This window comes from Arthrobacter sp. TMN-50 (assembly GCF_054511125.1).
Genome location: NZ_JBTNDG010000001.1, coordinates 230687 through 288357 on the forward strand (window position 1 = coordinate 230687; position 57671 = coordinate 288357).

General features: G+C 65.5%; 47 protein-coding genes and 1 tRNA gene (1 of these 48 cut by a window edge). 23 read left to right on the forward strand and 25 right to left on the reverse strand.

Annotated elements, in window-relative coordinates:
- From ACX80A_RS01100 to ACX80A_RS01115, 4 genes are all read left to right on the forward strand, one after another.
- A protein-coding gene (locus ACX80A_RS01100) for a tRNA (cytidine(34)-2'-O)-methyltransferase (RefSeq protein ID WP_459257834.1) crosses the window boundary here: on the forward strand, nt 1-139 show its final stretch. 329 nt of this gene lie to the left of the window's left edge; 139 of the gene's 468 nt are visible here — the last part of the coding sequence; its start codon lies off the left edge, out of view; the stop codon is at nt 137-139.
- Nucleotides 140-162: 23 nt separating this feature from the next.
- Entirely contained in the window at nt 163-969 is an 807-nt protein-coding gene (locus ACX80A_RS01105) for a class I SAM-dependent methyltransferase (protein ID WP_459257835.1), read from the forward strand.
- A 248-nt stretch (nt 970-1217) separates the two neighbouring features.
- The gene (gene sigK, locus ACX80A_RS01110; RefSeq protein WP_459257836.1) at nt 1218-1835 is read left to right on the forward strand and encodes an ECF RNA polymerase sigma factor SigK; all 618 of its coding nucleotides are present in this window, start codon (nt 1218-1220) and stop codon (nt 1833-1835) included.
- 1 nt (nt 1836) lies between these two features.
- Nucleotides 1837-2664 carry an anti-sigma factor gene (locus tag ACX80A_RS01115; RefSeq protein ID WP_459257837.1) on the forward strand — a complete coding sequence of 276 codons (828 nt, stop codon included), beginning with the start codon at nt 1837-1839 and terminating at the stop codon, nt 2662-2664.
- A 12-nt stretch (nt 2665-2676) separates the two neighbouring features.
- Here ACX80A_RS01115 and ACX80A_RS01120 read toward each other — a convergent pair whose 3' ends face one another.
- From ACX80A_RS01120 to ACX80A_RS01135, 4 genes are all read right to left on the reverse strand, one after another.
- Entirely contained in the window at nt 2677-3435 is a 759-nt protein-coding gene (locus ACX80A_RS01120; protein WP_459257838.1) for a PIG-L deacetylase family protein, read from the reverse strand.
- A 5-nt stretch (nt 3436-3440) separates the two neighbouring features.
- Nucleotides 3441-4403, reverse strand: a complete 963-nt coding sequence (locus tag ACX80A_RS01125; protein ID WP_459257839.1) for an electron transfer flavoprotein subunit alpha/FixB family protein — start codon at nt 4401-4403, stop codon at nt 3441-3443.
- Nucleotides 4404-4450: 47 nt separating this feature from the next.
- Entirely contained in the window at nt 4451-5278 is an 828-nt protein-coding gene (locus tag ACX80A_RS01130) for an electron transfer flavoprotein subunit beta/FixA family protein (protein ID WP_459257840.1), read from the reverse strand.
- Between the two features lie 135 nt (nt 5279-5413).
- A complete protein-coding gene (locus ACX80A_RS01135; protein WP_459257842.1) occupies nt 5414-6808 on the reverse strand; it encodes a S1C family serine protease in 1395 nt (464 codons plus the stop codon).
- 310 nt (nt 6809-7118) lie between these two features.
- On the opposite strand from ACX80A_RS01135, the gene ACX80A_RS01140 reads away from it, so the two are divergent.
- The 3 genes from ACX80A_RS01140 (at nt 7119) to ACX80A_RS01150 (ending at nt 11579) form a co-directional block, all read left to right on the forward strand.
- Nucleotides 7119-9236, forward strand: a complete 2118-nt coding sequence (locus ACX80A_RS01140) for a TPM domain-containing protein (RefSeq protein WP_459257843.1) — start codon at nt 7119-7121, stop codon at nt 9234-9236.
- A 78-nt stretch (nt 9237-9314) separates the two neighbouring features.
- Nucleotides 9315-10094 (forward strand): PspA/IM30 family protein, encoded by a 780-nt coding sequence (locus ACX80A_RS01145; RefSeq protein WP_459257844.1) that lies wholly within the window; start codon nt 9315-9317, stop codon nt 10092-10094.
- Nucleotides 10095-10178: 84 nt separating this feature from the next.
- Nucleotides 10179-11579, forward strand: a complete 1401-nt coding sequence (locus tag ACX80A_RS01150) for a cryptochrome/photolyase family protein (RefSeq protein WP_459257845.1) — start codon at nt 10179-10181, stop codon at nt 11577-11579.
- Between the two features lie 95 nt (nt 11580-11674).
- On the opposite strand, the gene ACX80A_RS01155 is transcribed toward ACX80A_RS01150, so the two are convergent.
- The 3 genes from ACX80A_RS01155 to ACX80A_RS01165 form a co-directional block, all read right to left on the reverse strand.
- Nucleotides 11675-11748: transfer RNA gene (locus ACX80A_RS01155), tRNA-Met, on the reverse strand.
- A 71-nt stretch (nt 11749-11819) separates the two neighbouring features.
- Nucleotides 11820-14855 carry a UPF0182 family membrane protein gene (locus ACX80A_RS01160; RefSeq protein ID WP_459257846.1) on the reverse strand — a complete coding sequence of 1012 codons (3036 nt, stop codon included), beginning with the start codon at nt 14853-14855 and terminating at the stop codon, nt 11820-11822.
- 217 nt (nt 14856-15072) lie between these two features.
- Nucleotides 15073-16173 carry a YlbL family protein gene (locus ACX80A_RS01165; RefSeq protein WP_459257847.1) on the reverse strand — a complete coding sequence of 367 codons (1101 nt, stop codon included), beginning with the start codon at nt 16171-16173 and terminating at the stop codon, nt 15073-15075.
- A gap of 303 nt (nt 16174-16476) precedes the next feature.
- Here ACX80A_RS01165 and ACX80A_RS01170 point away from each other — a divergent pair, with 303 nt between their 5' ends.
- Together ACX80A_RS01170 and ACX80A_RS01175 are read left to right on the forward strand one after the other, a co-directional pair.
- A complete protein-coding gene (locus tag ACX80A_RS01170; protein ID WP_459257848.1) occupies nt 16477-17904 on the forward strand; it encodes a zinc-dependent metalloprotease in 1428 nt (475 codons plus the stop codon).
- On the forward strand, nt 17897-18940 hold the full coding sequence (locus ACX80A_RS01175) for an aldo/keto reductase (protein ID WP_459257849.1): 1044 nt from the start codon (nt 17897-17899) through the stop codon (nt 18938-18940). The genes ACX80A_RS01170 and ACX80A_RS01175 overlap by 8 nt, the downstream gene beginning before the upstream one ends.
- Nucleotides 18941-18955: 15 nt before the next feature.
- Here ACX80A_RS01175 and ACX80A_RS01180 read toward each other — a convergent pair whose 3' ends face one another.
- From ACX80A_RS01180 to nudC, 3 genes are read right to left on the reverse strand one after another with little or no spacing between them, the layout of a single operon-like run.
- Nucleotides 18956-19558 (reverse strand): M48 metallopeptidase family protein, encoded by a 603-nt coding sequence (locus ACX80A_RS01180; protein WP_459257850.1) that lies wholly within the window; start codon nt 19556-19558, stop codon nt 18956-18958.
- A 19-nt stretch (nt 19559-19577) separates the two neighbouring features.
- Entirely contained in the window at nt 19578-21683 is a 2106-nt protein-coding gene (locus ACX80A_RS01185; RefSeq protein ID WP_459257851.1) for an ATP-dependent DNA helicase UvrD2, read from the reverse strand.
- Between the two features lie 2 nt (nt 21684-21685).
- On the reverse strand, nt 21686-22657 hold the full coding sequence (gene nudC, locus ACX80A_RS01190) for an NAD(+) diphosphatase (protein WP_459257853.1): 972 nt from the start codon (nt 22655-22657) through the stop codon (nt 21686-21688).
- Between the two features lie 131 nt (nt 22658-22788).
- Here nudC and ACX80A_RS01195 point away from each other — a divergent pair, with 131 nt between their 5' ends.
- Complete coding sequence (locus tag ACX80A_RS01195; RefSeq protein ID WP_459257854.1) at nt 22789-23829, forward strand: macrolide 2'-phosphotransferase; 1041 nt, start codon at nt 22789-22791, stop codon at nt 23827-23829.
- Between the two features lie 31 nt (nt 23830-23860).
- On the opposite strand, the gene ACX80A_RS01200 is transcribed toward ACX80A_RS01195, so the two are convergent.
- From ACX80A_RS01200 to ACX80A_RS01210, 3 genes are read right to left on the reverse strand one after another with little or no spacing between them, the layout of a single operon-like run.
- Nucleotides 23861-27340 carry an ATP-dependent helicase gene (locus tag ACX80A_RS01200; RefSeq protein ID WP_459257856.1) on the reverse strand — a complete coding sequence of 1160 codons (3480 nt, stop codon included), beginning with the start codon at nt 27338-27340 and terminating at the stop codon, nt 23861-23863.
- A complete protein-coding gene (locus ACX80A_RS01205; RefSeq protein WP_459258340.1) occupies nt 27337-30567 on the reverse strand; it encodes an ATP-dependent helicase in 3231 nt (1076 codons plus the stop codon). The genes ACX80A_RS01200 and ACX80A_RS01205 overlap by 4 nt, the downstream gene beginning before the upstream one ends.
- A gap of 2 nt (nt 30568-30569) precedes the next feature.
- Entirely contained in the window at nt 30570-30998 is a 429-nt protein-coding gene (locus ACX80A_RS01210) for an MGMT family protein (RefSeq protein WP_459257857.1), read from the reverse strand.
- Between the two features lie 64 nt (nt 30999-31062).
- On the opposite strand from ACX80A_RS01210, the gene ACX80A_RS01215 reads away from it, so the two are divergent.
- From ACX80A_RS01215 to ACX80A_RS01230, 4 genes are all read left to right on the forward strand, one after another.
- Complete coding sequence (locus ACX80A_RS01215) at nt 31063-31749, forward strand: exonuclease domain-containing protein (RefSeq protein WP_459257858.1); 687 nt, start codon at nt 31063-31065, stop codon at nt 31747-31749.
- 196 nt (nt 31750-31945) lie between these two features.
- Nucleotides 31946-32920 (forward strand): methionine ABC transporter ATP-binding protein, encoded by a 975-nt coding sequence (locus ACX80A_RS01220; protein ID WP_459257860.1) that lies wholly within the window; start codon nt 31946-31948, stop codon nt 32918-32920.
- Nucleotides 32920-33666 (forward strand): methionine ABC transporter permease, encoded by a 747-nt coding sequence (locus tag ACX80A_RS01225; protein ID WP_459257861.1) that lies wholly within the window; start codon nt 32920-32922, stop codon nt 33664-33666. Before ACX80A_RS01220 ends, ACX80A_RS01225 begins: the two co-directional genes overlap by 1 nt.
- Nucleotides 33667-33731: 65 nt before the next feature.
- A complete protein-coding gene (locus ACX80A_RS01230) occupies nt 33732-34571 on the forward strand; it encodes a MetQ/NlpA family ABC transporter substrate-binding protein (protein WP_459257862.1) in 840 nt (279 codons plus the stop codon).
- A 78-nt stretch (nt 34572-34649) separates the two neighbouring features.
- Here ACX80A_RS01230 and hemL read toward each other — a convergent pair whose 3' ends face one another.
- The 8 genes from hemL to hemE form a co-directional block, all read right to left on the reverse strand.
- Nucleotides 34650-35975: a glutamate-1-semialdehyde 2,1-aminomutase gene (hemL, locus tag ACX80A_RS01235; RefSeq protein WP_459257864.1), complete on the reverse strand. Its 1326-nt coding sequence runs from the start codon at nt 35973-35975 to the stop codon at nt 34650-34652.
- A 5-nt stretch (nt 35976-35980) separates the two neighbouring features.
- Nucleotides 35981-36958, reverse strand: coding sequence for a porphobilinogen synthase (hemB, locus tag ACX80A_RS01240; RefSeq protein ID WP_459257866.1), 978 nt, complete (start codon nt 36956-36958; stop codon nt 35981-35983).
- Between the two features lie 30 nt (nt 36959-36988).
- Nucleotides 36989-37927 carry a uroporphyrinogen-III synthase gene (locus ACX80A_RS01245; protein ID WP_459257867.1) on the reverse strand — a complete coding sequence of 313 codons (939 nt, stop codon included), beginning with the start codon at nt 37925-37927 and terminating at the stop codon, nt 36989-36991.
- Nucleotides 37924-38877, reverse strand: a complete 954-nt coding sequence (hemC, locus tag ACX80A_RS01250; RefSeq protein ID WP_459257869.1) for a hydroxymethylbilane synthase — start codon at nt 38875-38877, stop codon at nt 37924-37926. Before hemC ends, ACX80A_RS01245 begins: the two co-directional genes overlap by 4 nt.
- On the reverse strand, nt 38874-40088 hold the full coding sequence (locus ACX80A_RS01255) for a ferrochelatase (RefSeq protein ID WP_459257870.1): 1215 nt from the start codon (nt 40086-40088) through the stop codon (nt 38874-38876). The genes hemC and ACX80A_RS01255 overlap by 4 nt, the downstream gene beginning before the upstream one ends.
- Nucleotides 40085-40801 carry a hydrogen peroxide-dependent heme synthase gene (gene hemQ, locus ACX80A_RS01260; protein WP_459257871.1) on the reverse strand — a complete coding sequence of 239 codons (717 nt, stop codon included), beginning with the start codon at nt 40799-40801 and terminating at the stop codon, nt 40085-40087. Before hemQ ends, ACX80A_RS01255 begins: the two co-directional genes overlap by 4 nt.
- A gap of 72 nt (nt 40802-40873) precedes the next feature.
- Nucleotides 40874-42325, reverse strand: coding sequence for a protoporphyrinogen oxidase (gene hemG, locus ACX80A_RS01265; RefSeq protein ID WP_459258341.1), 1452 nt, complete (start codon nt 42323-42325; stop codon nt 40874-40876).
- A gap of 26 nt (nt 42326-42351) precedes the next feature.
- Entirely contained in the window at nt 42352-43413 is a 1062-nt protein-coding gene (gene hemE / locus ACX80A_RS01270) for a uroporphyrinogen decarboxylase (RefSeq protein WP_459257872.1), read from the reverse strand.
- A 189-nt stretch (nt 43414-43602) separates the two neighbouring features.
- Here hemE and ACX80A_RS01275 point away from each other — a divergent pair, with 189 nt between their 5' ends.
- Complete coding sequence (locus ACX80A_RS01275; protein WP_459257873.1) at nt 43603-44925, forward strand: glutamyl-tRNA reductase; 1323 nt, start codon at nt 43603-43605, stop codon at nt 44923-44925.
- A gap of 260 nt (nt 44926-45185) precedes the next feature.
- Here the strand turns inward: ACX80A_RS01275 and moeB are convergent, their stop codons facing one another.
- A complete protein-coding gene (gene moeB / locus ACX80A_RS01280) occupies nt 45186-46358 on the reverse strand; it encodes a molybdopterin-synthase adenylyltransferase MoeB (RefSeq protein WP_459257874.1) in 1173 nt (390 codons plus the stop codon).
- Nucleotides 46359-46498: 140 nt separating this feature from the next.
- Here moeB and ACX80A_RS01285 point away from each other — a divergent pair, with 140 nt between their 5' ends.
- Genes ACX80A_RS01285 through ACX80A_RS01300 form a run of 4 tightly spaced genes read left to right on the forward strand, consistent with a single transcriptional unit; the run spans nt 46499 to nt 49241 of the window.
- Nucleotides 46499-47119 (forward strand): TetR/AcrR family transcriptional regulator, encoded by a 621-nt coding sequence (locus ACX80A_RS01285; RefSeq protein WP_459257876.1) that lies wholly within the window; start codon nt 46499-46501, stop codon nt 47117-47119.
- A gap of 54 nt (nt 47120-47173) precedes the next feature.
- A complete protein-coding gene (locus tag ACX80A_RS01290) occupies nt 47174-47398 on the forward strand; it encodes a DUF3107 domain-containing protein (RefSeq protein ID WP_196840326.1) in 225 nt (74 codons plus the stop codon).
- A gap of 27 nt (nt 47399-47425) precedes the next feature.
- Entirely contained in the window at nt 47426-47728 is a 303-nt protein-coding gene (locus ACX80A_RS01295) for a hypothetical protein (RefSeq protein WP_459257877.1), read from the forward strand.
- Nucleotides 47729-47777: 49 nt separating this feature from the next.
- Entirely contained in the window at nt 47778-49241 is a 1464-nt protein-coding gene (locus tag ACX80A_RS01300; protein ID WP_459257878.1) for a protein adenylyltransferase SelO, read from the forward strand.
- Between the two features lie 48 nt (nt 49242-49289).
- Here the strand turns inward: ACX80A_RS01300 and ACX80A_RS01305 are convergent, their stop codons facing one another.
- A complete protein-coding gene (locus tag ACX80A_RS01305) occupies nt 49290-50132 on the reverse strand; it encodes a ferritin-like fold-containing protein (RefSeq protein ID WP_459257880.1) in 843 nt (280 codons plus the stop codon).
- Between ACX80A_RS01305 and ACX80A_RS01310 the strand changes: the two genes are divergently transcribed.
- The 3 genes from ACX80A_RS01310 to ACX80A_RS01320 all read left to right on the forward strand — a co-directional run bounded on the left by ACX80A_RS01310 (nt 50118) and on the right by ACX80A_RS01320 (nt 54471).
- The gene (locus ACX80A_RS01310) at nt 50118-51620 is read left to right on the forward strand and encodes an RNB domain-containing ribonuclease (protein WP_459257881.1); all 1503 of its coding nucleotides are present in this window, start codon (nt 50118-50120) and stop codon (nt 51618-51620) included. The genes ACX80A_RS01305 and ACX80A_RS01310 overlap by 15 nt on opposite strands.
- 247 nt (nt 51621-51867) lie before the next feature.
- The gene (locus ACX80A_RS01315; RefSeq protein WP_459257883.1) at nt 51868-53604 is read left to right on the forward strand and encodes a DEAD/DEAH box helicase; all 1737 of its coding nucleotides are present in this window, start codon (nt 51868-51870) and stop codon (nt 53602-53604) included.
- Nucleotides 53605-53610: 6 nt separating this feature from the next.
- Entirely contained in the window at nt 53611-54471 is an 861-nt protein-coding gene (locus tag ACX80A_RS01320; RefSeq protein ID WP_459257884.1) for a DNA-methyltransferase, read from the forward strand.
- Nucleotides 54472-54489: 18 nt separating this feature from the next.
- Here ACX80A_RS01320 and ACX80A_RS01325 read toward each other — a convergent pair whose 3' ends face one another.
- On the reverse strand, nt 54490-55335 hold the full coding sequence (locus tag ACX80A_RS01325) for a PHP domain-containing protein (RefSeq protein ID WP_459257885.1): 846 nt from the start codon (nt 55333-55335) through the stop codon (nt 54490-54492).
- Between the two features lie 102 nt (nt 55336-55437).
- On the opposite strand from ACX80A_RS01325, the gene ACX80A_RS01330 reads away from it, so the two are divergent.
- Nucleotides 55438-57000, forward strand: coding sequence for an aminopeptidase P family protein (locus ACX80A_RS01330; RefSeq protein WP_459258342.1), 1563 nt, complete (start codon nt 55438-55440; stop codon nt 56998-57000).
- Nucleotides 57001-57049: 49 nt separating this feature from the next.
- On the opposite strand, the gene ACX80A_RS01335 is transcribed toward ACX80A_RS01330, so the two are convergent.
- Nucleotides 57050-57652: a polysaccharide deacetylase family protein gene (locus ACX80A_RS01335; RefSeq protein ID WP_459257886.1), complete on the reverse strand. Its 603-nt coding sequence runs from the start codon at nt 57650-57652 to the stop codon at nt 57050-57052.
- Nucleotides 57653-57671: the final 19 nt, after the last annotated feature.

Sequence of the window (57671 nt, forward strand, 5' to 3'; positions counted from 1 at the left end):
CAAGCAGGACCCACACATCACCGCTCGGGTCAGATTGCCCATGCTTCCCTCCCGGCGCTCGCTCAATCTCGCCAATGCTGCGTCGATTGCGCTGTATGAAGCCTGGCGGCAGCACGGCTTCGACGGCGCCGCCCTCTAATGCCACCCTCACAAGGAGCCTCCATGCCACCACGCCCCACCAAAGAAGCGTTCGCCCCCGGTGCCGCCGATTTTGAGCGTCTGGCTCCTGCGCTGTGGAATCCGATGGGGAACGCCGTTGCTGCAGCAGCCGATATTGCGCTTGGCGACCGTGTTCTTGACGTCTACTGCGGCAGCGGTGCCAGCACCATCCCCGCAGCCCAATCGGCGGGGCCGGATGGAGTGGTTGACGCCCTCGACCCGTCCGAGGAACTGCTCGACCTGGCCCGGTCGAAAGCCGACGCCATGTCTCTGACCACCATACGGTTCGACACGACGGAGGTGACCGGGTGGACCGCCGATGCCCCCTACGACGTGGTGCTGTGCTGTTATGGACTGACCCATTTCGCTGACCTGACGGCGGGCACCGCGGGCCTCGCCCACCAGCTGCGGCCCGGCGGGCGGATTGCCTTGAGCACCTGGGATGCCGGCGCCCACGCTGACTTCCGGCAACTCCTTGAGGACGCCTGTTCAGTTGAAACTTCCCGCCAGGGTACATCCCGGTTCGAGCAGGAAATGGTCAATATCGACCGGCTGGCATCCCCCGAGAAGCTTGGAGACTGGCTCTTGGGCAACGGGTTCAGCACCGTTGGAGTCGATGCCATTCAGATCGATGTGCCGCTGGACGGGGTGTCCGCGTGGGCGGTGGTTCACGGCACCATGTTCCGTCACCTCCTGCCAGCCGACCCCGGAGCCGTCGACCGGGTTCGTGCCCGGTTCACCGACCGGATTGGCGACGGGTTCATCCTCGACGGACGCTCTCTGGTCGCTGTCGCGGAGACCGTGGAATAGCAGCCCCCCGGGAACTTCCCCCACCACTCCCATCCCCCGCACTGCCTGCTCCGAATGATTAGTGACAGCAAAACGTGATCTGGTTGTGTCGCTGAGTCAGCAACACGGGTGGTGAAGGCCCTGTCCTCGGAACACAGATCAGGACGGTGATAGGGATGAGCAGGCACGCGGGAGGCACTGACCAATTGATCCGCGCCGGGCGGTCGCATGCACAGATTCGCCGTCGCGGCGCTCTATGCTTGGAGTATATGGATACGCCACGAGCCAGCAGGATCACCTCAGCCGGTTCATCAGCGAGTGGATTCGCCGTTGAACCCGACGCCGCTGCAACACTGACCGATCTCCTGATCCGAGTAGCTGCGAAAGATCAGGCAGCGTTTGCTGCGTTTTACGCACAAACGTCCCGTCGGGTGTACGGCCTGGCGCGACGGGTCCTGATCGATCCGGAGCTCAGCGAGGATACTACCCAGGAGGTCTACCTTCAGGTGTGGAACCTCGCCGACCGGTTCCGTCCCGACATGGGCTCGCCGATGGCCTGGCTGATGACGCTTACCCACCGGCGGGCCGTGGATAAGGTTCGGTCGGAGCAAAGCTCGACCGACCGTGAGGCACGCTACGGCGCCGCCATGCAGGACATCGATCACGACGACGTCGTCGACACGGTAACCCAGCGGCTGGAGGCGGAGACGGTCGTCAAGTGTCTCGACACGCTCACCGATACTCAGCAGGAATCCGTGAAGCTCGCCTACTACGGCGGCTTGACCTACCGCGAGGTCGCCGAGAAGCTCGGCGTAGCAGTACCAACCATTAAATCGAGGATCCGCGACGGATTACTCCGGCTCAAATCCTGTTTGGGGGTGAACTGAGATGCAGGACCACAACTTATTTAACGGATCATCCGACGATCTGAGACAGGACCTTGCCACCGGCCGGGCGCTTGATTGGGCTGAGCTGTATGCCCTGAACGCGTTGAGCGACGCGGAGCAGACCGCCATAGAGGACTACATCTCGGGTGCCGACCCGGCGCAGCGGGCAGCCTTTGATCAACGCGTCCGCGGCGCCCGGGAGGCTCTGGCACGCGCCTACGTGGTCGATGATGTTACACCGCCTCCCGCCCTCCTGGATCGCATCCTCGCCCAACTGCCGGTCGAGCTGGCCGCACCGGGCACACCCGCTGGTTCCGCACACGTCGACGGCAGCGATCCTGCGACCAACGAACTGGCCGAACGACGCGACAGACGGCGCCGGACTACGCCCGTGGGGCGTTGGCTGATGGCGGCTGCGGCAGCGGTGGTCATCACCGTTGGCGGCGTCAGCGTGGCACAGAACCTCCAGCCCACCTCGGTCGAGCAGGAAGTATTGCGGGCGCAGGACCTTCAGTCGACCACCTTCACCATTCCCGCAGGCGGCACCGCGGAGCTGAAAATGTCGCGTGAAGAGGACGCCGCAGTGATCACGCTCAATGAGGTGCCAGCGCCGCCAGCGGGGAAGGTCTACCAGATGTGGAGGGTCCCCACTGACGGTTCCGGCCCGGTATCCGTTGGCACCATGACCGGAGACGACGTCGAAGATTCCCTGGTCACCACGGTCGAAGGGCTCGGCTCGTCGATGGGTTTTGCCATTACCGTCGAGCCAGACGGTGGATCCGAGCGGCCTACCCTTCCGATAATCGCCGAGATCCCGTTCGAGGCCTGAGTCATTGCCGGATCAGAACCCGGCAATGGTATGGCGGGTATTGACCGGAACCACCTGGAACACCTCGGCGCTGCGTCCCTTCGGGAGCCCGACCCGGGCTGCGTTCGCCTGGAGTTGCTGACGGACCACCTCATCCATCCGGGCGACGTCCGGGTGCTGGCTGCTGTGGGAATGCAGGGCGCGCAGCTTGTCGTCCACAGTGTCTGTGATGTCCACGAAGTGGTTCTCCAAGTGGGTGGGTCCGGCATAGAGCCAAAGCCACTCCACTTTGTGGCTGGCCAGCCCGGCTGTCTCCAGCTCCGGGAAGGCAAAGGAGTTCTCGGCTGCAGGATACACGGCACGAGTCACCACCTCCCCGCTGGCGAGGTGGTCCGGGTGACTCTTCTGAATCCTGTCCCAGTTGCGTTCGGGATGCATGGACAGCACGACATCGGGGCGGACCCGCCGAATCACCTCCACCACCCGCTTGATCAGGTCAGTGGACACGGCGAGGAACCCATCGGGCTCACCGAGATAGTGGATGTCCCGGACCCCCACCTGCTGGGCAGCGGCCCGTTGCTCACCTCGGCGCAACTCCACCATCGTGTCGTGCTGCCCGGCGTCGAACCCGCCCGCGTCGCCGTCGGTCATAATGCAGTAATCCACCTGGACGCCTGCCGCAGTCCATTGCGCCACCGTCCCGGCGGCACCGAAGTCGATGTCGTCGGGGTGCGCTGCGAAACACAGCGCCCTGGTGACCCGGTGGCTGCCCGGGTCAGGGCTGCTCGACACGGGGGTTACGACTTCCGCTTGATGATCTCGGCTGTGGCCTGGGGCAGCACCTTGAACAGATCACCCACGATTCCGAAATCGGCGATCTCGAATACCGGCGAGTCGGCGTCCTTGTTGACGGCAATAATGACCTTGGCGGTCTGCATTCCGGCCTTCTGCTGGATGGCTCCCGAGATCCCCGCCGAGATGTAGAGCTGCGGTGAGACGGTCTTCCCGGTCTGCCCCACCTGCGCCGAGTGCTCAATCCACCCGGCGTCGGTCGCTGCACGGGATGCTCCGACAGCACCACCCAGTGCGTCGGCCAGGTCCTCGACTGCAGTGAAGTCGCCGTCGACGCCGCGCCCGCCCGCCACGATCACCCTGGCCTCGGTAAGCTCGGGCCGACCACTGGCTGCCTTTGCTGTCCGCCCGGTGATCCGGGCCGTGTGGGCGGGTGTCACCCATTCCACTGTGACGAGGTTGGGGAGGTCTCCCTCTCCCGCGGGTGGAACGTCAACAACGTTGGCCTCAACAATGTTCGCCTTCACCGTGATGAGCGGCGTGCCGGCGGTCACCTTCGCTTCAACGGCGTAGGAGCCAGCCAGCACCGACTTGGTGACGGTCAGATCCTCACCGATGGCGACGGCATCGGTGATAACCCCCGACGAAAGCCTGATACCGACGCGGGCGGCGATCTCTTTGGCTTCGAAACTGTTCCCCAGCAGCACGGCGGTGGGCTCAGCAGCCTGCACCGCAGCGGTAAGGAAGGCGACCTTACCGGCCACAAGATACTCCTCGACGTCCGGAGCGGCGGGCCGATAGACGGTGCGGACCCCGCGTGCGCCCAACTCCTGCGCGACGGCGTCCGGCAGGTCACCGACAAACGCCACGGCAGCCTCACCGATGGCTCCGGCAATAGTCAGCAGTTCCCGGTGGCTTTTGTGCAGGGCGTCACCCGGGTGATCAATCAGAACAAGAACTGTAGCCATTGCGCTGGCTCCTTCGCGGTAATCGAGTACGACATGAGGGTGCTTGCCTAGAGCAGCTTCTGTGCTGCCAGAAAATCGACCAGCCGGATTCCGGCGTCGCCGTCGTCGCTAATGATGGTTCCCTGGCTGCGGGGAGGGCGTGGATTCGCGGTCTGCACGGTCGTCCAGGCGCCAGCGGCGCCTACCTCGCCTGGTTCCACTCCTATGTCCTGAAGGGACAGGGTCGTCAGGGGTTTCTTCTTGGCAGCCATGATTCCCTTGAAATTGGGGTACCGCGGCTCGTTGATCTGATCGGTAACCGATACCACGGCCGGCAGGGTAGCCTCAACTGTTTCCGAGTAAACGTCCCCGTCCCGGCGCGCGGTCAGGGTCCAGGTGCCCTCCCCCTGCCGCAGTTCGAGCGAGGAGGCGAACGTCACCTGGGGCAGGTCGAGGCGTTCCGCCAGCTGAGCGGGCACCAGGGAGGTTTCACCGTCGGTGGACGCCATCCCGGTGAGCACCAGGTCGACGGTGCCGAGGTGGGCGAGCACAGCGGCGAGGGCCCGGGAGGTCCCTGCTGCATCAGATCCCGCGAGGGCATCGTCGCAGAGGTGCACACCCGCATGAGCCCCGATCTGGAGGGCTTTCTTCACCGCGCTGACCGCGCCGGACGGGCCCATGGTCACCGCGGTGATCTGGTGTCCCGCGGTGTCGCCGCCGTGGGCTTCAACCAGTTGCAGAGCTGCCTCGAGAGCGTACTCATCCAATTCGGAGAGGATGCTCTCCTTTCGGTCGGTGGTCCGGTCCTGACCACTGATGTGCCGGTCAAACTGCGCGTCTGGCACATGCTTCACCAGGACCACTATGTCCAGGCCTGCGTGCGATGCGTCTTCCATGACTGCCTTCCTCGTCGGGGATCTGCCCTAGCCCTAGCTAACCATATCGGCGGTGCCCGCGAGGGGCGCCCAGATACGCAGCAGGGCGGCCTCCCTGGGGAGGACCGCCCTGCTGCGTATCGTTAAATCCCGGGGTTAGCTTTCGGCCTGCCCCACGGTCACGTCAACGGTCTGAGGTTCACCATTGCGCTGGAATTCAACCGGGACGGTATCCCCTTCGGCCTGCATCCGCACAGCAGCGGTCAGGCCACGGGGGTCACTGATCGGCTGGCCGGCAACGCTGGTGATAATATCGCCCTGCTGCAGCCCGGCAGTTGCCGCCGGTGATCCTTCCGTCACCTCTGCAACTTCCGCTCCGACGGAAAAGGAGGTTTCACCGTTGGTGTTTTCGGAGGCCGACGGCGAGACAGACACACCGAGGAAGCCGTGCGACGCGCTGCCGTTGGCGATAATCTCCTGGGCCACCCGCTCCGCGTAGTTGATTGGGATGGAGAAACCAACACCGATGTTTCCGGTGCTTTCGGCGGATCCCGCCGAGGCGATGGCAACGTTGACGCCAATGACGCTGCCGTCAGCGTCGACCAGCGCACCACCCGAGTTGCCTTGGTTGATGGCGGCGTCGGTCTGGATCACATTCAGGTAGATGGAACCCTGCGGCTGGGTCTGCGGCGTTTCGGTGCCCTCCGGGGGCAGGAAGTTGAAACCGTCGCCCTCTTCCTCGGCCGGGGCATCGGAAAGTTCCTCAGGTACTGCCGACGACGCAACACTGATCGTCCGGTTCAGGGTTGAAATAATGCCGTCGGTGACCGTGCCGCTGAGGCCCAAGGGTGCACCAATGGCGATGGCTACGTCGCCGACGTTCAACGCGTCAGAGTCAGCGAGGGTGGCTGGCTGCAGATCGGGCGCATCAACCTTGATCACCGCTAGATCCGACAGCGGGTCGGTACCGACGATCTCGGCCGGGAACACCCTGCCATCGTTGGTACGAATCTCCACTGCCGCGTCGCTCACCTGGCCACCAAGGGTCACCACGTGGGTGTTGGTGAGGATATGCCCTTCCTTATCGAGAACGATTCCGGACCCCGAACCGCCGGAGCCGGCACCACTGACAGCGATGGTGACGACGCTGGGGGAAGCCTTCACCGCTGCGCCGGTAACTTCGTTGACGCTCTCGGTGTCATTGACCACCACCGACTGCGACTGGCCGGCGGTGGAGGCGGGAAGTGGGCTCTGTTGCTCCACCAGGTAGTCGACCCCAGCGACCACGCCGCCGCCCAGCAGGCCAGCGACCAGCATTCCGCTGACCAACGTTGCGGCTCCCACGCGCTTCTTGTCCCGTTTCGGGGGCAGAGTGGCCGGAGGAAGTGCCGATCCGTAGAAGGCACCACTGGAGTAAGCGCCGTCGTCGTAGCCTGTTGAGCCACCGTGCCCATCATCCGGACGAGAGGAATCCTGCCAGCTATGGGTCGGCGGGGTCTGGGGACGGGGCGGGATGTTCCGCTCGAACCCGTGAGTGTTGTCTTCAGTCATCGGAAAGCCTTTCGTCTCGATGCATCGAACTATGCCAAATCATGCTGGGCCTTTGAAGGATGTTCGCTGAATGAATACTGTGAGCCAACCGGACATCGGCCTCCTCAGCCATTCTCCTCGGGTGCGTCGATCCCCGCAAAAAATCCATGCCCCGGCCGGCACATTTCGCTAGGGGCAGATGCGAGTAGGTGGACTGCCCCACTGGTGCGCCCTAGACTTCAAAATGGGCGTGTAAACGCGTAGACGGCATGACCGTTGACCGCCAACCCACGTCAACGGGAATTCCGGGGAAACTTCTGAAGGGTATTGAATGCGATCGAGCACCAGGCGCCTCGCAGCAACAATAGGCGTCAGCGCCGCACTGCTGCTGCCCCTAACCACACTTCCCGGAGCGTACGCCGCACCTCCACTGGACTTCGGTGCTGAGAATGTGATCGACGACGCCGGAGTCCTCGACGCGGCAGGCCTGGCCGAGGTGGAGGACGCCATCGCCCAACTTGAGCAGGACGAAGGCTACCGGCTTCGCGTGGCCTATGTCGATACGTTCACGGACCCAGCCGACCCGGATGAATGGACCGCCGAAACCGCAACGGTGAGTGAGCTCAACGATGCCGATGTCCTCCTGACAGTGGCGGTGGAGGACGGTCAAGCCCGGTTCTTTGCCAGCGAGTCAAGCCCCGTACGCCCCGAAACGGAACCACGGTTCAACTCCGACATCCTTCCCGAACTTAGGGACGGTGATTGGGCGGGCGCGGGTGTTGCCGCCGCTGGCGCCGTCGCCGACATCCTGTCCGGCGAGTCGGGTGGTAGTGGAGGCGGCAACGAGGGCGCATCGACCAGCGGGGGCAGTGGTTTCGGTGCCGTCCTCCTCGTCGGCGCCCTGGTGGCGTTGGCAGGCATTGGGGGTTTCTTCTTCCTCCGGTCGCGCGGACAGAAATCCCTCACCAGCGGACCGGCCGAATCGAAGGATTTCGGTCCGGGCCGCGGACCGGACGGCGAGGTACTCGACCCGCTGGCAGCTCTCAGTGTGGAGGAACTGCGCACGAAAGCCGGCAGCCTGCTGATTGCCGCCGACGACGCGATCAAGTCCAGCGAACAGGAAGTCGGATTCGCTCAGGCTCAATACGGTGATGCAGCCGTGCAGCCCTTCGTTGACGACATCGCAGCAGCGAAGCGACACATGAGCGAATCCTTCAAGTTGCAACAGCAGCTCGATGACCACATCCCCGACACCGAGGAACAGCAGCGCACCTGGCTCGGCGACATCATCCGCCGGTGTGAGTCGGTCAACGGCTCCCTGCAGGAGCACAAGGCAGATTTTGACGCCCTCCGCGAGTTGGAACGCAACGCCCCAGCCGCGCTGGCGGCCGCACAGGCCTCAGCCCAGGGGGTCAAGACCCGCGTGGCCGACGCCGAGCGGACATTGCTGCAGTTGCAGCAGAAGTATGCAGATTCGGCTACCTCGCAGGTACAGGACAACGTCGAGCAAGCCACCGAGCGGCTGAAGTTCGTCGACAGCGCAGCTGATTCAGCTCAACAGCACCTCGGTGCCGGGGACACCGGGTCAGCGGTGATCGCCGTCCGCGCGGCGGAGGAGAGCGTCCACCAAACGGCGGTGCTGCTCGAGGCAATCAGCAAACGCGCCACCGAACTTGATGCGGCCAAGGAAGAACTGGACCGGTCGGTCGCCGACACAACCCAGGATCTTGCCCAGGCGCAGGCCATGCTCGCCACGGGCCAGCATCAGGACCTCGCTGGCCCGGCGGCCTCGGCGGAGGCAGCCCTCACCACCGTCCGGACCGAATCGTCGGGTGGCAGGGTTGACCCCGTCGCGCTCCTGCAACGCACCGAAGCGGCGCACGCCCAGCTCGATAGCGCCCTCGGCGGCGTCAGGAACCAGACCGAGCAAACGCAGCGCGCCCGTGAGGCTCTGCAGCACGCCATCATGGCCGCCCAGTCGAGGATTTCCGGCACGTCCGATTACATCCGCGCACGTCGCGGCGGTGTTGGCAGCGAAGCGCGTACCCGGCTCGCCGAGGCAGAGCGAAACCTTGAATACGCCTTGCAGATCCAGACGGACGACCCAGTGGCAGCGTTGTCCCACGCGCAGCAGGCGACGGCTCTCGCTGAGCAGGCAGCGCAGATTGCCCAGCAGGACGTTGACGGCTTCGGCGGCGGCATGGGCGGCTTCGGTGGTGGCGGCATGTTCGGCGGCCGAGGCAACCAGGGCGGCGGAATGGGTGGCGCTCTCCTCGGCGGCATCCTGCTCGGCGGTATCCTCAACGGCGGCGGTGGCGGCGGCGGACTCTTCGGCGGCGGAGGCGGAGGCGGAGGCGGAGGCGACATGTTCGGCGGCGGCGGTTTTGGCGGCTTCGGCGGCGGCGGCGGCGGTTTCGGCGACTTCGGCGGTGGAGGCGGGGACTTCTAGTCCGCAGCATCCCAGCAACTTTCTCACCCGCGCGGGTGAGGACAGACCCAGAACATACGCGAATCGAAAGGCAACCCCATGGTAAAACAGTCAATTTTTGGACGTATCACCCAACTGGCCAAGGCCAACATCAACTCCCTGCTGGATCAGGCAGAGGATCCGCAGAAAATGCTGGACCAGATGGTCCGCGACTACACCAACAGCATCGCCGAGGCTGAAAGCGCCGTCGCTCAGACCATCGGCAACCTGCGAATGCTGCAGGAGGATTACAAGGAAGACCAGGACAACGCCCGCACCTGGGGCAACAAGGCTCTCGCCGCGTCGAAGAAGGCCGACGAGTACCGCAATGCCGGGGACACGGTGGACGCCGAGAAGTTCGACAACCTGGCGAAGGTCGCGATCCAGCGGCAGATGACCTCCGAAAACGAGGCCCGCGGTGCGGAGCCCACCATCGGCTCGCAGGAGGAGATCGTTGAGAAGCTGAAGACCGGTCTCAACCAGATGAAGGGCAAGCTGAACGAGCTCACCAGCAAGCGCGACGAGCTGATTGCCCGGTCTCGTACCGCTCAGGCCCAGCAGCAGGTCCACGATGCGGTGAAGAGCATCGACTTCATGGATCCCACCAGCGAGGTTGGTCGATTCGAGGAAAAGATCCGCCGCGAGGAAGCACGGGTGCTGGGTCAAACCGAACTGGCCAATTCAAGCCTCGATTCGCAGTTCGAGAGCCTTGAGGACCTGGGCGAGCAGACCGAGGTCGAAGCCCGCCTGGCAGCCCTGAAGTCCGGCGGTTCCAGCGGGCGGACCCCGTCGGCTATCGGGCAGGGAAGCGACACAGACGAGTACCAGCCGGGCCAGTAACAGCCCGGGTCGCAGGACCGCACACCGGCGTCACCCCATTCGGGTGGCGCCGGTTTTGTGTAGGCCTTGTGTAGATTGGCCTCCATGGCACCCACACTTGTATGGCTCCGCGACGACCTTCGACTCAGCGACAACCCAGCGCTGGCCGCAGCGCTCGACGCCGACACCCAGGACCTCATCATCTGCTTCGTGTTCGATGAGGAAAGCCCCGGCGTCCGCCCTTTGGGGGGCGCAACCCGGTGGTGGCTCCACCATTCGCTCACCGCCTTATCCAGCGTCGTCGAAGGGCTCGGCGGGCAGCTCGTGCTGCGCTCGGGCCCGGCTGAAGACGTCATCCGCGGACTCGTGGCAGAGACCGGCGCCGATCGGGTGGTGTGGAACCGCAGGTATGCCTACCCCGAACGTACCATCGATGCCTCGGTGAAATCATGGTGTGCAGACAACGGGGTCGAGGCGACCAGCTATCAGGCCAACCTGCTGTTCGAACCCTGGCAGGTCACCACCGGCGCCGGCGGACCGTACAAGGTGTTCACCCCCTTTTGGCGGGCCTGCCGGGACCAGCCGGAACCCCGGGTTCCGCTGGCGGGCCCTGACCGCCTGGCAGGCCCCACCCTGCCGTCGGAGGACCTCGTATCGTGGGATCTGCTACCGACTACCCCCGACTGGTCCGGTGGACTACAGGACCAGTGGAATCCCGGCGAGGCGGGTGCCTGGGAACGGCTTGACGGGTTCCTCGACGGGTCAGTGGACGGATACGCCAGAAATCGGGATCTACCGGGGGTGGAGGGCACCAGTCGACTGTCGCCCCACCTGCGGTTCGGTGAGATCAGCCCTTTCCAGATCTGGCACGCATCGAAGTCGGCAACCAACGGATCGGTCGCCAACGATATTCGGGTCTTTGGCTCGGAGATAGGCTGGCGGGAATTCTGCTGGCAACTGCTCTTTCACAACCCCGATCTGGCGACCGAAAACTACCGACGGGACTTTGACGGGTTCGCCTGGCAGACCCCGACAACGGGCGAGCTGGGTGCCTGGCAGCGGGGCCGCACCGGCTACCCCTTGGTCGACGCGGGGATGCGCCAACTGTGGGACACCGGGTGGATGCACAACCGGGTGCGGATGGCGACAGCATCGTTCCTCATCAAGAACCTGATGGTGGACTGGCGCGTGGGTGAACAATGGTTCTGGGACACGCTGGTGGATGCCGACTCGGCCAGCAATCCAGCGAACTGGCAATGGGTCGCCGGATCGGGTGCCGATGCCTCCCCCTACTTCAGGATCTTCAACCCCGTGACGCAAAGCAAAAAGTTCGATAAAGAGGGAAAATACCTCAAACGCTTCGTTCCGGAACTCCGGGACGCGGGCAACATCCACGAACCGTGGAAGGACGCTGATGCCCCGGCAGGCTACCCCTCCCCCGTGGTCGACCTGGCCGAAACCCGTGAACGTGCGCTCTCCGCCTATCAGGACCTGCGGGCCCGCTGAGGAGGGCACGCTTTGACCCCGGATCAAAAGCGGGTGCCGCACCGGGCATAAAAAATCCCGGCCAGTGTTTGACACTGGCCGGGATTTTCTTCTCGTTGCGGGGACAGGATTTGAACCTGTGACCTCTGGGTTATGAGCCCAGCGAGCTACCGAACTGCTCCACCCCGCGGCGTAGACTCAACGTTACGGCCCCGGGGTGGATAGTGCAAATCGGTGGGAATCGGGCGGCTAAATGCTGCCCTATTCCCCGGCTGGAGCGGCCCCTGACTGTCGTCCCTCGGCGTCGAGGGCCCGAGCCAGTGCGTCACTCAGGCGGTCCTGAGCTTCGCCGTAGGCTGCGAAGTCGCCATCCGCGAGGGCCTCTTGGCCGTCGAGGATGGCCGTGTTGGCATCCTCCAGGGCGGCCCGGAGATCCGCAGCCGGATCATCGGTGCCACCGGTTGCCGGCTCCGTGGGTGCCTCGGTGGGCGTGTCAGTGGGCTCTCCCTCGGCTGGCTCACCCTCAGCGGGAGGCGCAGCAGGATCAGCGGGTGTCTCGCCGACGTTGTCACTGTCACCCGTGACGGCGCCGGAGTCGCCGCCAAAGACCTGGTCAAGCGCCTCGGCGAGGGTCGGCGCGAAACCAACCTCCTCACCAAAGCTCACCAGCACACGCCGCAGGACCGGGAAGGAGGAGTCGCCGGAGGACTGCACATACACTGGCTGCACGTAGGCGACGCCGCCACCGATGGGCAGTGTCAGCAGGTTACCGCTGATCACTTCAGAGGCACCCTGGCGCAGGAGGTTAAGTTCCTGCGAGACGGTAGTATCCGAGTTGAACAGGTTGGCTGCCTGGCCGGGGCCGACCGCCGAGTCCTGGCCGGACGAATCCAGCAGCCTCAACGTACCGTAGGTGTCAGCCTTGACGCCGTCCTCGCCGGTGCCGGCGTCGCCGTCGGCGGCCAGGAAGCCGTACAACACGTTCCGTGCCTCCTGGCCCGCTGGCACGAACGGGATGAACGGGGTAGTCAGCGAGAAGCTTGCACCCTCCTGTTCAGGCATCTGGAGCGACAGGTAGTACGGGGGCTGCGGAACGCTGATGTCGTCGCCCTCAAGGGTTGGGTCGTTCGGGACGCTCCATGCTTCGTTGTTGCTGTAGAACGGCTCGGTCTCGGTCACGTGGTACCGGGCCAGCAGTTCACGCTGCACCTTGAAGAGATCCTCCGGGTACCTGACGTGCGACATCAGGTCCGAAGACATCTCGCTGTATGGCTGCAGCGACGTCGGGTAGATGTTCTGCCACGCCTTGAGAATCGGGTCCTCCTCATCCCACGCGTACAGGTCGACTGAGCCGTCGTACGCGTCAACGGTTGCCTTGACGGCGTTACGGATGTAGTTCACCTGCTCCGCGGGAAGCGGAGTGGCAAGCCCTTCGGCAGTCAGGGAATCCTGAGTCGCCGACGCCAGTTCCTGCTGCGTCGAGTAGGGGTAATCGGCGGTGGTCGTGTAACCGTCGATGATCCATTTGACCCGGCCGTCGACAATCGCCGGGTAGCTGTTGCCGTCCAGGGTCAGGTAGGGGGCAACCTTCTCAACCCTTTCCACCGGGTCCCGGTCGTAGAAGATCTGGGATTCGCTATTGACCTGATCCGACAACAGGAGGTCGGTGGACTGGAACTTCAGCGCGTAGACCAAGCGGTTGAAGATGTTTCCGACGTCGGGTCCACCGCTGCCCTGGAAGGTGCTGCGCGACTGCTGATCGGATTCTTCGCTCTGCGGACGGTCAATCTCGATGGGGTTCGCTCCCTCGGGTGCTCCCACCACTGAGTAGAGCGGGGACTCCTCGCCGAAGTAAATGCGCGGTTCGTATGTGGACTCGTCACCCAGGGAACCTGTTGAAGGGATCCCTGACTGGATGAAGGTCGGCCGCCCATCCGGTTCCGTAGTCGAGCCGGCGGCGGCAACGATGCCGTAACCGTGCGTGTACAGGACGTGCTCGTTGATCCAGCCTTCCGGCACACCGGCCGTGTTCAGCTCGCGGACGGCGATCACCGTGTCTTCAATCTCGCCGTCAATCTCATACCGGTCCACGTTAAGGGTTTCGGGGAACTGGTAGTACTGGCGGAACTGCTGGAGCTGGCTGAACGCGTCGCTGACCAGGTTCGGGTCCAGCAACCTGATGTTGGCCGTCGTCTCGCCGTCCTCGTTGAGGGCACCCGTTTCAGGGATGTCAGTGGGGTTGTAGGGGCTTACCTCAACCTCGTCCAGCCCGTACGCCGCGCGGGTCTGATCGATATTGCGTTCGATGAACGGTTCTTCCCTGCTGAACTCGGACGGCACCACCTGGAAACGCTGGATCACCCAGGGGTATACACCGCCGGCGAGGATTGCCGTGATAACCAGCATGGCGGTGCCAATGATCGGGAGCCGCCAGCGACCGATCACCGCCGAGACGATGAACAGGACAGCGACGATAATCGCTGCGGCGGCGAGAATCGCTTTGGTGGGGATGACCGCGTTGACGTCGGTGTACAGCGCTCCATCCCAACGTCCGCCGGTGCCGGTCAGGGTGGCGTACCGGTCCAACCAATAGTTCACACCCTGGAGCAGCAGGAAGAGCGCCGCGAGGACCGCGATGTGGATTCGGGCTGCCTTGGAAGTGAAGAGCCCCTTTTCCTCGAGCCGGATACCGCCGTAGAGGTAGTGGGTCAGGAGGCCGGCAATGGCGCTGATGATTACCACGCTGATCAGGAAACCGATCAGGAAGGTCAGGAACGGCAGGGTAAAGACGTAGAAGGCGATATCCAGACCGAACTCGGGGTCCGTCTCGCCGAATGGTTCCTGGTTGAAGAACAACAGCACAGTCTGCCACTGGGAGGCGGCAGCGGTACCGGCGAAGGCTGCGAGCACCACGGGAATGCCTAGCATCAGCAGGCGGCGGATCGGCTCAAGCTGGGCCTGATAGCGGTTCAGATTGTCCTGGACTGCGCTGTCCGGAGCATAGATGGGCCGCGACCGGTAGGCGAGCCGCAGGCTGAAGTACACGCTCAGTCCCATGAGGAGGAATGCTGCGGCGAACAAGCCGATACGTGAAACGTTCTCGGTGACGAAGACTTCGAGGAATCCGAGCTGGTTGTACCAGAGGACATCCGCGTAGACCTGCGAGACGTATACGAAAGCGATGACCAGGATGGCCAGCACCACCAACGTCGGGATCAGCGGGCTACGTCTTCTTGCGCTGGTGGAATTGGGTTGGCTCGGCCTGCTGCCGAACGGCCGGTCTGGTCCGGAAGTCACATTTACCTCATCGTTGGATCCGTTGGAGCACGGAAACCGTGATCACACCGCCCAAATGGGCAGCACTACACGGTTATTCCATGCCTTTCCATTCTGCCTTGAACACGTCTGGGCAGCCCAATTTCGTTCCAGTGCGAGCCTCCAGACGCCAGATCGACATCAAAATGTGTCCAAACTCGACGCTGAGGTGCGCGGGGCTCCACATATTCGGGCTGATTTAGCCAGCTTCACACGTGGGCAGGGTTGAGGCGTCGTCGCCCGCACCGATCGTCCGAACAGCGTTCACGGCGTCGTCGAGAGTTTCCACCCGTACCACCCGGAGCCCGGCCGGTACGTGGCCCACTACTTCGCCGCAGTTGGCTGCCGGGGCAAGGAACACTTCGGCCCCCGACTCCCGCGCGCCGGCAAGTTTCTGCCTGATCCCACCGATCGGTCCCACCTGGCCCGCCGAGTCGATGGTGCCGGTCCCGGCAAAGTGCTTGCCGCCGGTGAGCTCGCCCTCGGTCAGCAGATCGATGATCCCGAGGGCGAACATGGATCCAGCCGAGGGCCCGCCCACATTGTCCAACGCAATGGTGATCTCGAAGGGGAAGGTGAAGTTCGCGACCAGGCCCACCCCGAGCTGAAAGTCTCCGTCCGGCGATTCCTTGGGCGTCACCGCTTCGGTGACCTCACCGCCGTCGCGCACCAACCCGATATCGACCGGTTCCCCGTTCGCGGCGTTCAGGGAGTTCCTAAGGACGCCAATGTTGGTGACGTCGGTTCCATCCACCGAGGTGATCACATCGCCCTCCTCGAGAATTCCTGCCGCGGCAGCGTCGTCGACCAGGCCCGCGACCGAGAGTTCCTCGTCGAAGTCAATGTCCAGGTGTGCCAGCGCTGCAGCAATCGCCGCTTCCTGCGAGGAGGTCATAGCCACAGCGTTCTGCTCCTGAATGTCTTCCTGGGTGACCTCGGGCGGATAGCGCAGCTCGCGTGGTACCACCGATTCGGTTGGATTGAGCCATGCCCTGAACACGTCGAAAATGCCGAGCTGGGTCCCTGGACCGCCAGTGACGTAAACGGTGGTGAGGTCGAGGTCGCCGGACGTGGGGAAGGTCTGCCGCCCCTGCACCTCGATGAGGGGCTGGGAATCGATCTCGCCAATCGTATTGAAGGTTGGTCCCGGCGACTCGACCACGTAGGGAGCGGGCAGCAGGACCGCCGCGGCGCCCAGCAAGAGTGCCAGGAAGCCGGACACCACCATCACGGTGAAACGGGGGTCCCGTTTCGTCCTGGTGGGCGGCGTCGAAAAATCGGCGGGGGTGGGCTGGGTCAACTGGAAACCTTCTCTTGGTCAGACACTGCGCAGGCGCTCCGGTGCGTAGCAATGCTGTGTTTGCGCCGGGCCACGCGCCGTTGAGCTACTCCAGCGTACTTCCTGAGGGCTCCGACGGCACCTATCGGGGATGGCCTTGTCGCTTTGCCCTCAGCGAACGGTCCAGCGCGTTCGGGACATCCTCACTGGACGGCGGGTACCGTGGAAGTGCCAACACGAGTTGTTCAACAGCTGTCGGCGCAGTCCAATTTTTGTGACGACAGCAGCCCATCCCAGCAGCCAATTCCAGGACCGGTGGTAGCAGTGACCTCCAACCCGTCAGATCCGTCGAACGATGACGGCAACACCCCAAAGGACCCCCTCTCCGAGATGCTGGCGCGCCTGATGGGTGGTGGCGCGCAGGGAATGGACCCCCAGGAGCTGGCCAAGGCCGCTGGCCTTCCGTCCGATCCGCAGGCGATGGCGATGATGATGCAGCAGGTTCAGGCAATGTTCGCGGCCCAGAGCGAAGGTCCAGTGAACTGGCAACTCGCCCATGAGCACGCCCGCCGGGTCGCCGCTGCCGACAGCGACCCATCGGTCACCCCGCAGCAGCGCCGTGACGTCGACGAGGCCCTCAGGCTTGCCGAGATGTGGCTTGACCCGGTCACGGACTTCCCCTCCACCAGCACTCTTGGCCGCGCATGGTCCCGGGCCGAATGGGTCGAAGCAACCATGGACACCTGGAAGCGGCTCACCGAGCCCGTGGCGGTGAGCATAGCGAAGGCGTTATCCGATGCCATCACTGAGCAGTTGCCCGTGGAAATGAAGACCATGATGGGCGGCGCGTCGTCGATGTTGCAGAATCTTGGCGGTGCCATGTTCGGCATGCAGCTGGGCCAGGCGGTGGGCGCGCTGTCGAAGGATGTGGTGAGTTCCACCGATATCGGCCTACCTCTGGCTGAGGGTCAGATGGCCCTCCTCCCCGCAAATGTGACGGCGTTCGGCGAAGGCCTGGACATCCCCGTGCAGGAAGTCAGGCTGTTCCTCGCCGTGCGGGAGGCAGCACACACCCGGCTGTTCACCCAGGTGCCGTGGCTTGCGGGCCACCTGCTGAGTGCAGTCGACAGCTATGCACGCGGCATCCACATCGACATGTCCAAGATCGAGGAGGTGGCGCGTGACATTGACCCCTCCAACCCGGAGTCGATGCAGGCGGCGCTCTCCGCGGGAGTGTTCATGCCCGGCCGCACCGCCGAGCAGGACGCGGCGCTGATCCGACTGGAAACAGCACTGGCCCTCGTCGAGGGGTGGGTCGATGAGCTGACCGCCGCCGCTACTGCCAACCTGCCGTCATCGGCCGCGCTGCGGGAAATGGTCCGACGGCGGCGCGCCACCGGCGGCCCAGCCGAACACGCCTTCGCTTCCCTCGTCGGGTTGGAGTTGCGGCCCCGTCGCCTACGCGACGCCGCCGCATTGTGGGCCCATCTGGGGGCCGAGCGGGGCATCGAGGGACGCGACGCCGTGTGGGAACACCCTGACCTGCTGCCAACCGCCGAGGACCTCGACGATCCTCAGGGGTTCAGCCAGCGTCGCCAGCTCGCTGAGTCCTCGGAGTCCGAAGTTGATGCGGCACTGCAGCGGTTGCTGGACGGCGGGTTCGATGAGGTTCCCGAAGCCGACGGGACCCCGGCCGAGGGCGACCCACCCACTGACGACCCCGACCCAGGAAGCAGCAAACCCCATGGTTGAACCGAGCACTTCCCAGCCCACCACCCACCTCGGCCGGACCGGGGTCGAGGTCAGCCGTCTTTGCCTTGGCACCATGATGTTCGGCGACTGGGGCAACAAGGACCACCAGGACTCCATCCGGATTATCCGTCGTGCCATCGATGCGGGTATCAACTTCATCGACAGCGCAGACATCTACGCGTTTGGTGAATCCGAGGAGATTCTCGGCAAGGCGATCGCCGAGCATGGCCGACGTGAGGACCTGGTGATCGCGACCAAGTTTTTCAATGGCATGAAGGAGCAGCCCAACTATCGCGGCGGGTCCCGGCAGTGGATTATGCGCGCAGTCGAGGACTCACTACGGCGGCTGGGCACTGATTACATCGACCTATACCAGATGCACCGCCCAGATGAGCACACTGACATCGACGAAACACTGGGTGCCCTCGATGACCTGGTGCGCCAGGGGAAGGTGCGCTATATCGGGTCCTCAACTTTCCAGCCCTCCCAGGTGGTGGAGGCCCAGTGGGCAGCCCGGCAGTACCATACGGCGCGTTTCGTCACCGAGCAGCCGCCGTACTCGCTGCTCGCGCGCGGGGTCGAGGCGGATCTGCTGCCCACCACCCACCGACACTCAATGGGCACCCTGGTCTGGAGCCCGCTCGCGGGTGGGTGGCTGAGCGGTAAGTACCGGAAAGGTCAGGATCTTCCGGCCACGCGGCGAGGGTCGGACAAGGAACCGTTTGATCTGACGGACCCGGCAACCGCAGCCAAACTTGAGGCAGCCGACCAGCTGGGCAGGCTGGCGGACGACCTCGGGGTACCGCTGGTCCACCTTGCATTGGCTTTCGTACTCCGCCATCCAGGGGTTACCAGCGCCATCATTGGGCCGCGCACGATGGAACAACTTGAATCACAGCTCGGCGCTGCTTCCCTTGAGCTGGACGAGGCGACACTGGACCGGATCGACGAGATTGTTCCGCCCGGCACGAACATTGACCCCAACGACGCCGGGTTCAGCAACTACTGGCTCACCACTGACCAGCGCCGCCGCTAGCTGGTGGTCCGCTGCTCAAGTCAGGTCGCGGCCAGCCAGTCCATGGTTGGCCGCGAACGCCACCCCGGCGAGGAACGATTTGGCCGACTCCGTCTGCGGGTACGACTCCAGCAGCCGCCAGAACGAACGGTTGTGCGACGGCTCGATCAGGTGTGCCATCTCGTGCAGAATAACGTAATTCACCACCCAGTCGGGCATGCCCTGCAGCTTGTGTGACAGCCGGATGGTCCTGCGCGACGGCGTTGCCGAGGCCCAGCGGGAGTTTTGGTTGGTGACCCAGCCGATGCTCACCGGCTGTCCCCGTCCGGCCAGGTAATCCTGGGAAAGGGTGGTGGCACGCTGCAGGAGCCCGTCGACCGGCCCGGCGTCTCCCGGACCGTTTGCCCGGCGGGCCGCCTGCTGGTACTTGGACTGGAGCTTGGTGACCATGCGGTGCACCCAGTCCCGTTCCTGTGCCGCTGTGAAGTGGGCTGGGATGGAGACGACGACGACGCCATCGCGCAGGTCCGCGCTCACGGTCCGCCTGCGCCTGGCGGATCGTCTGACCTCGACCGGTGGATCGGCGCCGAGCAGTCCAGGGGCGCCGATGGCCTGATTACTCCTGGCGGGTTCGATCATCTCGGGGCTCTCCCTTCAGCTATTCACTGCCGGCGATGATCGACAGGACCGATTCGCCATACTTCTCAAGTTTCGACGGACCAATGCCAGCCAGCCCGCCCAGCTGCTCGATAGTGGTGGGTCGCGCTTCAGCGATCGCCACGAGGGTGGCGTCGGTGAACACGACGAACGCGGGCACGTCATTTTCCCGGGCTTGTTCCAAACGCCACTCCCGCAGCGCCTCAAAAGTGGCTTCCTGGTACGTCGCCGGGCAGTCGGCGCAGCGCCCAATCTTGCGCTCGGACCCGGAACCCAGGACTTTCCCGCACACCCGGCAGGTGGACGGAGCCGACACCTTACGGCCCTGCCGGACCTTCGGGCTCCTGAAGGCCCGGTCGCCGTCGGCCGCCGGGCGCAGACCGTCGAGGAACCGGGTCGGCTTGCGGCTGGCCCTCCCCCCCGGGGTGCGCGCCGTGGACCACGACAGCGCAAGATGCTCCCGCGCCCGGGTGATGCCGACATAGAGGAGCCTGCGTTCCTCATCGACAGCCTCGGGCGTGTCAGCGAACGAGATCGGCATTAGCCCTTCGCTGAGCCCCACCAGGAACACAGCATCCCATTCGAGCCCCTTGGCCGCGTGGAGTGAGGCGAGGGTAACGCCCTGCACCGTTGGTGCGTGCTGGGCGGCGGCCCGCTCCTCAAGTTCTGCCACGAAATCCTGCAGGGTGAATCCGTCGGCTGCCCGGGAAGCGCTCAACTCATCGGCCAGGGCGACCAGGGCGGCGAGGGATTCCCACTTTTCCCGGACGGCACCGGAACTGCCGGGTGCGACCGGGGTGTACCCAAGGCTCGCCAGGATGTCCCGTACCAACTGGGGGACATCGTCGGAGCCGGCTGCCCGGGCCCCGGCCCGCAACTGAAGCAGCGAATCCCTCACCTCGCGCCGGGTGAAGAACCGTTCACCGCCTCGGAGCTGATATCCAATCCCCGCACTGGCCAGAGCCTGCTCATAGGCCGCCGACTGACCATTAGTGCGGTAAAGGATGGCAATCTCGCTGGCCAGCACCCCGTGGTCCAGCAGCTGAGTGATCCGTCGTGCCGCCTCGGCCGCCTCAGCTTCATCGTCGCTGCACTCGGTAAATGACGGTTCCGGGCCGGTGGGGCGCTGCGCGATCAGTTCCAGCGGGGTCGACCAGCTCGTCGAGCCGGGGTGACGGCCGGTCTCGGCGGTTCGGGCGGCGAGCAGGTTATTGGCGAGTCGGACCACCTGCGGCGTTGATCGGTAGTCGCGGACCAGGCGGACCACCTGGGCGCCTTCGTAGCGGCCGGTGAAGTCGAGCAGGTGCCGCGAGGTGGCTCCGGTAAACGAATAGATCGTCTGGCTGGCGTCACCCACGACGCACAGTTCGTTCCGATCCCCCAGCCACAGGTCCAGTAACCGCTGCTGCAACGGCGAAACATCCTGGTACTCATCGACGACAAAGTGGCGGTACTGGGCTCGCACCGTGGCAGCGACTTTTTCGTCTTCCTGCAGAATGCCCACGGTGATCAGTAGTACGTCCTCGAAGTCAATGACGTTGCGGTCAAGCTTCAGATCCTCGTAGCCGGCGAAGATGCGGGCCACAGTGGTGAGGTCCATTCCGGCGGGTTCCGCCCGGCCGGCCGCTGCCGCGGTGTACCGCTCCGGGGTGAGCATCGACACCTTCGCCCATTCAATCTCGGCGGCGACATCCCTGATGGCTGCCCGGTCGGTCGACAGGCGCAGCCGTCTCGACGCCTCAGCGATGAGCTGGGCCTTGTGATCCACGAGAGCTGGAAGGGGTCCACCCACGGCTTGCGGCCAGAAGTACTGCAACTGCCGCAGCGCTGCTGCGTGGAAGGTGCGCGCCTGGACGCCCTGGGCGGACAGATCACGAAGCCGGGTACGCATCTCGGCGGCGGCGCGGGCCGTGAAGGTGACAGCAAGTACCTGCTGCGGTTTGTAGACACCCGTGTGGACGCCGTAGGCGATCCGGTGGGTAATGGCCCTGGTCTTGCCGGTCCCCGCGCCGGCCAGCACGCACAGTGGTCCGGTCAGGGTGGAGGCGACAGTGCGCTGTTCGTCGTCGAGGCCTGCCAGGATCCTTTCTTCGAGCGTTGTTTCCATTCCTATGGCCGGCCCTCCGCGGGTGCCACGTCGAGCGGCCCGCCATACCAGTGCTCGATCAGGGCCCGGGACACCGATGCTCCGGTGGGGACTGTGATCTCACCGTCCCGCACCGCGGCGGCAAGCTCAGCACGGGTGAACCACCTCACGTCCAGGATTTCCACGCCGTCGGGAACCTGATTGGTGTTCACGGCGGTGGCAATGAACCCAAGCATTAGAGACGCGGGGAACGGCCACGGCTGCGAGCCGAGGTATTGCGGCGAGTGAACATCGATCCCCGATTCTTCGGCGACTTCGCGGATCACAGCCGCCTCAAGTGATTCGCCGGGTTCAACGAAACCGGCGAGGGTGGAGAACCGGCCCTCGGGCCATGCGGCCGCCGATCCCAGGAGGAGCCGGTCGTCGTCGTCAACCACCGCCACGATGATGGCCGGATCGGTCCGGGGGTAGTGGTCGGATCCGTCGGCGGGACATCTACGGACCCAGCCTCCCTCGACAACCTCGGTCAGGGTCCCGCACCGGGGGCAATACGTGTGCTTGGCGTGCCAGTTGGCGACGGCGGCGGCCTGGACGAAAATGCCAGCGTCCCGGTCCGAAAGAGCTGTCGCCGCGTCACGGAGCCCCAGCCAGGCCTCGTCCACACGGATCGCCGTGTCCACAGCGTCCAGGATTGCCAGGAAAATATGGCTGCCGGCGGGAACGCCAGCATGGTCAGGATCGTCGGCGAGCGTCTTTCCGAGATAGATGGGTGTCTCCGGACGATCGATCGTGGCCGAATCGACGAGCAGCAGTGAACCATCGATAATTGGGGACCGCCCGTGGGCGATGAACATCACACGCGTCGTCGGAGTCCCCCACAGCTCATCTAGGAGCTCTGGGCTGGAGCGCAGGGCCCCTCCCCGGTCCAGCGCCACCCGCGCCATGGGCAGGGACCCGAACGACTGACAGGCCGGAATCCGTAGGGTTTCACTCATGGTTCTACGGTACGTTCTCGCTCCCCCAAAACACATTTCAGCTCCCGTTTAGGGGGGCCAGACGGCAGCTTCTGGCGACTCGCCGACCGGCAACGGCCCATTCTGGGAAGGACAGCCCTACCGTTGAGGATGTGAAACGGACACCCATGGAACTCGCCGCGATTGCCAGCGCCGCCGTACCCGGGCTCACCCCTACCGGGGTGGCGGGCGTCCCTGATGATGCCGCTGACTTTGAATCGGCGCTGCTGGTCGATGACTCAGGGAAGCAGTGGCGCGTGCGGTCCCCCAAACACCCCGATGCGTCGCTGCGACTCGAAACCGAGCTGCAAGCCTTGAAGGCGTTCACCCCGGCAATCAGGGCAGAGTTGCCTTTCTTGGTGCCCCACATCGCCGGAACGCTGCGTCAGGGCGAGCTGTGCACTTTTGTTTACGCCCATCTTGCAGGCTCGCCGCGCGAGCTGGATGACCTCGCCGCCGGTGGCAGCGGACTGGCAACAGAACTAGGCAAAATGCTTGCCGCCATTCACGAACTGCCGCCGCTTCTGGTCCACAACGCTGACCTGCCCAGTTACGAAGCGAACGAGTTCAGGCAGCGCAAACTAAACGAATTGGATCAGGCTGCCATCACGGGCCGGATCCCCGCGCACCTCCTGCGGCGGTGGGAGCATGCGTTGGAAGATGTCACCCTGTGGCGGTTCCATCCGACGGTGGTCCACGGAGACCTTCACGAAGACAGCCTGCTGATCTCAGCCGGACGGGTCACCGCCGTCACTGGTTGGACCGACCTTCGGGTGGGCGACCCTGCCGACGACTTCGCGTGGCTGTTGGCCGCTACCAACCCGAGGTTCGCCGACGACGTCCACAAGGCCTACGTCCTGGCGCGGGCCGAGGCCGCCGACCCGCACCTCATGCGCCGTGCAGCGTTAGCCGCCGAGTTCGCCCTGGCGCAGTGGCTGGTGCGGGGCGTGGCAATGGACAACGCCGAGATGATCGCCGAAGCCGAGGACATGATGGCTTCACTCGACCGGGATCTGCAGGCCGAAGAGGCAGCGGCTGCCGAGTACCAGGCTGCCCACGCCGAAGCTGACGACGACGCCCCCGAGGAAGCCGTCAGCGAACCGGCCACCGACGACGCCGAGACGTCTTCGCTGCCCATCATCAAGTCCAGCTAGGCGCGGGACCGGCTCACCGGCGATCCTCCGCTTAAGCCGTCGCCCTCCTGATGATCTCCTCCAGCCCGGCCTCGGTGGCCAGATTGTGCGGCCGGATCACGGTGTCGGTGCTGGCATAGTAGAACGCAGCCTGGACCGAGTCCAGTGGAACGTCCTTCAACCGGGCCCAGGCTAGCCGGTAGACGGCAAGCTGGACCGACCGCACAGCGAGTTTGTGGCGCGACGGTGGTGTGCCGGTCTTCCAGTCGACCAGTTCCCACCGGCCGTCGTCATCCCTGAATACGGCATCGATGCGGCCACGCACCACCAGGGCACCCACCCGCGTTTCGATGGGTACTTCCAGCTCCACTGGAACACGGTGCGCCCAGACCGACCCTTTGAAGGTGTCAATCATGCTCTCGAGGTCGAGGGCCTCGTCAATATGGGAGTCGGCCCCGGGAGTCTCGCCCAGATCCAGCATCCCGCTGGTGCCGTAGAACTCCTCGATCCACGAGTGGAAAGCTGTGCCACGGCGGGCCGCCATTCCGGGGCGCCGCGGCACCGGTCGGCGGAGCTGACGTGCCACGGCGGCGGGATCGTCGGAGAGCTCAACAAGGAGGGAAGCCGAGATGTGGGCGGGAAGCTCCACCTTCGGGTTCTCCACGCGCCGCGAATGCCGTGCCAGCGCCAGTCGCGTCTCCTCATCCCACCGTCCGCGCCGGACGGGCGCCGCATCGGGATCCTGGGCGTCGGACTCGGTGCCGAGGCTCGCTGCCGCAAGGAGGACCGCCGCGGCGGCTGACTCGATACCGGTGCGGCGGTCGCGCAGCGGGTCAACAGGCCAGGCCGCCCGGGCTTCGACGGCGTTAGCCGGGTTGGTGTCCCCTTCGCCTTCCTCGGGCAGCCACTGCAGGACGGTAAAGCCCGGCTCGTGGTGCTCAGCGAGTTCCCTCAGCTCGGTCAGGTAGGTCGATGGCGGAGTCGGCTTGGTTCGGCCACCGCCCCAGGCCGCTGAGGTGCACACCAGCACGTGTTTGGCACGGGTGAACGCGACGTAGGCGAGACGGCGTTCCTCCCGCTCCGCGTGGTAGCGGGCCTCCGAGGTAAATGTCTTCTCGCTGGCAATCCAGGAGACCTGATCCGGCTGCTCCCAGTCCCAGTGGGGGAGTTCGCCGGCATCGCCGCGCAGGTTCCAGGGGATGGCCGAGTCGCCGCTGCTCCATCGGGAGTCGGACCCGCTGGGGAAGGCCCCTTCGTTGAGTCCGGGGACAGCCACAATGTCCCATTCCAACCCCTTTGCCGCATGCACGGTCAGGAGTTGCACGGCGTCGCGATTGGTTTCCAGCGCGGTCACCGGGAGCCCATCCTCCTCATTGTCCGCTGCCTCAAGCCATGCCAGGAACGCGGCTAGATCCACGCGTTCGGCGGTGGAGCTGAACCCGGCTACGGCATCCACAAACGCGTCCAGGTTTCGCCTGGCCTCGTGAATGCCGACCTGGGGTTTGGCTGCCACCTCGATGTCAAGAAGAATCCTGCGTTCCACCTCATTGATCAGCGTGGTGAGGTCATCGCCGACGAAATCCCTGAGCCCCCGCAGCTCATCCCGGAGTTGCAACAACCGGGCCCGTCCTTCAGCACTGAGCTGACGACCGCTCCTGGACCTCCAGTCCGGAGGCGGAAGCTGGTCAACCGCCTCGACCAGACTGCCCGACTCTACTGTGTCAGGCTCCACTGTGTCAGGCACGATCGCCGCCGGGGCGGCCAGGTCGGTGTCCAGCGGCTGCTCTGGACCCAAGCCGGGACCCAGGACTGATCCGGACTCTGATCCGGGTTCCGTCTCTCTGCCGGATGCCAGCCACGCCCGGCGTTGGGCCAGGTGCCGCGACCAGTCGCCCAGTGCCATGATGTCCGCCGGACCAATCCGCCACCGGGCGCCAGCAAGCAGACGCAGCAGGGAATCGGACCGGTCCGGGTCCCCGAGCACTCTCAACACGGCCAGCAGTTCAACAATCTCGGGGGTCCTGAGCAGGCCGCCGAGACCGACGATCTGCACCGGAACACCCCGCTGTTCGAGCTCCCTGCGAATGGATTCAAATTGTCGTCTCCCCCGACACAGCACTGCCACGGTCGGTTTGAGCCGCCTGCCTTCCGAGCCCCGCTCGAAGCCGCGCCGCCGGTGCTGCTCCACCTGATCCGCCAGGATAGCTGCCTCACCCGGGACGGTCCCACCGTCTCTACTGACCGTTGCTTCGCTGAGGAAGCGCCCAAGATAGACCTCGCCCACCCCGGCCCGGGGTTTGGGCTCAAGCGGTGGAACGACCAGGTCGGTGGTCCGTAACCAGCCCGGCGGCCGGTTCAGCTCCGCGGCGACGGCGTTGGCTGCGGCGAGGATGCTGGTGCCGTTCCGCCAGGCAATAGACAGATTAGCCACCGGCGACGGTCGCAAGCCTTCCTCGAGTGTCAGGGGGAACGTGGTGCGGAACGTGCCGAGCTGCCCGGCTGACGCTCCCCGGAATCCGTAGATCGACTGGTGCGGGTCCCCCACCGCGGTAACTGCCCGACCATCGCCGAACAGCTTCGAGAACAGCACCATCTGGGCGAAGGAGGTGTCCTGAAACTCGTCGAGGAGGACCACCCGGTATTTCTGGCGCTCCAGCTCAACCGCTTCGGGCACGTCGGTGACGATCCTTGCTGCGAGCGCAACGAGATCGCCGAAGTCGAGCTGCCGCCGGGAGTGTTTGGCGTCGGAATAGTGTTCAACCAGCTCCGTGATGGTGATGCGGGTGCGTAGTTTGTCCAGCATCTTGGCCACCGACTGCGCCGGACGGCGGGATGTCCCCGCAGCGTATTCCAGGGCGCTGACTGCCGAAATGTGTTCTCTCAGTACCGCCCGTACTTCCCCCGGGGTCACCAGGTGTTCGGCACACTCCCCGGCCATCGTCAGAACAGCCTTCACCAGGGTGGACTTTGCAGCACTGAAGTGCTCCCACTCGCCCTCGTACGCCTCAACGACCGTGCTGGATAGTTGCCAGGCCTGGGCGGCCCCCAGCAGCACGGAGTCGCGCTCGACGCCGATCCGCAATCCATAGTCCTGCACGATGGCGTTCGCGTAGGAGTGATAGGTGGATACGCTCGGGTCAAGCCTGCCGCCAGCGTCTTCCTCGTGTCCTGCCGCCGCCAGCGCCGGGTACAGCGCAGCGAGTTGCTGATGGATCCGGGTGGACAGCTCCCCTGCCGCTTTCCTGGTGAACGTCACCCCCAGAATCTGCTCCGGCCGGACCAGGGCGTTGGCCACCAGCCAGACCACCCGATCGGCCATGGTCTTGGTTTTTCCCGACCCAGCGCCCGCAATCACCAGTAATGGCTCCAGCGGAGCCTCAATGATGGTGATCTGGTCCGGGGTCGGGTATTGGACCGGAGTCGCTGGGTCCCCGTGCAGCAGCTCGGCGAGCTCGCGGGCGGAGTACCGTGGGGCTGGCGGCCCCGCGATCTGGGCTGCTCCTGCCGTACCGGATTCGGTGGTGGTGGTCATTCGGTCACCTGCCGGCCTTCTGGGCACAGCGGACAGATCTCCGGGAGCCGGCATCCTGATCCGGCGTGTCCGGAGCGCTTCGGATCGTGGACTGTATCGAACTGTGCTGCGGACATCAGGCGAGCCGCCTCCTCAATCATGTCCCGCGCCCACCGGTCGGCGGCGGCAAGGGGTGGTTGTTGCTGGACTCCTGCTTCTTTTCGGGTGGTCCCGAGCTGCACCAGTGCGGCTCCGCCTGATCCCGTGGGCTCCCCATCGGTCAGGGCGCCCTCCGTCACTGCCACCTGGTAGGCCGCCAGTTGCGGATGTCGATCGAGGTCTGCCAGGGGCGGCGAGGATTTGCCGGTCTTGAGGTCGACAATGACCAGCCGGCCTTCGCCGTCTATTTCCAACCGGTCAATTTGTCCCCGTAGCCGTGCCACCCGTGAGCCCTCCCCCACTGGCACCTCAAGCTCAACCTCGAAGTCGACCTCGGTGCCGAGTAGCGACCGTCCGTCCTGTCGCATGGAAATAACGTATCCGGCCAGTTTTCGGACCATCTGTTCCGCGCGCTGGAAATCAATCAGTCCTTCCCAGTTGTCCTTCATCCCCAGCGAGGGCCAGCGCCGTTGCAGCTCTTCGACGTACTGGCTTCCGGTGGCATCGGGGAGGTCCTGGGCAATGCCATGCACGAGCGTACCCAGCGAGCGGGCGAAGTCCGTGGTGGGTTCACCGCCCACCGCTGAGACAAACCAGTTCAAGGGTGATTTCAGGACGGCGTCGACCTTCGACGGCGATACCGGAATGGGCTGCTCCGGTGGCACTACAGGTGCACTGGAAGACAGCTCATGGAGACCCCACCAGCCCCGCGGGTGCGCCCCCGGCACCTCGGGCGAGTGATTGACCATGGCCCCCAGGTGACGGGTCGCCTCGCGTGAGAGTTCGGGGAACGTAGCCGACTGCTGAGCGTACTTCCTGAGCTCAGCCACTAGCGCCCGAAGCGTCAGCGGCCGTTGCACCTCGGTACGCACGCGTTCCAGCTGCCCCGGCGGCAGGGGATCCACCAGGTCGAGGAACGGTGATGGCTGGGCCTCATCCGACGCGACGGCGCAGCAAATGAGTTCTTCGCCCGCCCGCGACACTGCTACCGAAAAACTTCTCAATTCATCGAAGCGGATGTCCTGCATCAGGATCAGGGGGTCACGATGGCGCCGGAAATCTGTGCCGTGGTCCATCAAGGCCGTTAATTCACTTGATCCCAGCAGCTCCCCACGGAGACGCAGGTTTGGCCAGATTCCCTCCTGGATCCCTGCCACAATGACCACGGGCCATTGACGGCCGGAGGCACTGGCCGGGGTCAGCAACGCCACCGACTCCTGGTGCTGGGCCCGCGGCGCCAGGGTATCCATGGGAAGTTCCTGATTGGTCAGGTACTCGAGGAACCGGGCCGGCGGCGCCCCCGGCACCTGGTCGACAAACCTCTCGGCGGTCTGGAACAGGGCGACCACCGCATCGAGATCCCGGTCCGCCCGAACCGATGATGCGCCGTCGGCGACGGCCGAGTCGGCCCATTTAGTGGACCATCCCGAGGCTTCCCAGAGCGCCCACAACACCGTCTCGGGGTTGGCCCCCGGTGCCGCCAGCGCCGACTCTCCCGCTGAGATCATCCGGGCTATCCGGCGCGCCGCGGTGCCGCCCTGCATCCCAGCTCCGATTGGTGACGGGTCGGTGAGCGCCTCCACCAGCAGTTCGTCGCTGGTACGCCCGCGTCCGGCGGCCAGTTCCGCCTGCCGGAGACCCTGACGCAGGCGTCGGAGCTCAAGCGTTCCCGCGCCTCCCATCCGCGATGACAGTAGCGATACAGCCAATCCGGCGTCGAGGTCGAGCTGGCCCAGGACCACCCCGAAGATATCCAGCAGGGGCCTCACCGCTGGTTCATCCCGGATGGCCCGTTCGGCCACCGGAACATTGACGGCAATGCCCTGGCCTGTCAGGTACCGCTGCAACTCAGCCACCTGGGCACCAGTCCGCACAATTACTGCGATATCGGCAAGGCTCCGTCCACCGAAAAGTTGTGCTTCCAGGACGCGCTGTGCAACATAGCGCAGCTCATGGAACGAGGAGTCGACCAGATGCGCTGAGACGACGCCCGCCCGCGGCTGGGGATCTGGTTCATGCTCGGGTGGTGCAAGGGCCCGGTATACCGGTGCACCTCCGACCACCGAGATTCGCGAGGCAACGTTCTGCCAGGCATCCGCCAGGGGTCCGGATAGCCGGTACGAGTCGGTCAGTGCAACCGTCTGCAGCTCCGTGGTGACGGCGAGCTCTCGCTCCAGCCGGCCCGTGAGCTCGGGGCGGGCGCCCCGGAAACCATGCACCACGGTGTCCGGGCAGGACGCTACCAACACGTCCCTGTCCCTGCCCAGCAGGGTGAGTAGAGCATGGACCGCCGCATTGGATTCCTGATAGTCATCCACCAGGATCAACTGCAACCGGGACCGCTCCTGAGCCAGAAACTCCTCATCAAACTCCAGGAGGTGTCTGGCGGCAGTCAGGACTCCCGCCGGGTCGAAGGCCTCGGGCATCCGCAGATCCAGCACATCACGGTACTCCTGATATAGCTGTGCGCCGGCGGTCCAGTCGGGACGGTCGAAGCGCGCCCCCAGCTCGGCCAGCTCGGCGGGTGGCATTCCGTACTCGCTGACGCGGTCGAAGAGCTCCCGCACCTCCTGCCGAAAACCCCGGGTCCCCAGGGCAAGGCTTAGCCCCTCGGGCCAGCCGAGCGGTGTCGCGCCGGGCCGGTTGTGCCCGTCCAGGAGTTCCTTGATGATCAGGTCCTGTTCCGCCCCGGAGAGCAGCCGGGGACTGCGGATCAGCTCGGGCATCCGACCCTCGATCCGTGCCCTGCGGATCAGGTCGAACGCGTAGGACGCCCAGGTCCGTGCCGGCGCGGCACTGAGGCTACGGTTCAACCGGGTGGTCAGGGCGTCACGGAGCCGGGCTGCGCCGAGCCGCGATGGAGCCAGCACCAGTACGGCGGATGGATCAAGGCCTTCCTCGTTGATCCGCCGCACCGCTGCCTCAATCAACACGGTTGACTTGCCGGTGCCGGGACCGCCCAGTACCAGCACCGGTCCACTGCCCGCCCCGAGCTCAACCACCCTGCGCTGCCCAGCGCTGAGTCGCGGCGCAGTTGGAGCGGGCAGCCCGCTCGCAGGATCAGCTGCAGCGAACAATCGCGGTTTCATACTCATGCGCTAAGACCATCATGGGGGTCCGACATTGTGCTCGGGAGCCCGGAGATCTCGGCCAGCCGCGAGCGGATCCCGTCGAGGATCGCCCGCTGCGCAACCGTGGGATTCCAGCGTGCAGCGCCCATATCGATGGTGTATCCGTCTTCCAGAGAGGTGAGGTTCCTGGTGTGCCCGCGCGTGCGCAGGGGCGTTCCTTCGGCTTCGTACAGCGGGGCCGCCCTGGCACTGTGGCCCGCCGGTGGCAGCCCGCTGGCGCGTACCACCCGCCACCAGGGTGTTCCCTCGCTGGCCCGGGACATGGCCGCACCGATCTGGCGGGGCCCGGACGTTTCAAGGAGTTCGGCGATGTCGCCGTAGGACAGCACCAGGCCGTTGGGAATCAGCCCTGCCACCTCATAAACCGCCTCGGCGAAATCCTCACGCATGAATTCCAGCCTAGCCGGACGGACCTCCCGCGAAATGTCGGAGCCAACGGATAGCGTCGAAGCTATGGATAGCTGGCATAACCACCCCCGCGCGGCCTTCGACCTTGAGACCACCGGCCGGGATCCGTTGGAGGCGCGAATCGTGACCGCCTCACTACTGCTTGTCGACGCCGACGGTGCGGTCCTTGAGCAGCATGAGTGGCTCGCCGACCCGGGGATTGATATTCCCACCGAGGCAGCAGCAATCCATGGTGTCAGTACCGAACGGGCCCGGCGCGATGGCCAGCCCGTGGACCGCGTTGTGCGCGAGCTTGCCGCTGTCCTCAGCCGGCTGTTCGCGGCGGGAGTTCCGGTCCTCGCGTTCAACGCCCGCTATGACTTCACCGTGTTGGCCAGCGAAGGGGCACGGCATTCGGTGCCGGTACCCCACCCCTTCCCCGTCCTCGATCCGTACATCATGGACAAACAGGCTGACCGCTTTCGGCGCGGAAAACGAACCCTGACAGCCATGTGCGAGCACTACGGCGTCGTGTTCGAGAACGCCCACACCTCGGCCGCCGACGTGCTGGCCACCCTGCAGGTGGCCGCGGTCCTCGCCGAACGGTTTCCGCACCTGCAGCATCCGGCCGGGGTGCTGCACGCCTCGCAGGTGGTGTGGGCAGCCCGGCAAGCCGCAAGCTTCCAGGATTACCTGCGCCGCGAGGACCCGGCGGCAGTCGTCGAAGGGCGCTGGCCCGCCATCGCCTCCTAACAAGGCGGGCGGGCCCGGTCGTAGATTCTTCGATCTACCGCCGGGAAACGTCGCGGTGGGACCACTGGCGTGATGCTGAGCACTAAAGTTCAGTCACTTCTTTCATGCGTGTCAAGATGGCTTAGGCGCAGGCCAGTGCGCCCGTGAGCTGTGATGCGTCGAATCATCCGGCCGGCTCCAGCAACCGTGAGGGACCATGATCACCGTTTCCGACCTGCGCAAAACCTACCGACAGGGCGCTCGCACCATCACCGCGTTGGATGGCGTGAGCCTGACCGTGCCGCGCGGGTCGATCCATGGCATCATCGGCCATTCCGGAGCGGGGAAGTCCACGCTCGTCCGTTGCCTGACCCTGCTCGATCGTCCCAGCTCGGGGTCGGTCACCATTGATGGGCGGCAGCTCACCGCTGTGAAGGATTCCGAGATCCGGACGGCCCGCCGACGGATCGGTATGGTGTTCCAGCATGCCAACCTGATGGATTCCCGCACCGCCGCACAGAACGTCGCGCACCCATTGGAGCTGGTGAAGACACCCAAGGCGGACATCACGTCGACTGTGGCACGGCTCCTTGACCTGGTGGGCCTGGCCGGGTTCGCTGACGCGTATCCTTCGCAGCTGTCGGGTGGCCAGAAGCAGCGGGTCGGTATTGCCCGCGCCCTGGCGTCGGATCCAGATGTGCTGCTTTGTGATGAACCGACCTCGGCGCTGGACCCCACCACCACCGATGACATTCTGGACCTGATCCACCATCTCACTGACACGCTGGGGTTGACCGTGCTGATCATTACCCACGAGATGAATGTGGTGAAGCGAATCTGCGATTCGGTGTCCCTGCTGGAAGACGGCAGGGTCGTCGAACATGGCCGGCTGGAGGACGTCGCCGCCAAGTTGGACGGCAAGCTGTCCCAGGCGTTGCTGCCGCTGCCCGCCCACATCCCCGGTCCGTTGCCGGCTCTCGAGCTGCTGCTCGCCGGGGACGTCGCGTCCGGTCCGGTCCTGTCCGATCTTGGACGCCGCTTCGATCTCAGCATCAACGTCCTGGCTGGCAGCGTTGAAAACCTCGCCGACCGCCGGTTTGGCCGCTTGCGCATCGAGGTTGGGGAACCGGCACCAGTCGATGACATGCTGCAGTACCTGCAGTCCCGCGGCGTAGCGGCGAAGGTGGCGTAGTGGATTTCCTCGATCAGCTGTTCACCAACCCCGGTATTACCCGTGCGTTGCCCGAAGAATTTGCCGCTACGCTGCAGATGGTTGGCATCTCGGGCCTCTTCACCCTGCTGATTGGCTTGCCGCTGGGAGTGTTCCTCTCCACCAGCGCCCCCGACGGGCTGCGACCGATGCCGGTGACCAACAAGGTGATCAGCGGCGTCGTCGTCAATATCACCCGATCCATCCCGTTCGCCATCCTGATGGTGTCCCTGATTCCCCTGGCCCGGCTCCTGACCGGAACCTCGATCGGGCCGATCGCGGCGTCGGTGTCCCTGAGCATCGGCGCGATCCCGTTCTTCGCCCGGCTGGTGGAGACCTCCCTCCGCGATGTCAGCTCGGGCAAGGTCGACGCCGCCCTGGTGATGGGCTCGACCCGGTTACAGGTGGTTACCAAGGTACTGCTTCGCGAGGCACTTCCCGGTCTGATCGCCGCCTTCACGACGACGCTCGTCACCCTGGTGGGCTACTCCGCCATGGCAGGCATCATCGGCGGCGGCGGGCTCGGCCGGCTCGCCTACAACTACGGTCTGCAGCGCTTCGACACCACGGTCATGGTGGTGGTGATCGTCATCATTGTGCTCATCGTGCAGGCTATCCAGCTCGTTGGCGACTGGGCAGCCCGCCGGGTCGACCACCGGTCGGCGGCTACCGCCGGGCGGGGCCGTGGGCTCCGCCGCCGCACCACTCCCCAGGTGGTTGGCAGCTAGCCATCCGCACCGCGGGCACCACCCGCACTACATTTTTGCACCCTCCCGAAAGGAAACCTGTTCTGTTGCGCAAGCTACTTACCCTCGCCGCCACCGGTGTCGCTGCTTCCCTGGCGCTGAGCGCCTGTGGTGGTTCCACTGCCCCCGCCGTCGTCTCCTCACTTGATCCGGCGAACCCGGAGACCATCACCGTCGGAGCGAGCCCCCAGCCGCATGCCAGGATCCTCGAGTTCATCGATGAAAACCTTGCCGAAGGGGCCGGGCTGGACCTGGAAATCACTGAGTTCGACGATTACACCACCCCCAACATTGCCCTCAGCGACGGGGACCTGGACGCCAACTACTTCCAGCACCTGCCGTATTTCGAGAGCCAGGTCGAAGGTCAGGGCTACGAGTTCGCCCACGGCGAGGGCGTCCACATTGAACCCTATGCAGCCTTCTCCGAGCAGCACCAGGACGTTTCCGACGTCCCCGAGGGTGGTCGCATCGCGATCACCAATGACCCCTCCAATCAGGCCCGTGCCCTGACCCTGTTGCAGGACGCCGGTCTCCTTGAGGACATTGCCGACGACGCGTCGGTGCTCGCCCTGACTCCGGAGCAGAACCCGATGGGACTGGAGTTCATCGAGAACCAGCCGGAACTGCTGCTCAACGACCTGCAGGACCCCAGCGTTGACCTGGCCATCATCAATGGCAACTACATCCTGGATGCGGGCCTGAGCACCACCGACGCCCTGGTCGTGGAGTCCCTGGAGGGCAACCCATACGCCAATTTCCTGGCCTGGAACACCGCCTCCGACGGCGATGCCCGGATCGACAAGCTCGAGGAACTGCTGCACTCCCCAGAGGTGGCCGCCTACATTGAGGACCAGTGGCCCAGCGGAGACGTTGCCCCCGCGTCCTAGCGATCACACGTCGCACCATTAGAAGAACCCCGCACCGGAACGGACATCGTTCCGGTGCGGGGTTCTTCTGCGTAGGCGTCAGCTGGAAGGCGTCGCCGCCGCGGCGGCCGCAGCAGCGGCCGGCAGGGCGTCGTGGATCAGGTTCATGGCGGCGTCGTCGTGCGCCGAGGAGAGGAACCAAGCCTCAAAGACCGACGGCGGCAGATACACCCCGGAGTCCAGCATGGAGTGGAAGAAAGGCGCGTAACGGTAGGACTCCTGTGCCAGCGCGTCGGCGTAATTGCTGACCCCTGCCGACGACGTCCCAAACGCCACGCTGAACAGGTTCCCTGCCCGCTGGATTGAATGGTCGACGCCGGCGCGGTCCAGCTCGGTGGACAACGCACCCGAGAGTGCCAGTGAGGTGGCGTCGATGTGCCGGTAGACGTCGGCCGTTGCGTGGGTCAGCTGCGCCACCCCCGCAGCCATCGCCAACGGGTTACCGGACAGCGTGCCGGCTTGGTAGACGGGGCCCAGCGGAGCGAGCTGGTTCATGACCTCCTCGCGGCCGCCCAGAGCCGCCGCGGGCAGTCCACCGCCGATCACCTTCCCAAATGTCAGCAGGTCCGGCGTCCAGGCCTCCTCGGCGCCTGCCGCACCGCCGGTGAGACCCCAATACCCGCCGGGGCCGACCCGGAATCCGGTGAGGACCTCGTCGACGATGAGCAGCGCTCCGTGAGCGGCGGTAATCCTGGCCAGGCCCGCGTTGAACCCGGGGGCGGGCGCAACTACTCCCATGTTGGCTGGGGCCGCTTCGGTGATGACCGCGGCAATGGCATCGCCGTGATCGGCGAACGCCGCTTCCACAGCAGCGAGGTCGTTATAGGGCAGCACCAGGGTTTCCGCGGCTGTGGCAGCGGTGACCCCGGCTGAGCCTGGGAGTGCCAGTGTGGCCACCCCTGAGCCGGCGGCGGCCAGTAGGGAATCCAGGTGCCCGTGATAGCAACCGGCGAACTTGACGATCAGGTTGCGTCCGGTGAAGCCTCGGGCCAGCCGGACGGCTGTCATTGTCGCTTCGGTCCCGGTGGATACCATCCGGAGCCGTTCGACGGCGGGTACCCGGTCCTGGACCAGTTGGGCGAGGTCAGCCTCGGCGGGGGTGGATGCCCCGAAGGACAGCCCCTTGTCGGCCGCGCTATGCACCGCCTCAAGGACTGCCGGGTGGGCGTGCCCCAACAGGGCCGGCCCCCAGGAGCAGACCAGGTCAACATACTCCCGGCCGTCGGCGTCCGTGACATGGGGGCCGTTGGCCGACACGAGGAAGCGGGGGGTGCCGCCCACCGAGCCAAACGCCCGGACCGGCGAATTCACACCGCCCGGCATCAGCGTCTGTGCGCGGGCGAAGAGGTCTTCTGAAACGGTCATCGGTGTTACTCCTTCAGCCAGCCGGCAAGTTCGGCGGCCCAGTAGGTCAGGATGATGTTCGCCCCGGCTCGTTTGATGCCGAGAACTGATTCTTCGATGGCCCGACGGCGGTCGATCCAGCCGTTGGCTGCAGCGGCCTCGATCATCGCGTACTCCCCCGAGATCTGGTAGGCCCCCACCGGTACGGGAGACAGTGCCGCGACGTCGGCAAGGATGTCGAGGTAGCTCATGGCCGGTTTGACCATCACCATGTCGGCACCTTCCTCGAGGTCCAGTTCCACCTCGAGGAGGGCCTCGCGGCGGTTTGCTGAGTCCATTTGGTAGGTGCGACGATCACCCGTCAGCTGGGAGTCAACAGCCTCCCGGAACGGGCCGTAGAACGCCGAGGCGTATTTCGCGGCGTAGGCGAGGACCGCTGTCTCCTGGTGTCCCGCTCCCTCCAGGGCCTGCCGGATAACCGCCACCTGGCCGTCCATCATGCCCGAGGGGCCGAGGACGTGAGCTCCGGCATTGGCCTGGGCAACCGCCATTTCGGAGTACGCCGCCAGCGTCGCATCATTGTCGACGGTGCCGTCGGCTGCCAGCACACCGCAGTGCCCATGGTCGGTGAACTCGTCAAGACACACGTCGCTCATGATCACCAGGTCATCGCCCACCTCAGCCCTGACATCTGCGATCGCCCGGTTCAGGACTCCGTCCGGGTCCAGCCCCGCGCTTCCCGTCGCATCGCGGTGCGCGGGGATGCCGAACAGCATGATCCCGCCGACGCCCAACTCGACGGCCTCAGCGGCGACGCGCTTCAGCGACTCGGTGGTGTGTTGCACCACGCCCGGCATCGAGGAAATCGGGTGCGGGCTGGTGAGGCCTTCCCTGATGAACGCTGGCAGGACCAGCTCGGCGGGACTGAGCCGGTGTTCGGCGGTCAGACGACGCAGTGCCGGCGTGGTCCGCAGTCGGCGGGGCCGGTGTTGGGGGAAACTCATGGGTGCTCCTTTTCTCTTGCGCTTAGCCTGTCACGATGGTGGGTGCTCGCGCACCGCTGCGGCGATGGCGTCGGCGATACCCGCCGGGGTGGGCTGCGCGGCGACAGCCCCTCCGGGCATCCCGTACTTCGCCGCCTCATCGGCGGTCGTGGCACCGATCATCACCGCAGCCAGTCCGGTGGGAAGGGTGCCCGGCCAGGCGGCGGGGGCTCCGTCCGACAGTTGGCGCACAGTGCTCGGAGAGGTGAAGACCACCGCGTCGACGTCGCCCGCACCGGCCGCCGCCCAGAACCCATCCCGATCCAGTTCAGTAACAGTGTCGGCATGGGCACCGGCGTCGTTGGCTTCCGGGGTGTCTGATCCCGCACGATACGGTGCAATGTCAGCCGTGATCCGGCGACCGGGATCCGCTGGGTAGGGGACGGTGAGATACGCGGTGACTCGCAACAGGTCCCAACCCTGACCGATCAGTGCTCGTCCGAGGGTCTCGGCCGCAAGGTCGGCCTGCGGCAACAGTATTCGTCCCTCGGGTGCCAGCCGGGCGAAAGCTGCCGCAAGCCCAGCCGCCGAGCTTCCCCCATCAACCTTTCCCGGCACCAGGTCGACACGGATACTCTCGGCGGCCAGCGCCCCGGCCGTCGCCTGGCCGACCGCAGCAATCCGTGTACTGGGGTGAAGAGCTGCGGCGAGGTCCCCACCGCGTTCCGCCGAGCGCTGTTTCAGCGCGCGGACGGTGGTGGAGCTGGTCACCAGAAGCCAGGCAAATCCCCCGTTGCGTAGCAGGTCAAGCGCGGCGTCGAGCGGCCCGGCGTCCTCGGGGGTGACAAAATCGATCAGGGGGAGCAACCGCACGCTTGCTCCCCGGGACAATAGCTCCTCTACCACCGGCCCTGACCGGTCGGCACCGCGTAGCAGCACCACCCGGACACCGTCCAGCGGCAGCGGGTCGGGAGCCGGGACTGGGGTCATCCGAGAGTGAGCGGCGCAATGGCCGCGGCACCGGCGTCGAGCAGATCCTCGGCGAGGCCCACACCCAGCGCGTCGGCCCCCTCGGCTGTCAGGTCGCGGCTTGAGCGCGCCAACCGGAGCAAATTTGTTCCGTCGAGGCTACAGACCACCGCCTGCAACCCGAGGAGCCCGTCGGTGACTGTGGCAAGGGCGCCGATCGGGGCGCTGCAGCCCGCTTCGAGACGGCGGAGCACCGCCCGTTCAGCGGTAACCGCCAGCCGGGTTTCGGCGTCGTCGTAGTGGCGCAGGGCGGCTGCGAAGGTAGAGCCGGCGGCGTCGCTGGTCCTGCACTCGACGGCGAGCGCCCCCTGGCCGGGGGCGGACAGCATGACTGCCGGGTCGATGAGCTCAGTAATGAGGTTTTCCCGGCCCAGCCGGATCAGGCCAGCCGCAGCGAGCACCACGGCGTCGAGGTCGCCCGGACCAGCGTCCGTCAGGCCGGTGACCCGACCCAACCGGGTGTCCACGTTGCCCCGGATATCGATAACGTTGAGCCCGGGCCGCGCTGCCCGGAGCTGGGCGGCCCGGCGAGGGGACCCCGTTCCGACGGTCGCACCGTCCGGTAGGGCGGCGAGGGTCAGACCGTCCCGGGCGCACAGGGCATCCCGAGTGTCGGCCCGCTCCGGGATGGCCGCTACCGTCAAGCCGTCGGCGGGAGTGGTCGGAAGGTCCTTCAGGGAGTGGACAGCGAGGTCACACCGGTCATCGAGGAGGGCATCACGAAGCGCCGCAACGAAAACACCTGTCCCGCCGATCTGCGTCAGAGACCCCTTGTGGACGTCTCCCTCGGTGCGGATCCGGACCAGCTCGTGGGCGACTCCGCTCAGCTCGCTGACCCGCTCGGCGACGGTGGTGGTCTGGGTCAGCGCCAGCACGCTGGCCCGGGTGCCGACCCGCAGCGGTTGGGTCACGTCGCCGGGGCCGTCCCTGGCAGGCCGACAGTCGAGTCTGCTGCAGCAACCGTGGGTTTGGGCCCGCGGCGGTTGGCGCAGCAGTTGGGGCGGCACACATCAAACCAGGGGCCCAGCTGCGTGGCGGACGGCCGGTCGGCAATATTATTGGCAACAGTGCGTTCGCAGATCAGGTCAATCAGACCGGCGACGAACTTTTTGTGGGTGCCGGGGGTGGGCACCCGCTCGGCGAGGACCCCCAGGTCGGCACAGGTTTCGAGGGCCTCCGTGTCCAGGTCCCACTTCACTTCCATGTGGTCACTGACGAAACCCAGGGGAACGATGACGACACCCTTGGTACCGGCAGCCGCGAGCTCCTTGATGGCATCGTTGATGTCCGGCTCCAGCCACGGCACATGCGGGGCACCGGACCGGGACTGGTAGACCAGCGACCAGTCGACGCCAGCCGATTCCGGAACCCGGTCCAGGACCGCCTGCGCGGTGGCCAGGTGCTGCGCCACGTAAGCTCCTTCGGCGTAGGCGGGACCGCCGTCGGCCTCACCGTTGACGCGGGGCCCGGCGGCGTCGGCGTCGCCAGTGGGAATCGAATGGGTGGCGAAGAGGACGTGGATGGGGGCCTCGGCGTTGCCACTCTCACTCAGCTTCTGGCGTAGGCCCGACAGTCCTTCGGTGACACCCTCGATAAAGGGCTCGACGAAGCCGGGGTGGTCGAAGTACTGCCTGACCTTGTCCACTTCGAGTTTTCCGTCGAGGCCGGTCTCGACCAGGGCCATGCCCAGGTCTTCCCGGTACTGGCGGCAACTTGAGTAGCAGGAGTAGGCGCTGGTGGTGACGGTGAGGACCCGGCGGTGCCCGGCGTCGTACGCCTCCTGCAGGGTGTCCGCGATGAACGGCGCCCAGTTACGGTTGCCCCAGTACACCGGCAGGTTGATGCCACGGCTGGCCAGTTCGGCTTCCATTGCCGCCTTGAGTGCGCGGTTCTGGGCGTTGATGGGGCTGATGCCGCCGTTGACGCGGTAGTGGTGGGAAACCTCTTCGAGCCGCTCATCGGGGATTCCCCGGCCCCGTGTGACGTTCCGCAGGAACGGAATGACGTCTTCCTGGCCTTCGGGTCCGCCGAAGGAGGCGAGGACGATCGCGTCGTACTCCTTGGGCGCCATCCGCCCGTTGTCGTCCACACCGTCAAGGGGGTGGAATGCTTGGGCTGTCATCGGAGCACCTCTGCGATCTCGGCGGTATCAATCCGCCGTCCGGTGTAAAAAGGAATCTCGTCGCGGACGTGCCGCCGGGCCTCGGTCTCCCGCAGATGACGCATCAGGTCCACCAGGTCAACCAGTTCAGGTGCCTCCAGCGCGAGGATCCATTCCCAGTCGCCGAGCGCGAAGGACGAGACGGTGTTCGAAAGGACCTGCGGGTACTCGCGGCCCTTCATGCCATGGTCGTAGAGCATTTCGCGCCGTTCTTCGGACGGCAGAATGTACCAGTCGTAGGAGCGGACGAAAGGGTAGACGCAGACCCATTCCGCCGGGGCCAGCCCACGGGAAAAGGCAGGGCTGTGGCTCTTCGAGAATTCGGCGTCGCGGTGGACGCCCATGGCCGACCAGACGATCTCGGCGCCAGCGAATTCCGCCGTCCGGCGGATCTTCCTGACCGCGGCCTGCAATACCTCCGGTCGTGAACCGTGCAGCCAGACCATCACGTCGGCGTCCTCGCGCATGGCCGACACGTCGTAGAAGCCGCGCAGCGTCGCGCCGTCGGTGACGAGGGAGGCCAGGACGGCGTCGAGGGATCCGGTCGCTGCGGCCTGGGTGACAGCGCTCCGTTTGAACACCGTCCAAAGGGTGAAGAACTGCTCAACCGCGGTGTCGCCTGCGGTGGCTGTTGAAGGATTCTGCGTGTGCTCCGTGCGGGTTTGCTCACTCATGGTACTAGTCTGCCCCGCAGTGAGGAACAAACCGAAATTTGCGGTTCTACCGCACGTAGAAAGTTGTTAAAATCACAAACCGGTCGGGTCGCTGGCGCGCGGGACGAGCCTGTCGGCGAGCGCTGTGGCACGCACCCTGGCGTCGTCAATAACGGCGACCAGCCCCGTTCCGGCGAGCCAGGCGCCGGTGATCTCGAGGTTGCGTTGGGCTGCTGCGGCCGCCCGCACCCGTGCCACCAGGTCGCGGTGCCCCACCGAGGCGTGCGGAAGCGACCCGTTCCAACGGACCACCGTCCAGCCCACCACGTCGGCATCCTCGATGGTGGTTTCCAACAGCGTTGAGGCATCGGCGAGCGCCACGCGGTACAGGCCGGCGTCGTCGGCTACCTCGTCGCCCACCTGACCGGCCCGGCCGTAGGACAGTCGCAGCACATGGCTGCCGGGTCCCGCCTGATCGGCGAGCCAGGCCCACTTCGCGGTGGCGTGGGTGAGTGCTTTGGCGCTGACCCCTTCGGCCCCGGCGGCGACCAGGACCCCCGTCCCGCGCGGGTGGGCGTCGAGTTCCGGGACGTCGACGACGAGGGTCACCAACGCTACCCCGGGCACGGTCTGGGGGCGGTCGGCGATCAGGCGCGGCAGGGCAGCACCGAGGAGGTCGACCGCCCCGGGCCCATCCACCGCCATGACCAATGCATCAGCGGCCAGGGCCCCGTCCGCTGTGGTGACACTCCAACCGGTTCCCGCCCCGGCGAGATCGAGCGCCTCGGTGCCCGGCCTGAGGTCCGCTCCGCTGGCGCGCAGTTCGGCGGTCAGAACACGGGTGAGTTGGGCCATGCCCCCACTCAGTCCCCCGACGGCGGAGCCGGCTGGTGCCGCCGCCCGCATGGCACCCACCGCCGCGCCAAGGGACCCGTGCTTTTTCATCATGGTGCGAAGTCCCGGCGCCACCGAGTCAACGTCGAGGTCGTCAGGAGCTGCTGAAAACACCCCGCCTACTACCGGCTCGACCAGACGGGTGAGTACGTCTACACCCATCCGGGCGCGCACCACCTCGCCGAGACTGACCCCCTCGTCCTTGTACAAGCTGCCCAGCGGGAGCACCTTGTCCAATGACGCCCTCAAGGCACCGGCCCTGCCAATCGCCCGCACAATGTCGGGGTCGAGGACGTCGGCCGGAATGCCGAGGATGCCGCTGCGCGGCAGCGGCATGGCACTGTGTTGGGGGTCCTTGCCGGGGAAACGGATCCAGGCCCCCACCGGGTTGGGGGTGACGAGTCGTTCTTCGAGGCCGAGCTCGCGGGCGAGGGCCGGCACCGTATCGGAGCGGGTCGAATACGACTCAGCCCCGCTGTCCAGCCGCAGACCTGCCACCTCGTGGTCGGCCACACAACCGCCAAACGTCGCCGAGCGTTCAAGCACGGTGACGGCCAGGCCACGTTTGACCAGTTCCCGGGCGGTGATCAGACCGGCCATGCCACCGCCGATCACGACGACGGAGGGAGCCGCCGTCGACCTCCCGGGCATTGGGCTGCTGCTGCGGTGCGGCACGGCTACGGTTCCACCGAGTGGATGAGCTCAACGATGCGGGTCAGCACGGCGGGGTCCGTTTCCGGAGGAACACCATGGCCCAGGTTGACCACGTGCCCGGGAGCGGCTGCTCCGGCCCTCAGGACGTCGAGCACGTGGGCTTCGAGCACTTCCCACGGCGCGGAGAGCAACGCCGGGTCGATGTTGCCCTGCAGCGGTACGGTGCCGCCCAGTCGGCGGCTGGCTTCGTCCAGGGGCAGCCGGTAGTCGACTCCCACGACGTCGACGCCGACGTCGTGCATCGCGACCAGCAGCTCCGACGTTCCCGTGCCGAAGTGGATCAGGGGGGCGCCGAGGCCGCGCACGAAGTCAAGGGCCCGGCCCGATGCAGGGGCGACGTGAGCGATGTAGTCGGCCAAACCCAGGGAGCCAGCCCAGGAGTCGAACAGCTGGGCGGCGCTGGCTCCGGCCTCCAGCTGCGCCCTCAGGAACTTACCTGACGCGTCAGCGGCCCAGCGGGTCAGCGCGCCCCAGGTTTCGGGATCGGAATGCATCATGGTGCGCGGCCCGAGGTGGTCGCGGGACGGTTTGCCTTCAACCATGTACGCGGCCAGGGTGAACGGCGCACCGGCGAAGCCGATGAGCGGGGTACTCCCCAGTTCTGCCACCGTCAGGGCGATTGCCTGCCGGATCGGTTCAAGAGCTTCATCGGTGAGCTCCGGCAGGGCCGCGACGTCGGCGGCGGTGCAGATCGGTGCGCCCAGGACCGGGCCGATCCCGGGAACGATGTCGACGTCGACGCCGGCCAGCCTGAGCGGGATCACAATGTCGGAGAAGAAGATGGCGGCGTCGACGTCGTGTCTGCGGACCGGCTGCAGGGTAATCTCCGAGGCCATCGCCGGGTCGAGGCAAGAGTCCAGCATGGCCGTACCCTGCCGCAGCTGCCGGTATTCGGGGAGGGATCGGCCGGCCTGGCGCATGAACCACACCGGGCGCCGGCTGGGCCGCTCACCGCGGTAGGCCGAGATCAGCGGCGAGGAGGACGTCCGGCCGTCTACCAGGGGGTGTGTTGCACTCAAAGTCATATCTCGATTGTGCCCAAGTTCGGCCGGTTTGGTTAACCAGCACACTGGTGGCGCACCTCAGCCACCGGCCGGGATGCCCGGAGGTGGCGAATCTCACCCCTCGACGGGGACCAAAATCAACTGAGGGCCGACGAACTTAGGCGAACCTATTCGGGGTCAATCACCGCGCTTCGCTATGCTGATGAGGCTGTGGTTTTACTATCTCTGGTTGCAACCCATTCCGATGTGGATCTGGAAACCGTCGCCCGACTCAGTGTCGGCGCCGACCAGGTCGCATCCGCTGTGCTCGCCGATGGACCCGCAGTTTCAGGGGCCGTTACCCTCGCTACCTGCAACCGTCTCGAAATTTACTGCGACGCTGCCTCTGCCGACGACGTGGAAGCCGCACGCTCGGCCGTCATTTCCCGGATCAGCGGACTCTCCGGACTTCCCGAAAGCTGGGTTTCAGCGGCGTTTACTACCCGCACCGGCGAGGATGTGGCTCGTCACCTGTTTGCTGTCGGCGCTGGCCTCGATTCGGCAGTTGTCGGAGAACGCGAAATAGCTGGCCAGGTGCGGCGTGCGCTGATCGAATCCCAGGCGAATGGCACCACCAGTGGGCCCCTCGTCCGTTTGTTTCAGGAAGCCTCCCGCACCGCCAAGGATGTTGGTGCGCAGACGGCGCTGGGCAGCCAGGGCCGGTCCATCGTGTCGGTGGCCCTCGAACTCGCCGCTGACCTGTCGCTGACCCGCGAGTTCGCCGACAAGTCAGTGGTCGTGTTTGGCACCGGTGCATACGCGGGTGCCACCATGGCTCTGCTCAAGGAGAAGGGGTGCACTGACGTCTCCGTCTTTTCGTCGTCGGGACGGGCCGAAACGTTTGTGTCAACCCGTGGCGGCGTCGCCCTCACCCCTGACAATCTCCCCGCCGCCTTGGCTGCCGCCGACATTGTGGTGGGCTGCAGCGGCAGCGACAACCGGGTGGAGGCCGACGACGTCGAACGGGTTCGTGCAGGCGTGGCTAAACCGCTGATCGTTGTCGACCTGGCATTGAGCCACGACTTCGACCCCGCCGTCGGATCGCTAGCCGAGGTGGAGTTGATCACCCTGGAGTCGGTCAGGCTTGCTGCGCCCAGTGAGCAGGCCGCCGCGCTGAGTCAGGCTAGCACCCTGGTGGCCGATGCCGCCCGTACCTTCCAGGAACGGCAGGACTCGCGGGCGATGGACACCGCGATTGTCGCGCTGCGGAAGCACACCCAGCAGGTACTTGAGTCGGAAATGCAGAAGGTCAGGGCCCAGCACGGCTGCACCGCTGCCGCTGAAGAGGTCGAGTTCGCGCTCCGCCGGATGGTTCGCCAGCTTCTCCACGTTCCCACGGTTCGCGCCCGCGAACTGGCCGCGGAGGGCAGGCAGCAGGACTACGCCGCTGCCCTTGAGGCCCTGTACGGGATCGACCTTGAGGCGCCGGGGGTGCGTCCGAACGAGGCCGCCTGCCCGGTGCGGCAGGACCCGCCAGCAGCTGGCACTGCCTAAAACTCGCTGAGGCGTTCCGCGGCGATCAAGGCACGGCTTGCCGCGGCCCTTCTTCGCGGTCCCTGCAAATGGCGCCGTCCTCGAAAGTATTGTGCAGTACCGGTGGGTGGGCCGAAACTATTGTTCAGCACTGGCGGGTGCGAGACCCGGCCACCCGCCAGAGCTGCGCACAAGATCCCGACCCCGCCGCATCCACCCCAACCAACCCACCACAGCTGCGCACAAGATCCCGACGCCGCTGCTTCGGTGTGGCCCGTGGCTTAGTAGACCGGTTTGTGAGGCTCGATCTGACTGACCCATTCAAGGATTCCGCCGTCCACGTTGTAGACCCGTGAGTGTCCGGCCGCGCGAAGGTGCTGCACCACGTCGGCCGACCGACTGCCAGCCTTGCAGTGCACGTACACGTCGCGGTCCGTGGTGACTTTGCGCTCCCCGGACAGAATCGAATTCTTGGGCATCAGCGTTGCGCCATCAATGCTGACAATCTCGTACTCGCCCGGCTCCCGGACGTCGATAAGATCGAAGTCCAGGTCTCCGCTCTGCCGCTCGCGGAGCAAACGCTCCAGTTCGCCGACGCTGACCGACGGTACTTGAGCCGTCTGCCCGGCGGGCACACCGCAGAACGACTGGTAGTCGATCAGCTGGGTCACCGGCGCCGCCTCAGGATCCCGGCGGACCCTGACCTCCCGCCATGTCATCTCCAGCGCGTCGAAGATCAGCACCCGGCCCAGCAGGGACACCCCGGTCCCGGTAATCAGTTTGATTGCCTCATTCACCATCACCGAACCGATCTGCGCGCAGAGCACACCCAGGACTCCGCCCTCGGCACAGGACGGAACAGCCCCGGGGGGCGGTGCGTCGGGGTAGAGGTCCCGGTAGCTGGGTCCGTGCTTGGCCCAGAAGACGCTCACCTGGCCGTCAAACCGGAGGATCGAACCCCAGACGTAGGGCTTCCCCAGAATTTCCGCTGCGTCGCTGACCAGGTAGCGGGTGGCGAAGTTGTCGGTGCCGTCCAGGATCAGGTCATACTCGCCAAAGATTTCGAGCGCGTTGCTGTTGTCCAGCCGCACCTCATGCTGGCGAACCGTCACCAGCGGATTCAGCTCGGCGATGCTTTGCGCCGCCGACTCGGCCTTGGACTGGCCGACATTCGACACCCCGTGAATGATCTGCCGCTGCAGGTTGGAGACGTCGACGACGTCGTCGTCGACAATCCCGAGGGTCCCCACCCCCGCGGCCGCCAGATACAACAGGGCCGGTGACCCGAGCCCTCCGGCGCCGATCACCAGCACCCGCGCGTTCTTCAACCGCTGCTGGGCGGTGAGGCCGAATCCGGGAATGATCAGATGGCGGGAATAGCGCTCAGTTTCTTCACGAGACAGGTCAGCATCAGGTGCAACCAGGGGGGCGAGTGGCGCTGCAGGTGAGCTCATGCATCAAATGTATGCCCGTTGAACTCATCGATGCCAGCCGTACTCCCGGCAAGGATACCCGTGGGTAAACTGGAGGCTAATCCCCCGGGATCGCTTCCAGCGGGAGACGGTCCATCCACTTACCGAAGGCCAGAGGAAGCGTGAGCTCAGAAGCACCGACAGGCGGCAAAGCCACGCGCCTCCCGCGGGATGAGCGACGGCGCCAACTGCTGAACGCCGCGCACGAGGTCTTCGTCGCCAACGGCTACCACGGCGCCGCGATGGACGAGATCGCCGAAGTAGCCAAGGTCAGCAAACCGGTCCTGTACCAGCATTTCCCCGGCAAACGCGAGCTCTATCTGGCGTTGCTGGAGAACCACCTGGCCGAGCTGACCGCCCTCCTGGTCGATGCACTGCAATCCACCACCGACAACAAGCTGCGGGTGCACGCCACCATGCGGGCCTACTTCCAGTTCATTGCCCAGGACAGCCAGGCACACCGGCTCGTGTTCGAATCGGACCTGTTCAACGATCCGGATGTCAGCGGACGGCTGGAGGAGTTCAACGCGCGGTTCGCTGACGCCATTGCCGGGGTGATCGCTGAAGACACCCACCTGTCCCATCTGGAGGCCACCCTGCTCGGACACGGCCTGGCCGGCATGGCACAGGTCAGTGCACGGTACTGGCTGGAGACGGATGGCACCATGGACATCGACGCCGCGAGCGAGCTGATTTACCGTTTAGCTTGGCGCGGAATCAGTCGCTTCCCCAAGGAAATCTAGAGTAAGTTCCAGTGAGGACTTCACCCCTTTACCGCTTTACCAGGAGGAACCGCAGTGGAAATCAAAATTGGTATCCAGAACGTCAACCGCGAGATCGTTCTCGAGTCCGAGCAGACCGCCGACGAGGTTGCTGACATCGTGGCAAAGGCGATGAACGGTGGCTCCGAGCTTCGGCTCGCGGACAGCAAGGGGCGCCACGTGATTGTTCCCTCCAACGTGCTCGGCTACGTTGAAATTGGGGCCGAAGAGTCACGCCGGGTAGGTTTCGGAGCGCTCTAACCCGGTTACGATGCTGGGCGAGGGAGCATGCTGACGCTGCTGGCCGTCACTCTGGTGGCCCTGATGATTGGCTTCGTTGTGCAGGTCATTGACCGGACGCACCAGCGGCACAGCATGCTGCTCCTCCCTGGTATCGCCCTCCTCTCCGGCCTCCTGGGCTGGGTGATCATGCAATTCACTGGGCTGGGTTACCACCCCGAGTTGTTCTGGCTCAGCTGGCTGCTCCCCCTGCTCGCCACCGGAGTGGTAACCGTCGGAACCGCCTGGTGGCTCGGGCGGCACCGGGAAACGGAAGACGCTGCCGCACTCCGACGGGTGACTGGCTCCTGACGCCGCCGGCTCCTACCCGGTAGGAGCCGGCCCGCTGTACGCTCAATAGATGAGTGTGACACCCCAGCTAGCCCTCACCCTGGATAACCGTTTCGCTCGGGAGCTCAGCGAGATGGCAGTTCCGTGGCAGGCAGACGAGGCCCCCCATCCGCAGCTGCTTGTCCTTAATGAACTGCTGGCCGCTGGCCTGGGACTCGATCATGATTCCCTGCGCAGCGCCGACGGGCTGCGGCTGCTGACCGGTATTTCCCTTCCCGACGGCGCCGCCCCCGTGGCGCAGGCGTACTCGGGGCACCAATTTGGCGGGTTCTCTCCACGTCTCGGCGATGGCCGCGCACTGCTGCTCGGCGAACTCACCGATCCCACCGGCCGCGTCCACGACCTCCATCTCAAAGGGTCGGGGCGCACCCCGTTCGCCCGGGGCGGCGACGGCCTGGCAGCCGTGGGTCCGATGCTCCGCGAGTACCTCATCAGCGAGGCGATGCACGCCCTCGGCGTCCCCACCACCCGAGCTCTGGCAGTGGTCGGGACCGGCCGATCGGTGCGCCGCGACACCGAGCTGCCGGGGGCTGTGCTCGCGCGGGTGGCGGGCAGCCACCTACGGGTGGGGAGCTTCCAGTACGCCCGGGCAACCGGCGACGTCGGACTCCTCCGCCGCCTCGCCGATCACGCGGTTGCCCGCCACTACCCGGACGCCGCTCAGGCCGGGCAGCCCTATCTGGCCCTGTTCCGGGAGGTCGTGGCCGCCCAGGCATCGTTGGTGGCGCAATGGATGCTCATCGGTTTCGTGCACGGGGTCATGAATACCGACAACATGACCATCTCCGGTGAAACCATCGATTATGGGCCCTGCGCGTTCCTGGATGGGTTCGATCCGGCGACCGTCTACAGCTCCATCGACGAGAGCGGCCGCTATGCCTACGCCAACCAACCAGTGGTCGCCGAGTGGAACCTGGCGCGCCTCGCCGAGGCGCTCCTCCCCCTCCTTCACGACGAGCAGGAGCGGGCACTGGCGCTCGCCACCGAGGCGCTCGGCGGGTTCCGACAGCAGTATGGGAACGCATGGACCGCCGGGATGAAAATCAAACTCGGTCTGGTCGGCGCTCAGGATGATGCAGTGGTCCTGCAGCTCATCGACGATCTCCTCGTCCTGCTCGAAGCGGACCGGGTCGACTACACGTCCTTCTTCAGACATCTCGGTGCCGCCGCGTCGGACGGCGCCGGCCCCGTCGGCTCCCTCTTTGCCAGCCCTGCGGGCGTGGTCGCCTGGATGGAACGGTGGCGCTCCCACGGTCCAGACGCCGTCGTCATGGCGAACACCAATCCTGTGTACATTCCCCGTAACCACCTGGTGGAGGAAGCGCTCGACGCCGCCACCGCCGGGAATCTCGAACCATTCGAGCGGCTGCTGGCCGCCGTGACCTCCCCGTACGAGGAGCGTGCGGGCCTTCAGCGCTACGCCGCTGCGGCCCCCAAAGACTTCGGCGTGTACCGGACCTACTGCGGCACCTGACTCCTGCTCCCGAGCTGGGGGACGAAACAGCCCGTAGGGCGCGTCGAATCAGGCGGTAAGGCCCAGGAGGCTCATCCGCCGGGAATGGTTGCGGGTCAGCTGCGAGAACAACAGCAACGTTTCCTTCTCCTGATCCTCCTCCGCCCCGGCAAAGAGCAGCGCACCCAGGAATGCACGTTCGATGCCGATGCGTTGCGCCTGGGTGAGCGCTTCGCCGACCAACCGCCGCCCCCACAGCGCCAGCCGGGACGCCAGCCGCGGATCGTCCGCCAGCGCCGCCCGCAGGCGTTCCTGTAACAGGGCCCCCTGCTCGTCGGCGGACTGGATCCTGCCGATCAGCTCACGGGTTGGCGCGTCCAGCCGTCCGGCAAGCGCAGTGTAGAAATCGTCGGAGATCGCGTCGATGACGTACGCCTTCATGAGGGACTCGTACCAGTCGGCGGGCCTGGTCCGCTCATGAAAGGAGTCGATTGAGGGCTGGAAGGGCGTCATTGCAGTTTCCACATCCACACCCAGGGCGGCGAGATGGGCACTAACCATTTCAAAGTGTTCAAACTCAACCACTGCCAGGCGTCCAAGCGCCGCACGGTCATGCAGCGTCGGCGAGAAGCGCGCGTCGGAGGATAACCGCTCAAACCCTGACAATTCCCCGTAGGCCATCACCCCGAACAAATCGACGATGAACCGCGCATACCGCGGGTCAGCAGGCAGTTGGGGCAGCTCACCAGCCAACTGCTCGTCGGAGGCCTGCGCGGGTGGGGAGGACTGCATTGAACTCATGGGGTTAAGGGTACCGGTGCGGAAGGCCAGGGACCCGGCGAGGCGCAGCCGTTCCAATCCGGTGACCGCCCGGCCCGGTGCACTACGGTTGGTGGTGTGCCGTACTCGCATCTTGATTTGTCGAACCGGAACTCACAGCTGCAGCTGACTCGTTCCCTGCAGTCGCTGCGCGAAGAACTGGGTCTTGAGGCAGCCTTCCCGCCCGAGGTGTTGGCGGAAGCTAGTCAGGCGATCAGAAACCAGTCCCGCCCGGCGACCGACCTCAGCGGGCTGGGCTTCATCACCGTTGACCCACCGGGGTCCACCGATCTGGATCAGGCCGTTCACCTGGAACGGAGCGGATCCGGTTATCGAATCTGGTATGCGATCGCCGACGTGCCGGCCTTCGTAGCCCCGGGCGGTGCGATCGACCGGGAGGCCCGTCGCCGAGGCCAAACCGTCTACGCGCCGGACGGACGGATTTCCCTGCACCCTGAACCGATTTCCGAGGACGCCGCCAGCCTACTCCCCGGGAAGGTGCGCCCCGCCTACGTTTGGCAGTTTGACCTGAATGCGGCCGGCGAGGTGCAGAGCACCGACCTTCGGCGTGCCCTGATCCGCAGCCGCGCCCAGCTGACGTACGACCAGGTGCAGCGCGACATCGATTCCGGCGGGGCACCCGAAAATCTGATCCTGCTCCGGGAAGTGGGGTTGCTGCGCATCGAACTGGAACGGCTCCGCGGTGGCGCTAGCCTGAACCTTCCCGAACAGGAAATCGCCAACGACGGCGACAGGTACTTCATCATCACCTCCCCGCCGCTGCCGGCCGAGGACTGGAACGCGCAGATCTCGCTGATGACGGGAATGGCAGCCGCCCGACTGATGATCGAGGGGAAGATTGGCGTGCTGCGCACCATGCCCCCGCCGGATCAGGAATCAATGGCCCGGTTCCGCCACCAGGCCCGGGTGCTCGGAACACCCTGGCCGGAAGACATGGCCTACGGGGAGTTCCTGCGCAGCCTCGACACCACCGAACCGCGACAACTGTCCCTCATGCATGCAGCGGCGTCGCTGTTCAGGGGCGCTGGCTATACGGCATTCGACGGTGACCTGCCCGCCGCCATGAGCCAGGCCGCCATCGCCGCTCCCTACGCCCACACCACAGCGCCGCTGCGACGGCTGGTCGACCGGTTCGTCCTTGTGATCTGTGCCGCCCTGTGCTCCAACACCGAAGTCCCAGCCTGGGCGCGCGAGGCCCTGCCCGAACTGAACTCACTGATGAACGCCTCCAATCAGCTCTCATCACGGCTGGAGCGGGGTGCACTGGACGCCGTCGAGGCCGCGCTGCTCAGTAATCTGGTGGGCCAGGAGTTCGACGCCGTCGTCATCTCGGGCGCTAAACCGCCCAATGGCAACAACGGGACCGATCACACCCCCGTCGGCACCATCCAGCTGGCCAACCCGGCCATCGAGGCGCGGTGCGAGGGGAAGCTGGTCGCGGGCGAGGAGGTTCGGGTTCGCCTGGTCCGGGCCGACATCGACGCCCGCGTCACCCGCTTCGAACTGGTCGCCGATCAGGCCTCTCCCGGCGTGTCGGGCATCCCCGCCGGGGCAGGGTAGAGTTTACTGCGTAGTAATGGATGCCCGGTCGTACTCATCATTTCTTGATCAGTTACCCCAGACCCGCAAGTACCTACGCGATCTTGAGTTCTTCTTAGCCGGCAGGATTCGCTCGAATCCCCGGCCTGCAGTTGTAAGCCCGCGATCGGCTTCCACTGGACGCCATGCGCCTGTTCCTCCGGGCTGACCCAACGTCAGCCACCCGTCGAGATCCAGCAGCCGTACGGCCTAAATGAACGGTATTTAATTGAACACTGAAGACACCCAGGTGACCGACACCCATCATCTCCACGCCGACAACAGCGACGACGAGATCTTCGTCGAGGAGACACTGGTAACCACCGACGAGCCTCACAAGGAGGCAGCGGAAACCTTCGCGGACTTCAACGTCCGTCCCGACATCGTCGAGTCCCTCGCCGACGCGGGAATTATCCACCCCTTCCCCATTCAGGCCATGACCTTGTCGATCGCCCTCGGCGGCCACGACATCATCGGCCAGGCGAAGACCGGCACCGGCAAAACCCTCGGTTTCGGCATTCCCGCCTTGCAGCGCGTCGTCGCACCCAAGGATGACGGCTACGACCGCCTTCCAGTCCCGGGTGCCCCGCAGGCCCTCATCGTGGTGCCTACCCGTGAGCTTGCCGTCCAGGTGGCAGGAGACCTGACCACTGCAGCCAAGAAACGGCACGCGCGCATTGTCACCATCTACGGGGGGCGTGCCTACGAGCCACAAATCGAGGCGCTGAAGAACGGCACCGAAATCGTGGTAGGTACCCCCGGCCGGTTGATCGACCTGTATCGGCAGAAATTACTCTCCCTCGCCAACGTCAAACTGGTGGTTTTGGACGAGGCCGACGAGATGCTTGACCTCGGGTTCCTCCCGGACGTTGAGACGTTGATCGCCGGAACCCCGGCGGTCCGGCAGACCATGCTGTTCTCGGCGACGATGCCCGGACCGGTTGTCGCCATGGCGCGTCGCTACATGACGAAGCCCACCCACATCAGGGCGGCTGATCCCGAAGACGAGGGAATTACCAAGAAAGACATCCGCCAGGTGATTTACCGTGCGCACAACCTGGACAAAGCAGAGGTCGTCTCCCGGATCCTGCAGTCCCGCGATCGTGGGCGCACCATCATCTTCACCAAGACCAAACGCACCGCCGCCAAGCTCTCCGAGGAACTGATTGACCGGGGCTTCGCTGCTGGCGCTATCCACGGCGATCTGGGCCAGGGTGCAAGGGAGCAGGCGTTGCGCGCTTTCCGCGGCGACAAGATTGACGTCCTGGTGGCCACCGAGGTAGCCGCCCGAGGCATCGACGTCGAGGACATTACCCACGTGATCAACTACCAGTGCCCCGAGGACGAGAAGGCCTATCTGCACCGGGTCGGCCGCACCGGCCGTGCAGGAAAGAAAGGCACTGCCGTCACGTTTGTTGACTGGGACGACATGCCTCGCTGGGGACTGATCAACAAGGCCCTGGGCCTGGATTCCGCCGAGCCCGTCGAAACCTATTCCTCCTCGCCGCACCTCTACGAGGAACTCGACATTCCTGAGGGCACCAAGGGCAGGCTGCCCCGCAACAAGCGCACACTCGCTGGTATCAATGCCGAGACCCTCGAGGATCTTGGCGAGACGGGCAAGAAGCACCGTGCCGCCTCGGACTCGCAGGGTTCGGGGCGTTCGCGTGGAGGCGACCGCTCGGGTGGAGGCGACCGCTCGGGAGACCGTTCACGCAGCGGCGAGCGTTCGCGTTCGGGCGAACAGCGCGGCCGCCAGCCGTCCGGGGACGGCGCAGGCAACCGCCGTCGTCGCTCGGGTGGGTCAGCCGAGGGATCAAGCCAGCCGCGCGAGGCAGCAGCCGGCGCTCCGGCGTCGAGTTCCGACGGCGCACCGGCCGCCGAACGTCCACGCCGGAGCCGTTCGCGGACCCGCAGCCGCAACGGCGAGGTAGTCAACAAGCCCGCCGCCGGCGCCGAAGGCTAGTCCGGCATGCCGGGTCCCGATACGGTGCCGCTGTGGCGCCCCGACGGCGGCAACCTGGTGGTGCATGCGGACAACGCCGCGTACCTCCCCACCCTGCCGGATAAGTCCTTCACCATGATCTACGTTGACCCGCCCTTCAACACGGGGCGGGCTCAACGGCGTCAGCAGACGTCGATGGTGCGCAATCTGGATGGAACCGGCGACCGGATCGGGTTCAAGGGTCAGAGCTATTCGACGGTCAAGGGAATGCTGGCTAGCTACGACGACGCCTTCGAGGACTACTGGGACTTCTTGGCCCCGCGCCTCGCCGAGGCATGGCGACTGCTGACCGACGACGGCACCCTGTACGTCCACTTGGACTACCGGGAAGTGCACTACGTCAAGGTTATGCTCGACGCTCTCTTCGGCAGGGACAGTTTCCTCAACGAAATCATCTGGGCCTATGACTATGGCGCGCGGGCGAAAAGCCGGTGGCCGGCGAAACACGACAACATTTTGGTCTATGTGAAGGACCCGTCGAACTACTATTTCGACAGCGCCGGCGTGGACCGGGAACCGTACATGGCGCCGGGGCTGGTCACCCCGGAAAAGGCCGCCCGAGGCAAGCTGCCCACCGACGTCTGGTGGCACACCATCGTCTCCCCCACCGGTCGGGAAAAGACCGGATACCCCACGCAGAAACCCGAAGGCGTGCTCCGTCGCGCGGTCGCTGCGAGCACGCGCGAGGGCGACTGGGTGCTCGACTTTTTTGCGGGATCGGGAACCATCGGGGCCGTGGCAGCGAAGCTGGGACGCCGCTTTGTCTGCGTCGACCAGAATCCTCAGGCAATCGACGTGATGACCGCACGGCTGGGCGCGTACTGCTGACCTGTGGAGGTGCCGGGCTCAGCGCACCACGAGCGAGCCGCTAGCCAGTGCTTCAATTTGTTCCAGGACCGACGGTGCTGTGAGGTTTTCGCCCAGCCGGTTCGGTTTTCCTGCTCCGTGATAGTCGCTTGACCCTGTCATCAGCAGACCGTGCCGGGCCGCGATCCGCCGCAGTTCCTGGCGCCCCGGCTCGGGGTTGTCCCGGTGCTCAACCTCAAGGCCCTGCAGACCGGCGTCGATCATCTGCCCGATGACGTCATCGCCCACGATCCGCCCGCGCGTCGAAGCTACCGGATGAGCGAAAACCGCCACGCCCCCTGCCGCACGGATTAGCTCCACGGCCTGGACGGGGTGCGGCGCATAGTGACCCACCCAGTAGGGCGACGATGCAGTGAGAATGCGGGTGAACGCCTCGCTGCGATCGGAGACGATACCGAGCGTTACGAGTGAATCGGCAATATGGGGGCGTCCTACCGTCGCCCCCTCGGCAATATGCTCCTGCACATCCGCCCAGGTAATGGGATAGTCGGCACCCAGACGTTCCACCATCCGCTCGGCCCGCGACAGCCGCGCATCCCTCGACCGCTGGATTTCGGCTATCAGACCGGCATGCAACGGATCGTGCAGGTAGGCGAGCACGTGGACACTGATGCCGCTATCGGTCCGGCAGGACACCTCCATCCCGGGGATCAGCGCCACACCGTGGACCCGCGCGGCCTCGGCGGCGTCCACCCAGCCGGCAGTCGAGTCGTGGTCCGTCAGGGCGATCACATCCAGTTCAGCGTCCCGCGCCGCCGCGATCAACTCGGCCGGACTTTCGGTGCCATCGGAGACGGTCGAATGAGTGTGTAGGTCGATTCTCACCCAACCAATCTACGCCTGCACGGACGTTCAGGCTGACAACTGTTTGGTTGCCTCCGGTACCGGTGAGATCATGGAGGCGTGAGTACTGCAGAGAACAAGACCCTGTCCCAGACCGCCGCCGCGCCCTCCGCTCCCGAGGATCAGCCCCTCGCCGCCCGCAACGAGAACCGTTCGCAGCGCCCCGATTCGGAAGCATTCAAGGCGTTCATGGCTCAGCAGTGGGCGCCCAGGCACACCGAGCTACCCGCCGAGACCGAGGTCGCGCCGCACGCAGCGAAGCGTCGTCGCACCATCTCGGACCTGTTCCCGGGCGAGCGTCTCGTGATCCCCGCCGGACCGTTCAAGGTCCGCTCCAACGACACTGACTACCGGTTCCGGCCGCACTCCGGCTTCGCCCACCTCACCGGCCTCGGGCTGGACCACGAACCGGATGCCGTACTGATCATGGAACCGGTTGAGGCTGGCCAGGGCGACGACGGCGGCCAGCACCACGCCACCCTGTACTTCAGGGAACTCGCCGGGCATGACAACCCCGAGTTTTACGCGAACGCCCGCTACGGCGAGTTCTGGATCGGCTCCCGGCTCTCGCACGCACAGATCAGGGCACTGCTCTCCATCGAGACCGCCGACCTCGCCGAGCTTGAGACGGCGGTGACCAAGGATGCCGGCGTCCCCGAGGTCGGCGGCATGCGGATCCGGCTCCTGCGTGAGGTGGACATGAACGCTGACGCCCTGGTGGACACCTCCCGGATCAACACCGGCGTCGATCTGGAGAAGTCCGACGAACTGGACGGCAAACTCGCCGAAGCCCTCTCCGAGCTGCGGCTGATCAAGGACGCCTGGGAAGTGGACCAGCTGAAGGTCGCCGTCGCTGCGACAGTCAACGGGTTCCACGAAGTGGTCAAGGAGCTCCCCCGCGCCATCACCCACCCACGCGGCGAGCGGGTGGTCGAGGGCGCCTTCTTCGCCCGCGCCCGGGAGGAAGGCAATGACCTCGGGTACGACACGATTGCGGCCTCCGGGAACAATGCCACGGTGCTCCACTGGATTCGCAACAACGGGCAGGTGCATGCCGGCGAATTACTGCTTCTCGACGCCGGCGTCGAGGCGGACAGCCTCTACACCGCAGACATCACCCGCACCCTCCCGGTCAATGGCAAGTACACCGCCGTTCAACGGAAGATCTACCAGGCAGTCCTCGACGCCGCAGACGCCGGGTTCGCCGCTGCACAGCCGGGTCGTAAATTCAGGGATGTCCACCAGGCAGCGATGACCGTGCTCGCCGAACGCCTTGACGCGTGGGGGGTGCTCCCGGTCTCCCTCGACGAGGCACTGTCCCAGGACGGCCAGCACCACCGCCGCTGGATGCCCCACGGCACCAGCCACCACCTCGGGATGGACGTTCACGACTGTGCCCAGGCGAAACGTGAGCTCTACCTGGACGGCATCCTGACCGAAGGAATGGTCTTTACCATCGAACCGGGCCTGTACTTCAAGGACGAGGACCTGGCGGTCCCCGAGGAATTCCGTGGCATTGGTGTCCGGATCGAAGACGACGTCCTGATGACCGCTGACGGCCCGGTGAACCTCAGCGCCGCGCTTCCCCGCGAGGCCGACGACGTCGAAGCCTGGATGGCGGGCATCTACAGTCCCACCGGCGAGTAGGCAATGACAGCTTCGGCGGGTTCGCCGACCTGACGCTCGCGTGTTTTGGCTAGGTCGTCGTTGCTGTGGTCAGTGTGACAAAGTCTTCTGCGCGTCCGGGTCGCTGGTTGAGCGCTTCGACTAGGCCAGCCCCGGTTGCTGCACCGGGTTGGTTTCCGTGGGCGATGATGATGTCCCCGGCTTGTGCTCGCCCAGCTTCCTGGGCTACCAAGTGCGCCGGATAGGTTGCGCCGGCGTCGGCGTTGATGCTGAACCCGGTAGGCGTCTGGCCCAGGGCGAGGCAGATTCGCGCAGCAACCTCGTCCAGGTGCGCCGTGCCGGATCTGAAGAAGCGTGGTGCTTTCCCCGTAAGGTCTGTGAGCATCGCGGTATTGACCATGATTTCGTCGTAAATTTCCCCGGGCCCCGTGGTCCCCGGTATGCCGTAGGCGCTCTGGCCGGTCGCGCTCAGTGGCAAGTGGCGGGTGCCGTGGTTCGCTAATTCGAACAACGGCTCGTTTGCCAGTTCCTTTGCCAATGCGGGGTTGTCGGTGATCCAACGGAAGTTGAGGAAAAGTGTTGCTGGCAGGTTGTGCTGTCGCAGGAGGTCCAGGATCGTGTGGTCGGCCTGGTTGCCGCCTGGTCCGCCGCAATAGTCAAGGGTCAGTGCCACTCCAGTAGCGCCTGCGGGT

Bases quoted from the DNA above. Each gene is read 5' to 3' on its own strand.
- ACX80A_RS01105 (WP_459257835.1), top strand. From the start codon at position 163: ATGCCACCACGCCCCACCAAAGAAGCGTTCGCCCCCGGTGCCGCCGAT.
- sigK (WP_459257836.1), top strand. From the start codon at position 1,218: ATGGATACGCCACGAGCCAGCAGGATCACCTCAGCCGGTTCATCAGCG.
- ACX80A_RS01115 (WP_459257837.1), top strand. From the start codon at position 1,837: ATGCAGGACCACAACTTATTTAACGGATCATCCGACGATCTGAGACAG.
- ACX80A_RS01125 (WP_459257839.1), bottom strand. From the start codon at position 4,403: ATGGCTACAGTTCTTGTTCTGATTGATCACCCGGGTGACGCCCTGCAC.
- ACX80A_RS01130 (WP_459257840.1), bottom strand. From the start codon at position 5,278: ATGGAAGACGCATCGCACGCAGGCCTGGACATAGTGGTCCTGGTGAAG.
- ACX80A_RS01135 (WP_459257842.1), bottom strand. From the start codon at position 6,808: ATGACTGAAGACAACACTCACGGGTTCGAGCGGAACATCCCGCCCCGT.
- ACX80A_RS01140 (WP_459257843.1), top strand. From the start codon at position 7,119: ATGCGATCGAGCACCAGGCGCCTCGCAGCAACAATAGGCGTCAGCGCC.
- ACX80A_RS01145 (WP_459257844.1), top strand. From the start codon at position 9,315: ATGGTAAAACAGTCAATTTTTGGACGTATCACCCAACTGGCCAAGGCC.
- ACX80A_RS01150 (WP_459257845.1), top strand. From the start codon at position 10,179: ATGGCACCCACACTTGTATGGCTCCGCGACGACCTTCGACTCAGCGAC.
- ACX80A_RS01175 (WP_459257849.1), top strand. From the start codon at position 17,897: ATGGTTGAACCGAGCACTTCCCAGCCCACCACCCACCTCGGCCGGACC.
- ACX80A_RS01180 (WP_459257850.1), bottom strand. From the start codon at position 19,558: ATGATCGAACCCGCCAGGAGTAATCAGGCCATCGGCGCCCCTGGACTG.
- ACX80A_RS01185 (WP_459257851.1), bottom strand. From the start codon at position 21,683: ATGGAAACAACGCTCGAAGAAAGGATCCTGGCAGGCCTCGACGACGAA.
- nudC (WP_459257853.1), bottom strand. From the start codon at position 22,657: ATGAGTGAAACCCTACGGATTCCGGCCTGTCAGTCGTTCGGGTCCCTG.
- ACX80A_RS01200 (WP_459257856.1), bottom strand. From the start codon at position 27,340: ATGACCACCACCACCGAATCCGGTACGGCAGGAGCAGCCCAGATCGCG.
- ACX80A_RS01205 (WP_459258340.1), bottom strand. From the start codon at position 30,567: ATGAAACCGCGATTGTTCGCTGCAGCTGATCCTGCGAGCGGGCTGCCC.
- ACX80A_RS01210 (WP_459257857.1), bottom strand. From the start codon at position 30,998: ATGCGTGAGGATTTCGCCGAGGCGGTTTATGAGGTGGCAGGGCTGATT.
- ACX80A_RS01215 (WP_459257858.1), top strand. From the start codon at position 31,063: ATGGATAGCTGGCATAACCACCCCCGCGCGGCCTTCGACCTTGAGACC.
- ACX80A_RS01220 (WP_459257860.1), top strand. From the start codon at position 31,946: ATGATCACCGTTTCCGACCTGCGCAAAACCTACCGACAGGGCGCTCGC.
- hemL (WP_459257864.1), bottom strand. From the start codon at position 35,975: ATGACCGTTTCAGAAGACCTCTTCGCCCGCGCACAGACGCTGATGCCG.
- hemB (WP_459257866.1), bottom strand. From the start codon at position 36,958: ATGAGTTTCCCCCAACACCGGCCCCGCCGACTGCGGACCACGCCGGCA.
- ACX80A_RS01245 (WP_459257867.1), bottom strand. From the start codon at position 37,927: ATGACCCCAGTCCCGGCTCCCGACCCGCTGCCGCTGGACGGTGTCCGG.
- ACX80A_RS01255 (WP_459257870.1), bottom strand. From the start codon at position 40,088: ATGACAGCCCAAGCATTCCACCCCCTTGACGGTGTGGACGACAACGGG.
- hemQ (WP_459257871.1), bottom strand. From the start codon at position 40,801: ATGAGTGAGCAAACCCGCACGGAGCACACGCAGAATCCTTCAACAGCC.
- hemG (WP_459258341.1), bottom strand. From the start codon at position 42,325: ATGCCCGGGAGGTCGACGGCGGCTCCCTCCGTCGTCGTGATCGGCGGT.
- hemE (WP_459257872.1), bottom strand. From the start codon at position 43,413: ATGACTTTGAGTGCAACACACCCCCTGGTAGACGGCCGGACGTCCTCC.
- moeB (WP_459257874.1), bottom strand. From the start codon at position 46,358: ATGAGCTCACCTGCAGCGCCACTCGCCCCCCTGGTTGCACCTGATGCT.
- ACX80A_RS01295 (WP_459257877.1), top strand. From the start codon at position 47,426: ATGCTGACGCTGCTGGCCGTCACTCTGGTGGCCCTGATGATTGGCTTC.
- ACX80A_RS01300 (WP_459257878.1), top strand. From the start codon at position 47,778: ATGAGTGTGACACCCCAGCTAGCCCTCACCCTGGATAACCGTTTCGCT.
- ACX80A_RS01305 (WP_459257880.1), bottom strand. From the start codon at position 50,132: ATGCGAGTACGGCACACCACCAACCGTAGTGCACCGGGCCGGGCGGTC.
- ACX80A_RS01320 (WP_459257884.1), top strand. From the start codon at position 53,611: ATGCCGGGTCCCGATACGGTGCCGCTGTGGCGCCCCGACGGCGGCAAC.